The organism is Chitinophaga sp. S165, assembly GCF_003182155.1.
Lineage (GTDB): Bacteria > Bacteroidota > Bacteroidia > Chitinophagales > Chitinophagaceae > Chitinophaga.
Window position 1 is genome coordinate 1,345,017 of record NZ_QGTG01000002.1, and the last position, 57,671, is coordinate 1,402,687.

Sequence of the window (57,671 nt, forward strand, 5' to 3'; positions counted from 1 at the left end):
GATATCCTGTCCGGTGGATAAGAGTTCAGTCGCATTGCCACAACCAACGATGGCGGGAATCCCCATTTCTCTGGCTACAATGGCTGCGTGACAGGTCCTGCCGCCTTTATTGGTAACAATGGCTGCCGCCATTTTCATGATCGGTTCCCAATCGGGATCTGTCATATCAGTTACCAGTACATCGCCGGCTTTGAACTCTGTTCCTTCTGTAACGCGTTTATCGAGCGAGAATAATATGTTCACTTTGCCCGAAGCGATCTTGTCTCCCACTGCAATTCCTTTCAGCAGTGGATTGCCGGTACTTTCTATCGCATATGAAGTGATAGTATGATGCTCTTTCCGGGAATGGATAGTTTCAGGACGGGCCTGTACAATGAACAGTTCATTACTGAGCCCGTCAAGCGCCCACTCAATATCCATCGGACACCATTTATTTTTTAACTGTGAATAGTAATCTTCTATCCTGCATACCCATTCAGCCAGTTGAAGGATCTGTCCATCTTTCAGGCAGAACCGCTGCTGGTTGCCTCTTTCAACAGGTATTACTTTAGTACGCTGATCATTGCTTTCCCCATAGATCATCATCTTATCTTTAAGGCCTATACGCTTTTCAATGATCGGCGCATGCTTGCCGTCAAGCGCAGGTTTGAATATGATGAATTCATCCGGTGAAACAGCTCCCTGCACCACCATTTCTCCCAGACCGAAGGCGCCATTGATCACCACTACATCTTTAAAACCTGATTCTGTATCAAGCGAAAAGGCTACCCCTGCAGCGCCGAGATCAGATCGTACCATCTTCTGTACACAAACAGATAATCCGATAGTGAAATGATCATAACCGAAGTTTTCCCGATAACTGATAGCCCTGTCTGTAAAAAGGGATGCGAAACAGTTACGCACAGCGTCTATAAGAGCGGCTGGCCCTCTTACATTGAGATATGTTTCCTGCTGACCGGCAAATGAAGCATCTGGTAAGTCTTCGGCAGTAGCAGAAGATCGCACGGCCACGTCAGTGATATCCTGACCGTACTCTCTTGACAGGTCCATGTAGGCGCTGATGATCTTTGCACTCAGCTCATGCGGGAACTTTGTATTGCTGATGGCCTGCCTGATGCGCTGGCCCGCACGGCGTAATGTGACAAGTGAATTGAAATCGATTCCTTCGATCTGTTCACGGATGTAATCTTCCAGGCCGCTCTGACGTAAGAACTGATAATACGCAGTTGTAGTAATTGCAAAACCGGAGGGAATATTAATACCTGCTTTGGAAAGGTTGGCGATCATTTCTCCCAGCGAGGCACACTTCCCGCCAACGATAGGGATATCCTCCAGGCCTAATGCCTGAAGAGGAATTACAATTCTTGTTTCCATTAATGAGATGAATTTTGGTGTATGATAGTTGGCGCGTCAGGGTAAAGGTCATGATTATTGTATATAGAAATACAGTCGGTGGCTAAAGGCGAAAACAAAACTATAAAAGCCTGTAAATCACGATTTTTTTTCTAAAGGAGTAGCTTTATTCTACGTAATTTTAGTAAAATATTCCCCAATGCATTTCACGTTAGACGAAACCGACCTGCACATACTGGACCTGTTACAGGAAGACGCACGTCTCACCAATAAAGAAATAGCGGCCAGACTGGGAAAATCAGTGACCTCCATTTTCGAAAGAATAAAGCGCCTCGAGTGCGAAGGATATATAAAGGGATATGTAGCTATCCTGGACAGGAAGCGGATGGGCAAACATGTAACCGCCTTCGCCAATATTACACTGAAGGAACACGGCCATGATATCTTTCTGCTTTTTGAAGCAAAGGTGAATGCTTTCCCTGAAGTAATGGAATGTTATAAGATCAACGGGCCTTATGATTATCTGCTGAAAGTACTGGTGGCCGATCTGGAAGAATATGAAATGTTTATCACGAATAAGCTTTCCAGACTGGACGCTGTTAACAGGATCAATAGCCTCTTTGTAATAGCAGAACCCAAACACGAAACTGCCCTGTCACTGAGCACAGGGCAGATCATCAAAACAGCAAAGCCAGGTAAAAAAGATGAGGGGCTTACCTGAAAGCTTTAAGAACAGATTTCATATACCCCGAACTTCATATGTTAAACGCTCCGCAGATGTTCAAGGTTATATTGAGAAAAACTTAACATACTTAATTGCTAAAGTTAATATTAGGGTAACACTCTCTTAACACACGCTATTTATTTTTGGAACAATGCAGTCAACCTATAACTAAAACCTTATTTGTAGCTGCATCCTGATAAGCTTGTATGAATAATTGAGTACTACTTTTCTCTCATGCTCTCCTGTATCTATGCCTGGGAATGAGAAGAAAATAGACAAGCCCAACAGAAAAATTGCTCACATAGCTCAATGGCTTAATTCATAAGTCATTGAATACGATACGTGCGTCCCTGTGTTAACATTAATTTAATATTGTGTTAACACAGACGTAATGTAGCAGAGATACGTTTGCGTCAAAATTGAAAAGACGTGAATAAGCAATTCTATTCATTATTGTTATTAGTAGGTATCCTTGTACTGTCTGTAACCGGCTTAAGAGCGCAGATCACTACTTCCCAGATCTCCGGGAAGGTAGTCAGCAGTAAAGGTGAGGCGTTGCCAGGTGTAACAGTACTGGCCGTGAATACATCAACCGGTACGCGTTACGGTGCACAAACAAACGCGGATGGCCGTTACCTGATCAACAACGTAAATCCAGGTGGCCCTTATGTGATTACAGTTTCCTTCATTGGTTATAAAAAAGAAGAAAGGCCTGATGTCAACCTGTCCCTGGGGAGCAGCACTTTCAACTTCCAGCTGGCAGACGCCTCTACCGCCCTCAGTGAAGTGGTGGTGAAAGGTAATGCTACCGGCAAACCTGGTGGCTTCAAAATAGGTCAGAACCAGCTTAAGACCCTTCCTTCCATTAACCGTAGCTTCCAGGATTTTACCCGTGCTACTCCGCAGAGTAACAACAACTCTTTCCTGGGTACAAACTACCGTTATAATAACGTAACACTGGATGGTGCTATCAACAACGATGCGATCGGCTTCAGCCCTTCTCTCGGCGGACAAAGCAACAGTTCAGGCCAGCCTGGTAGCAGCACCCGCTCTAACCCGGTATCATTGGACGCGATCCAGGACATCCAGGTATACCTGGCTCCTTATGATGTGAAGATCGGTAACTTCCTGGGTGGTAGTATCAATGCGGTAACCCGTAGCGGTACTAACGAGTTCCATGGCTCCGTATACGGTTTTGGCCGTAATGCAAGCCTGATCGGTAAGAACAATGCCGGCGACGGTTCCAAACTGCCTTCCGATTTCCACGATTACCAGACTGGTATAAGATTAGGCTTCCCTATCATCAAGGATAAATTGTTCTTCTTTACTAACGAAGAAATAGCACGTCGCCGTGACCCGGTTATCCTGGGTGCAGGTTCTGCAGATATGCCGCTGATCACCAGAGATGAAGCTGAACAGATCCGTCAGCATATGCTGGACCTGGATGTGACCAAATCCGGTAAATACGATCCGGGAACTTACGATAATACTTCTATCTATTCTAAGTCTAACAAGTTCTTCAACCGCGTGGATTGGAACATCAACGATAAACATCAGTTATCTGTACGTAACAATACGATCACTTCAGAAGCAACAAACCTGGAGCGTGACCAGCAGAACTTCCGTTTCGGTGGTATCGACTTCAAACAGATCAACAATCAGTCTTCTACTGTTGCGGAACTGAAAAGCCGTTTCAATAATACTGTTTCCAACAGTTTGATCATCGGTTATTCCAACATTCACGACTATCGTGAACCAACTTCAGATCCTTCCCTGGCTCAGATCCAGATCCAGTCAAGAGGTGGTACCATCTTCCTGGGTACAGACCGTGAAGCTTCTATCTTTGATATGAAACAGAAGACCTTTGAATTCACCGATAACGTGAACATCTTCAAAGGCAAGCATAACATCACTATCGGTACGCACAACGAGTTGTACAACATCACGTATGGTTTCGTGAATTCATGGAATGGCCGTGTAGACTATGCAAGCATTGCCGACTTCCTGGCCGATGCACCTAGCCGTGTACGTGCTAACTTCAACTACACTAACAATTCCCGTGATTATATCATGGCGAATCCTCCTGCTGAATTTAAGATCGGTATGTATAGCCTGTATGCACAGGATGAGATCCAGCTGACTGACCGTTTCAAATTAACTCCTGGTATCCGTTTTGATTATACCAGCCTGCCAAACAAAACGGAGTTGAGCGACAAGACCACAGGTGCTCCGGTAGATCCTAACTTCGGTACCACTTATAGTTATACACTGCCAAAAGATATCAACAATAAATATCTGAACAACATCCAGATCTCCCCACGTCTGGGCTTTAACTACGACATCAAAGGCGATCAGAGCCTGGTGTTGCGTGGAGGAACTGGTCTGTTCACCGGCCGTATTCCGTTCGCATGGTTAGGTTATGCTTATTATAACAACGGTGCAAGCTATGGCGCTTATGACAAACGTTTCCCTGCAGGTACAAAACCAGCTCCCGGAACTAATCCTATCGCGGTATCCGACCAGGGAGCAGCTCAATTTGTAGCCGGACAGGGTGTTGATGTGCATGATAAAACCGGTGCTACACAGGTTGACCTGATCGACAACGATTTCAAAATGCCGCAGATGTGGAGAAGCAGCCTGGCGCTGGATTACTCTACAAATAACAGGTGGAGGTTCACAGTGGAAGGTATCTATACCAAGACTATCTACGATCTGAAATTCCAGCAGATCAACCTGGTGGATAATCCTACTTACAACATCTACGATACAAAGAAAGAACAGCCTATCTATAGCGGTACCAAGATCAACTCTAAGTTCACCAATGCTTACCTGCTGTCCAACACGCATAAAGGTTACCGTTATGCAGTAACAGGTCAGTTGAGCAAGGCATTTGATTTCGGTCTGAACTTCAGTGCAGCGTATACATATGGTCAGTCTAAAGACATTACCAATGGTATCCGTAACTCTATGGAGTCTAACTGGCAGCTGAACCAGGCGCTCAATCCTAACGATCCGCAGCTGGCTTATTCTAACTTCGACATCCGTCACCGTATCGTGACTACCGCTAACTATAAGCTGGATTGGGGACACAAAGGACGTCTGATCTCTAACTTCTCGCTCTTCTTCAATACATCGTCTGGTTTACCGTTCTCTTATGGTTTCGTGAATGCTACCATTCAGGGTACACCACAACAGGTTAGCTTAGTATATATTCCGAAAGATCAGGCTGAAGCGCGTCAGTTCTTCACTGCTGAAAATCAGGCAATGGCAGACGCATTCTTCTCTTACGTAGAAGGCGACAAATATCTGAGCAGCCGTAAAGGACAGTTCACAGAACGTAATGGCGGCCGTACTCCATGGAATACACAGGCTGACTTCCGTTTCACTCAGGACTTCAACTTTAGGGCAGGTAAGAGCATTCATACCCTGACCCTGACTTACGATATCATCAACCTGACCAATTTGTTGAACAAGGATTGGGGTATTCAGTACTTCTCTCCAAACACATTCAACTCTACTGCCAGCGTAGGTCTGAAAGCAGGAACCGCAGGTTCTCCAACTGCTTATCCGACATATACCTGGTCTAACCCTGGTACTCCTTACTCCAGAGATTTCTTTGGCAGCAGACACCAGATGCAGTTGGGCTTGAGATATAGCTTCTAATAACCGATTTAACAATATAGGTGAAAGCCCTCTGGTTCATTCCAGGGGGCTTTTTTATTGGTTACGGATGGGGCCTCTTATGGTCTGGAGATAAGAATACCTGATCCCCTGCCAGTTCTTTACTATAACTCATAAATAAACCATAGTCTTCCCATATATAACCCATATATAGGACATCTCATATAAACCGCTATGATAAAGGCTTTACAATGAGAATATAAAAATGCTATTTTATAAGGACTTGATAACAAAAATGATCTACGTTATAAACGATCATTATGGGTGAGTTTTAAACCAGGGGAAAACGGTTTCAGAGATACTTCACTCCCGATTCAAGTTGACAATCCTCTAATTGTTAATACGGTGATAATGTACCCGTAACACTGAAGTAACACCGGGCGGGTAACTTTATAATATAATTTGAACGTAAGCGTAGATTTTCATAAGCTGTTTTAATCGACGGTCCCGGGAATTATCCCGGGACTTTTTTTATGTCGTATGCTTATGAATAACTTATTTGTTGATGAGGATGAATTTGCGGCTGATCTGCTCTTTATTGACACCGATTAACCAGTCGTCTATCCGGATACTGGAATCGTTCAATTTTTCTACCTGGAGATACTGGGATGTGGAATCCTTTCCCGTAACGATAAGTTTTACCTTATCGCCGGAAGCTATGACTTTGTAAGTACCTGTGAGATGGTAGCTCTTGGCATCAAAAACGAACTGGCCATTGGCCCCGAAAACGTAATACGCGGAATCTGCGGAAGTGATGCCATGCCACACCGTGTCCGGCAGTGATAACTGCTGGGACAACTGCCAGGAGCCGGTAACATCTACCGCTGGCGTAGGCTCTACATCATTTTTCTCGCAGCTGCAGATGAACATGAGTAGCAGCAAGCTGGTTAATAGTGATCTCATGCATAGGAGTTTGTAATTAGAACGCAAAAAACTGAACTAAGTTACATTGGGTAAGAGATAAAAAAGGGCGGGTGGCCGATTATAACCCCAGTTTACCTGCGTACTTCTCCGGGTTCTTATCAAATACACGCTTGCAGGTAGGAGAGCAGAAATGAAGGGTATCATTCTGATAAACGCTCCACTCTTTATACATAGTATCATAAGGCATACCACATACAGGATCTGGCAATTTGCCGGCAATAGCAGGATCTTTCGCTGGTTCTTGTTCCGCAGGTTGGGTAGTGACAGCGTCACTGTCGCCCGCAGGCTTTGTACCGGAATTACCACAGGCAGTCATTAACGCTGCCAGCAAGAGTGTATAGGAAATATTCAGGAGATGTTTCATCGTCATATTGGTTGCGGTTAGAAGGAATCAGGCAATAGCCTCGTTGTCTTTATTAATACGCATTACTAATATGCGGAAGTATATCTTCAATGTAAAGGCCAGTACCAGGCCTCCCGCCATACTCAGGGTAATTACAGACCCTGTGGTAGTGGTTAACAGGAATGTAGCCAGTTTGGGTAAATATGGCAGGGCAAGCGCCAATAATATGATGATCAATATATTGCGGATCTCTGTGCGATACTGTTTCAAAATGCCGGTCATTGTAAATGGTTTAATCCGGTGAATAATACAACGAAATTAATACATAATGAATAGAAAGTATTGTACAAATTCCGGAGATTGATGACCGGTTTTTGGTAATTCCCCCAGGAGCCGTGGTGCTGCTTAAAATAATAAAGGGGGCCCGGTTTTACGCGAGTCCCCTTTGTTATTTTAAGTAAAAGGTTTACCAGATCACTACACGTTTGTCATCGGGCAAAGACATTTTGCTGCCGGGAGCACAACCCCATGCATTAGCAAAACTCTTCAGATGAGGCAGAGGTCCGTTAATACGGTCTCTTGCCGGAGAATGTGGATCTGTCTGGATCTGGTTACGCAGCGCAGCTTCTGTAGTATTAGCATGCCATACCTGCGCCCATCCCAGGAAGAAACGCTGTTTCCAGTTAAATCCGTCTATCAGGGCCGGCTCTTGCTTGCCTTGCAGTGATTTTTCCAATGCGCTGTAAGCCAGGGTAAGACCACCCAGGTCAGCAATGTTCTCACCGATGGTCAGGTTACCATTGATGAAGAAGCCTTTCTGTACCTCGATGCCGCTGAAATAATCGATATAACGTTTGGCCAGTGCCATGAAGTTCTTACGGTCAGCATCTGTCCACCAGTTTTGCAGATTACCTTCTGCATCATACTGAGAGCCCTGATCGTCGAAGCCATGGGTGAACTCGTGACCGATCACAGCGATGATACCGCCATAGTTGATAGCGTCATCAGCATCTGCGTTGAAGAATGGTGGCTGGAGGATACCAGCAGGGAATACCACTTCGTTGTTCAACGGATTGTAGTAGGCATTCACTGTTTGCGGTGTCATGCCCCATTCACTTCTATCTACCGGTTTACCGATCTTGTCGAGCGCCTCTTTATGGCCGTAGTGAGCAGCAGAAACGATGTTCTCAACAAGGGTACCTGGTTTGATGTCGATGGTAGAATAATCTTTCCATTTATCAGGATAACCGATCTTGTATGTGAAAGACGCCAGTTTCTTGTGCGCCATCTTTTTGGTTACATCGCTCATCCATGTAAGGCTGTCGATACGCTGACCATATACGGCACGCACGTTCTCGATCATTTCAGATACCTTCTGTTTTGAGCTTTCAGGGAAGTATTGTTTAGCGAATACTTTACCCAGCGGCATTCCCATCACACCGTCCGTAGCACGGATAGCACGTTCAATACGTGGGCGCTGTTGCTTGGTACCGCGCATTACAGTGGCAAAGAAATGGAAGTTCTCATCATCTATCGGTTTGGTCAGGAAGCCTGCGAAGTGCGATAATGTCTGCCAGCGCAGCCAGGTTTTAAGTGTTTCCGGAGAAGTACTCTTTAACAGGGCTGATACCTTTGTGATATAGGCCTTGTTCTGGAGGATCATTGTATCGGTTTTGATACCCTGTACGCTTGTGAATGCGTCCCAATCATAATCCGGAGCCAGTTTCTTTAATTCGCTGTAGTGTGCTTTATTGTAAGTAGCAACAGGGTCACGCAATTCTACATTGGAGAGTTGAAGCTTGGCTACTTTAGTTTCGAAATCCAGGATGGTCTTACCGGGAGTAGCATCTTTAAAACCTGCCTGTGTGAATTGTTTGTCTATATGGCTGACAAATTCATTGCGCACTTCCTGTGTGCTGGCGTCAGGCCTTTCGTAATAACTTTTCTCACCAAGACTTAAACCGTCCTGTACCTGGTATACCGCATTCATTTTACTGTTACGGCCATCTGCGTCGACGCCAAAGTTGATGAAGCCTGGAATACCGAGCATTTCCAGTTCGCCTGATACTTTTGCAAAATCTGCCAGGCTCTGAATGCTATTGATCTTATCAAGGTAAGGCTGCAACGGAGTAATACCCAGCTTTTCAATAGCTGCGGTATCGAGGAAAGAGCGGTAGAAGTCAGAGATCTGTTGTTCTTCGGTACCTTTCTTGAGGTCTTTTTGTTCTGCCAGGCCGAGAATGATGCCTTTCAGGCGTACTTCTTTGTTCTCCTTATCAAGTACGTTGAAAGCGCCCCAACGGCTTTCGGTAGACGGGATAGGATTGTTTTTCTTCCAGCCTCCATTCACGAACTGGTCGAAATCATCGCAAGGCTTTGCGCTTGAATCAATTGAACTTACTTCGAACGCGGGGACTTTGGTTGTGTCTGCTGTTGCCTGTGTTTGTTTTGTGGTGTTGGTGTTACAGGCAGCCATAAGGGATACAGCTGCCACCAGTGGTAGATGTAAAGCGTATGTGCTCTTCATATGTAAACAGGTTTAGTAGCTCAATATAACTAAAACATCCCATGCGGAAGCATCGCTTTTTTATAGACGGCAGCTGGTCAGGTACTATAGTGGGTGGTTTGCCGGTTGTTTAGTAGGTTTGTAGTCTGTAAAAACGGAATACATGAGTTTTAGATTTAAATTATTTAAAGGACTGACAGGCACTACTTTGTTCATTACCGGCTTCTTTCTGTTGATGAATTTCACGTCAATGCTAATGGGGGCATTTGGCCAGGGGCTTGTTTCCATCGTTATGTTTGGAGGAGTTTTCATCCATTCTATACTGTCGGCCTACCTGCAAAGAAGCTTACAGGAACCCGGTTTTACGCTGAAGGAAAACACACCCGGCGGTATCCGCATCATGGGCGGTTATTCAATATTGATAGGCTCTTTTCTGATTATCGGTGCTGTGGCTATTTCTGTGTATAAAGACCTCTATATGAAAGAAGTGAGCGCTCAGATGAGTGATGAGCAAATCAGGCAGCTGGATAGTATGAAGGGTTTAATGGATAAGGTTATTACCGGCATGCAGATCTTTCTTTTCCTGTATGGAGCTGCTATTATTACCAACGCATTGTTATCCCTGTCTTTCCTGAAACAATGGAAGAAGAGAGAGGAAGATAAAGATATTGACATTGATCTTGACCTGGATGCCTGATAATATGCATCCGAAACATTTAATACGATACTATGGAACCATTAGCAGAGCGAATCAGACCGGAGACATTGGACGAGCTGGTGGGACAGGAACACCTGACCGGCAAGGATAGCATTTTACGCACTGCCATTCAGCAGGGAAAGATCCCTTCAATGATCCTGTGGGGCCCTCCGGGCGTTGGTAAGACGACCATTGCCAACATTATTGCACATACATTAGAGGTGCCTTTTTATACGCTCAGCGCAATCTCGGCAGGAGTGAAGGAGGTACGTGAAGTGATCGAGGTAGCCCGTAAACAAGGGTATGCCGTATTATTCATTGATGAGATCCACCGGTTCAATAAATCACAACAGGACGCCCTGCTGGGAGCCGTAGAAAAAGGCATCATTACACTGATCGGCGCTACAACAGAAAACCCTTCCTTTGAAGTGAATTCGGCTTTGTTATCCCGTAGTCAGGTGTATGTACTTAAACCTCTTAGTGAGCCTCAGTTGTTACAACTGTTGCATCAGGCCATGGAACAGGATGAATGGCTGGGCAGTAAACAGATCGATCTGAAGGAAACTACAGCCTTGTTCAATATTTCGGGTGGGGATGCACGCAAGCTGCTTAACCTCTTCGAACTGGTTGTAAACACACTGCAGAATGAAACGCCTATTGTGATCACCGATCAGAAGGTAATGGACATTGCACAGCAACGTGTAGCCATCTATGATAAGACGGGCGAACAGCATTATGATATCATCTCGGCGTTCATCAAATCTATCCGCGGGAGCGATCCTAATGCCGCTGTTTATTATCTGGCGAGAATGATTGAAGGTGGAGAGGATGTGAAGTTTATTGCCCGCCGTCTGCTGATCTCTGCATCGGAAGATATCGGCAATGCCAATCCCAATGCATTGTTGCTGGCTACCAGTTGTTTTCAGGCGGTCACCATGATCGGTTATCCGGAAGCAAGGATCATTCTTTCCCAATGTACCACCTACCTGGCCTCTTCCGCGAAGAGTAATGCGGCATATATGGCTATCAATAACGCATTGTCTGTCGTGTCACACACAGGCGATCTGCCAGTGCCTATGCATATACGTAATGCGCCTACGAAGATGATGAAGGATATGGGATATCATAAGGGATATGAATACTCCCATGATTATGAGAACAGCTTCTCTCCACAGGAATATCTGCCTGAACAGATCAAAGGCATGAAGCTCTATGACCCTGGTAAGAATGCCCGCGAAGATGAAATGAGGAAACATCTGCGCAGCTTATGGAAGGAGAAGTACGGTTACTGATCTTCTCCCTTCTTCTCTAATATCTCAAACGATACATGGACCTGCGCTCCCTGCTCATCAACCAGTGTGATGGTATGTTTACCTGCAGCGGGATGCAGTGCTAACTGATGGAACTCCTGTGTGGTGCCAATAAAATTGTTATCCAGGTGCCAGAAGATCTTCTCGGCCGTATTCCGGTGAGTTGCAGTGAATACAGCCTCTCCGGGTGTTCCATCTATTTCTATAGGTACATAAATACGTGCATTCGCTCTTGGGTAGATAAGCTCCATAGGCGCCTTGTCGGCATTGAGCGTAGCCAGGCATTCCGGCTTGTATGGCGGAAGTGGCAGATAATTATGTTTGGTGCGATAATAGAATTCCATGGCTGGCGGCAATACAAACCACGGCAGGTGTTGCATTTGAGATGGCGGCTCACAGTCGGCCGTTACACGCCACTTACCCGTATGATCAAGATGTACCAGTTGATGATAAGGGCATAGACCTGAACGCAATCCGTTGACCGGCACGGCTATGGAATCTTTCTCCGGACAGAGATCACTGGCCCTGTAGCCACTCTGCCGGCACACTTCTATCTTCCGCAATTTATTGTAAGGTGTATTGAACCAACTGCCGGTATGCAACAAACGGAATACATCAAAAAGCACAGGAGCAGCTGTAGATACACCTACGAGCCCGGGTCTGCCTTCACCATCTGCGTTGCCCACCCATACGCCTACTACGTATTGCGGTGTAACACCAATAGCCCAGCCATCCCTGAATCCGAAGCTGGTGCCTGTTTTCCAGGCAATACGCTGCGATGACGCGAACTGTTGCCAGAGCAATTCTTCTCCGGGACGCATCACTTCTTCCATCGCCTGAAAAGTATACCAGATAGCGCCTGCATCCAGTATGCCATTGTTTGCCGGCGAATGTTTCGATACCAGTTTAGCTCCCTGTATATAGTTCGGCGGATGAATATCATCAGCATCATATTTACCATTGTATTGATCCATGTGCAACAGCGTACGGGCCATGCTGGCATAGATGCCTGACAGCTCCCACAAAGTGGATTCACCGCCTCCAAGTATGAGCGAAAGACCATAGTGATCAGCTGGTTTGTTCAGCGTGGTCATGCCCATTTGTTTCAGTAATGCATGCAGCCTTTCATACCGGTATTGTTGTAACATCCTGACTGCAGGAATATTGAGCGAACGCGCCAGTGCTTTACTGGCTGGTACTGCGCCATCATATCCCAGGTCAAAGTTCTGCGGGGTGTAACCTGCTATTTGCGTAGGAACATCTGCTACAAGCGTATGCGGTAGTATCATTCCATCATTCAGCATAGCTGCATATAAGAATGGTTTCAGTGTACTGCCGGGGCTGCGTGGCGCCTGTATAATGTCCACATGGCTTTCCGTTTCAGGATCTTCAGGGTGATATACATTGCCTACATAAGCCAGTGTATTGCCTGTTTCTACATCCAGCACAATAGCAGCGGCATTGTTAATACCGTTTGCTTTGTAGATACTATGATAACGTTCTATGATATTGCTGACATTTCTTTGCAGAGAGGCTTCCAGCGTCGTTTTGATACGTGTTACAGCTTTATCGTCCTTTTGCGCCTGATAGTCTTTTCTGAACCTGTCCAGCAAGTGTGGTGCATCCTGTGGCAATGCCTTCGGCTGATCGGGTAAGGGCTCGAGTTTAGCCAGCTGACAGGTAATGCTGTCAATGGTATTGTTGTGATGTAACCTGTCCAGCAACTGATTCCTTTTGCGTAGGAGTATCTGCCTGTTACGTCCGGGATGTACGAGTGCAGGGCTATTGGGCAATACTGCCAGCGCCGCTGTTTCTCCCCACGACAACTGTGTGGCGCTACGTCCATAATATCGCCATGAAGCGGCTTCCAGTCCGACTACGTTGCCGCCGAAGGGTGCGTTACCTGCGTATAATGATAAGATACTTTTCTTCGAATAAGAGAACTCAAGCCGGGTTGCCATTACAGCTTCAATCAGCTTTTGAAGGATTGTCCTGGGCTGGTTGCGTGACAACCTGATCACCTGCATGGTGAGTGTACTGCCTCCGCTGACTACTTTTTTACTGCTGATGTTTTGTTTGATAGCACGGCTCAAAGCCAGAATATCTACTCCCCAGTGATGATAGAAACGTTTGTCTTCGTATGCAACAATACACGCGGCAAATTTATCAGGCACCTGTTTATCGGCAGGAAAGCGCCACTGTCCGTCGGTGGCAATGGTTGCGCTTAAAAGGTCTCCGTTACTGTCCTCTATCACGAATGAGGTAGGCGTGGTGAAAAGACGGGAAGGAATGGAAAAGATGTAAAGGATAAGAAGGAGCGCTATGGCGATTAACCACCATTTTCGTTTTCGGAACCACATGCAGTAAAATTAGGAAATAGGATCAGGAATAGGGAATAAAATATGCATCTAAAAAAACAGCCGTTTAGCTTAGCTAAACGGCTGTCTGTGTTTAATTACGTCGTTATTTCGTCACTTCTACCCACTTACCTGGCAGGAACGCATGTATGGTGTTATCATACATCGCCTCGCAGGATACCGCCGGCAGATAATAACGGCCGAGATAAGCCGCATTCAGCAGGACGTTGTAAGTGCGCGTTTTGTTCTCTTCAATATTGAAATAAGTGTATACCCTGTCATCACGGATATCCTTATAGGTATATGGTGATGAACGGAAGGTGCTGTCATTGTCCATCAGACGGGTATTGATAATTTCCCATCCGCTAGGGAAGATCTGTGTCAATGCCATCTGTTCGTAGTAACCGCGTTTACCAGGATTACGGACAGTAACAGTAGCCAGGAAGTCCGATCCCTGACGCAGTGTGGCAGGATCAATAGCCTTTCCATCGCGGGTGCTGTATTTCACCTGGATATCCAGTATATCAGGATTGTTAGGCACATTAGGTTCCTGACCGGCATCAGGACGGCCCTGAAGAATGAGACGGGTGTACAATACATTCTGTCCCTTATTCTGGATGCTCACATTGCCTTCTGCACTGGTGAAGGTTACCGGCACCTGTGCTACATAAGAGCTGCCATTTACCGTATTGCTTGCGCCATTCATGGTATAGCTGAAGCTCATTTTGTTGCCACTGCTGTTCACACCACAATACTTAGCTACTGCTATCAGTGCATAAGCGGTGGTTTGTGTGCTGTACCAGCTTTCCTGTGCCAGGCTGAAGGCGATCTGTTTTAACAGCTCATTCGCACGGGCACGCTGTCCGAGGATGGTGAGCGTTTCCAGGATCATGGCTTTATCACGCAGGTCGGAACCGAAGGTACCACCCAACTGATTGTAAGGTTTCACATCCGTAGGTAATGTCTTCACCAAGCTGTTTGCCAGTTCCGGCTGACCAGACAATCTGTAGGCCGCAGCCAGTCTCCATTTAGCTTCGTTAGACAGATACTTGAATTCTTTCAGGCGGTTCATCGCTCCCAGTTCAGGTACTTTAGCGAGTGCCAGCAGGTAGAGGCGATAAGCCTGGGTCAGATCTGCACCATAGAAATTGGTAGTAGAAGGCGCCCATGAACCAGCTTTGTTACGCTGATACTTCTTCCACTGGTCAAGCATACTTGCAGGCAGTTCATAACCTTTCGCCTGCGCTTCCAGCAGGAAGTGACCGGCATAGTTAGTACCCCATTCGTCTGACTGCCCTTCTCCCGGCCAGTAGCTCATACCACCATCGGAAGTCTGGAAACCTTTCAGGCGATTGATACCAGCCTTGATATTACGATCGATGTTTGCGAGTTCACTTTGTTTCAGGTCCATCAGCTGGTTCAATGCCAGTTGAGGGAATACGCTGGAAGTAGTTTGCTCTACACATCCATGTGGATATTGAACCAGGTAGTTCAGGCGTTTCGCCAGGTTCAATGCAGGGATGGTAGATACTTCCAGTACACCGGTGTTGGTGCCTGCCATACCCGCAGGTTTATAAGTAGCGCTCCAGCTTTGACCAGCCTGCAGGGTTGCTTCCTGCACAGTGGTAATAACGGGATTAGGGTTGCGTATTTCAAGCTCTGTTTCTTCCTCTGCTTTCGCAGCACCACTGATGGCGGTCACTTTTACTTTCGCAACACCTACCTGTGGTTTTACACGCACGTCAAAATAAACGATCTGTTCACCAGGTTGCGGGAAGCTCACTGTTTTGGTACGCTCGCCTACTACTTCCAGCAGTGGACTGGTAGCCAGTGTTACTTTCGCAGAGCGGATATTGTTTTCCAGTCCGAATACGGTTACCGGCAATTGTATAGTTTCTGACGGACCAAGTACACGTGGTAATGTGGTCAGCAGCATGAGCGGTTTCTTTACAGCCACTACTTTTTCAGCAGAGCCATAAGCACCATCCTGGCCTGCTACTACCATCGCTTTCACGGAACCAACATATGGAGGCAGTTTGAAGTTATGGGTCTGCTTACCACCTTTCAGTGTGAACGGTCCCATATATATCACAACAGGTTTGAAGCGGTTTGCTTTTGCATTGCCTGCATTTTTGTTCAGTCCTTCGTCACCACCGATACTCAGGATGCGTTCCATATCGCCACCCCATGCGCCGATCACATAATCAAACAGGTCCCAGGTCTTTACACCGAGCGCTTCACGTGCATAGAAAACACTGTGCGGATCAGGCGTCTTGAAGCGTGTCAGGTCCAGCAAGCCTTCGTCCACCAAAGCAATGGTGTAGGTCATGTCTTTTCCTTTTGCTTCAGATACCGTGATGCTGGCGTTCTGTTCAGGTTCCAGTTTGTCAGGCATGGTGATCACTGGTTGTAATACTGTATTCGCATCATTGATGGAGATCGGTATCACACCATACATACGGATCGGCAGATCGTTGACGGTATTCGCATGTTTCTGCAGGAGGCTGACGTTCACGTAAATGTTTGGCGCCATTTCCTTCTCTACCTTGAACTTGTGAACGGTCTGTCCTTTCTGTGTTTCGATCCAGAAAGTCTTCAATACTTTACTACCGGATTCTATGCTGATCAATCCACGGCCGCCTTCACCACTAGGAATTGTGAGGGTGATTTCGTCACCTACGTTGTATTGTGTCTTATCTGAAGTAAATACCAGCATGGATGCTTCGGACGGATTTTCTTTCTGTACTCTTTCTGCCCATCCTGGCCAGTCTATGTATACGGTCCCTCCACTGGTATGGCCGCTTTTCAGGTCTTTCACACGTACCAGGTAACGTCCCCAGTCAGGATAAGCGATCTGTAGGTTCCAGCTACCCTTGCCACCACGCAGGGTCAAGGTTTCTTTCTTCAGCAGTTGGTTGTAACTGTCTTGTGTGAAGTTGCTGAATTCATCTTCACTGTTCTCATCCCACCACCAACGCCAGCGGATCTTATACAGTTCTACCTGCACTTCCTGGTTACCGCTTAACAGGTTACCGTTTTCATCTACGTTGACGATGTTGACAGTATGAGGTTTGTCTGTCAGCAGCATGCCCGTCATACGGTCGCCTTCCGGCATTTTGATACCGGTATAGGACGCAAACGGATTATAAGGCATGGAGAAATGGTCAATACTGAAATCGCCACCCGGCTCAAATACTTTTATTTCAAAGCTTGCTTTCAGCTGACCAGGAGCCAGCTTACCCAGCGGCAGGTCCACCTTTACAGGAGCAGTGCCATTCTCATTCAGGCTGCTTTCAAAGATGGTTTTACTTTCAGCTTCGAAGTGTGTGATAGGATCGTCGAAGTGATAATCCTTGAAGTTCTTGAAACTGGTAGTTTGCTGTGTTAAGGATACATCCACTTTTGCCTTCAGGTTCTGTGCTGTGGCACCGAACAGCCAGCGGGCATTCAGGGTACCTTCAGTAGGGGAAGTCTTAGATAAAGTGGTGTTCTTGCCGAAGTTGAGATCTATCTTAAGTCTGTTCGGTTTAACTGTTTCTATGCGGAGGTTCCTCGTGAATACTGCACCGCCTACTTTTACTTTGGCAGTCCAGCTACCCGTCAGATCATCCGGAGAAGTAGCTGTTGTAAAACGATAGAAACCATTCACTGACTGTAAGCCGTTCAGCTGACGGTATAACTGGCCTTTAGGATTGTAAAGCTCCAGTGTTACAGGGTGATTAGCTGGCAGTTTCTGTTGTTTATCTTCCAGGATGAAGGTCAGGAACAGGGTATCGCCAGGGCGCCATACACCACGTTCGCCATACAGGAACCCTTTGATACCGCTCTGCACTTCTTCACCTTTCACATCAAAACGGCCCAGCGGGAGGGAGTTACCATCATCCAGTTTCAGGTAACCTCTTTCATCGTCTTTTTTAGCAACAAGGAGGTAAGGCTTACGTTTCAGATCGAACGTAGCGAGACCTTCACCATCACTCTTGGTTTTAAAGATCACCTGGTTCTGATAGTCGAGCAGTTCCAGTTCCACACCGATCATTGGTTTGGTATCACGGATATCTGTTACGGCAATCAGCATGCTATTGTCATTACCTCTTTTAGCGGTAAGACCGATATTGGAGGAGAAGACGTTGCGGGAAGCCCATCTGTCTTTATTGTAGTAAGAATTGGAGCAAGGGTTGTCACGTTGTTCCCAGGAATAGCCGTATGGGTAGTAGCTGTCATACCGACGCCAGAAGTCGTCATCTTCATCGATCTTCTCGCCGCCATAGTAACCGCCATAATATTCCTCTTCGCTTTCTTCGCCTTCATTGTTTGTGCTGCCACTCTCTTCACCACCGGAAGCACATCCCAGGAGGGAGTATGACTTACGGAAGCCGATAGTGACGCGGTAGATGGCACCTGGCTCTGTACGCAGCAATTTCTCCATATCGAGGAAGAAGCGGTTGCGTTTGTGCAGGTTGAGTGATTTATCGGCATCCAGACGGATGGTCTTTTCTACTACCGGACGTCCAACGCGACGGAGGTCTGCAGTACCGTCGAGGCCATTCTGCTGCAGATATTGCGGAATATTGTTCTCATAGATCTTGATGATGGTCACGTCAACAGCACTGAGGTTCACTGCTTCGAACGGCATCACCAGTTTATTGCTTTCCGGCAGGATCACTCCTTTACCGGGGATGGTTACGGAAGGCTGGGTATTTTCGAAGACGATATTAGCGGAGAAACTTTTTTCCAGCTTATCGTCAACAATATTCAGGATACCTTCATTCACCGCCACCGTATAATTTCCTTCCAGTCTTTTAGGGGCGAACACTTTTACCTCACTGCCTTCGATAGAGAAGCGGAGATCGCTCACGCCGCTTATACCGATCAGACCATCCAGGGTTTGGGCTACGCTTACAGGATCAGAGAACTGTACGAGTACATATTGCTCTGTTTCGGCTACCGCACGTACGTCCAGCACTTTGAAATCGTTCATGGCCGGAACCTCTATGGTCTTCTTACCCGAGATGTCGTCCACGTTCAGAGGTTTACCATCCCAGGTCAGTTCCAGTTTGCGGGTACCGTTGCCTTTAGCAGCACGTACAATATTTGTGATTGTAAATGTGGATACTTTGTCTGCCGCATTATGCTGCCAGGTAATAGTGGCCTTTTTGCCCTCACAGGTCGCGTTAACTACCTTTTCGATCTGCTGCGGATCTTCTGTATCGGCAGTACTGATAGCGCCGGTGAAGATCATCTTATCGAGTACGTTGTTACCTGCGGCTTTCAGACCATACTCTTCTATGGCATAGGAAGGCTTGATAACAAGAAACTCAAAATTGAACTCCTTGAGGTCTTTTTCGACCTTCATGACCTTGCCCAGTTTGAAAGTCGCCTTGTAGCTTTTGCCTGGTACAAGGTTGGCATCGGGCCTGAACTCGACCGTAGTGGCATCTACCCAGTAGGCCTTTCCTTTGATATTAGGACTGAAGTCAAAGAGTTCCTCTTCCACAGGCTCATTCTGTGTATGAGTTACATTCACATTGCTGGTTAATTGTACCCGGATAGTACTTTGTCTCGAAATAACCCCGGCGGTATAGGCTTCAATGTATTTGGCCAGGGCAGGGTTCATGACTGTTTTCGTGTTTTTACAGGCTGTGATGCACGTAATGAGCAGGCACACAGCGAAGGCGGCGACGACCGCCAAACGTTTTTTGGGACCCATGAGGTTTAAATGCTGTTTAAGATATAAAGGTAAACTAAATGTATTATAATATTATTATATAGGTCTTCCCCTCTCCAGTTTCAATACTTTGGTAACTGCTGCCGGGATCTCTTCCTGGTAGTGTGTAACGAAGATAAGCGTCAGGTCCATTACACTACATAGGGTATCGATCACATGTTTGAAATGCTCTTTTTGTTGCAGGTCAAGTCCCTGGCAGGGTTCATCAAAAATGAGCAATGGGGGTTCTTTTACCAGGGCGCGGGCCAGGAGGGTCAGTCGCTGTACACTTTCGGGAACTCCTTTAAAAGACTGGTTTGCATAAGCTGCAATGTCCAGTATATCCATCCACGCAGCGGCGTGTTCCTGTTGTTCGGCAGTGCCCTGGCGGTTGCTGCCGATAATATCAAAAAAGCCTGATACGACCACCTGCAGGCAATTGCTGCCTGCCTGGAAGTATTGGTGTAATTCGGGTGATACAAAGCCGATCTTCTTCTTAATATCCCAGATGCTTTCTCCGCTGCCTCTCTTCCGGTCGAACAGGTATAGCTCCTGTGCGTAAGCCTGTGGATTATCGCCATTTATCAGGCTTAACAGGGTAGATTTTCCCGCGCCGTTATGACCGAGCAAGGCCCACTTTTCATTGGGCTTTACTAACCAGTTAACATCGTCAAGGATCAAATGTTCGCCATATTGCACTTTTATGTGTTCCATCCGGATGATGGTTTCGTAAGGCGATGGAGTGTTCTTTACAATCGCCCGGATCTTTTCTTCGTCCACCTGCCAGCTTTGTGCTGTATCGGCCTGCGGTATTTTCAGATATTCCTCCCGTGTGTACTTACCTGTTATGCGGCCTTCGTCGAGCGTCAGTACGTGGGTGATATTCTCCGGTACTTCTGTTGGAGATGTGACCAGCAATACTGTAGTACCGCCTGCGATGATCCTGTTCACCATGTCACTGAAGTGTTTCCTGGTCTGCACGTCCAATCCGCTGAAAGGATTGTCCAGCATCAGCAGTACCGGCTGCTTCAATAATGATTTTGCGATCATGACACGGCGGGTTTCCCCGTTGGAGAGCTTGATCAGCTCTTTGTCCATTAAGGCCGGGATCTTCAGCGGTTCCAGGATAGGCGTTTGTTCCGGAGTGCCACCCGATTCTCCGTAGAGGTATTCCCGTACGGTAGGGGCATCTGAAGAATCCATGCTGTTGAACCGTTGTTGGTAATAGAAGTCTGTCGTAGTATTAGAGCGGTTCCTGAAAGCATGATGATGTCCTACCAGCGCCAGCAGGTCCCGGTAGCTGAAATAGGGATCAGTGATGGTATGTTGCTTGCGGTAAGTGTCGCTGAAATGATACTGTATGCTGCCATTGATCACATTGAACTTGCCCGCAATGGTATTGAGCAGGGCGGATTTTCCTGAACCACTGGGACCTGTGATCGCCCATTGCTCTCCTTCATTGATATGCCAGTCCAGGCCGGTGAAAAGGGTTTTATCCAGGTAACGAACGGTGATGTGCTCCAATGATAGGAATGGAATGGCATGGGTACTCATAATCTTGCTGTTTCTCGAGAAATTCGCAGCTAATTTATTATTAATTGCCGGGGATTGCAACCCCGGGTTGATTCATGTTGTCGGTCCCACGCCCCGGGGTTTGCGCCGTTTCGGATCACACCACGGCCCCGGGATTGCAACCCCGGGTTGAACCCATCCCATATCGTACCGCCACGAACCACGTTATTCCCCACGCCGCCATCCCCCACACCGCCATTCCCCACACCACCCGGGGTTTGCAACCCCGGGCTACAAACAGGGGACCCCTAACGGGGTCCTATTGTGTTTTGTTGATTACATTTGTTGTAAGGAGATATTTCCCATTTGGGAGAATGGGCTGAATTATTAAACGAGGGTCTTATGATACACTGGATAACGAAAACATTTGAAGAGCTGACCACGAAAGAGCTCTATGCGATATTACGTCTGAGGAGCGAGGTATTTGTGGTGGAACAGAATTGTGTTTTTCAGGACATGGATAATGCCGATCAACTGGCTACGCATATCATGGGATTTGATGATGAGCAGGAGAACGAGCTGGTTGCTTATACCCGCATATTCGGTCCGGGAATTAAGTTTGACATGTGTTCTATCGGTCGGGTAGTGACCTCTCCCCGCGCCCGGAGGACCGGTACAGGCAGGAAACTGATGGAACATTCCATAGCAGTAGTAGAAGAACGTTTCGGGAAAGTTCCTATCAAGATAGGTGCACAGTTGTACCTGGAGAAGTTTTACACTTCTTTAGGCTTTAAACAAAGCAGTGCGATGTACCTGGAAGACGACATCCCGCATATAGAAATGATCAGGGAAGTTTAGTCTTTCTTCTTCTTAGGCTCCCTGGATTCGCGGATCTTTAGTTTATATAAAGGAAGGTAATAAGACACGGTGTATGTCAGATCGAATTGCGAACTTTTAGAACCACTGCCAAAACCTGGAATAACAATAGGATCAAACCCATCCAACGCATTGTTGCTGATCATGATCTTTTCACGTACGGCCCAACCCAGGAAGAAGTTAGGAAGTGCTTCTACTCTCATGCCAACTGTCAGCTCTATCCAGTGAGCGGTCATGTTTGTTTTAGGAATTGATCCGGGTGTTTCGGAATCCCAGTATTCATTGTGGATATTGAAAGCAGGCGCTTCGTAAGTATTACGGGCGAAACCATAGTGGATACCACCGTATACCATGTTCTTATCCTTTGGATCTTTCTTTTTAAGGAAGTCGTAATCCACGCCTACAGTAGCATAAACACCATTGCCTTTATAGGTGTAGTTAGTATCACTATGGGATGTACGATTATAACCCACTTCAAAAGCACCATAGAGCTTTTTATTAAGGCGTACGTCTGCCTGTACAGCTACGTCTGTTCTGTAAGGCTGGAAGAAATGGATGGCAAAACGACTGATATCAAGGCCCAGGCGGAGACCGCCGGGAACGTAATAAACAGAGTCCGGTATCTTAGCCACTACCGGCTTTAGCCGAGGTTGCTGCGTCTTCTTATGAGAAGTATCCTGCGCAGTTCTGGCCGGAGCCGCGGCTGCAGGACGACGTTGTATGGGTTTGCTAACGGAAGTATCGATAGCCGGTTTTCTGATACCGGTATCTCCCGCAGGTTTTACCTGTGCCTGGGCAGCTTGTGCAAGCAGGCCGGCCAGACTAATAGATAAACAATAAAGAAACGTGCGTAACATTCGAGCTGTTTACTTCCTTAAAATTAATTACCAGGTCGTCAATTGTATTGTGGGTAGTGAGCACCGTATCGAGGGTGAAGAAGGTAGCGAATCCGCACCCTGGCGACAGAAAATTCTGTGTCCTTTTATAACGGAAGGTCAGCGTGTCGGCGATCGCGGTGGAGTCAAGCTGCAGGTAAAACCTGCTGCTATCTGCCAGTGGGTCTAACGACATAAATACGCTGGACCGTGGCTGTCTTCTCACGATGGTGTCTCTACCCAAAGCATATAAGGTGACCTTTGGCCAGATGGTGTCTTTAACTAAAAAGCCGTTCAATGTGTCTTTCCTAAAGTTCATGCCCAGGTCACTGATCAGTGTCTGGTCGCAACTTTTGGTTTCATCTTCACAGGCCGCAAATACTGATAACAGTAGTATTGCAATTATCCCAGAAATGTATTTCATGCCTGCAAATTACGAGTTCCCTTTACAAGTTCCGCTTTCCGCAGGTGAAATTAATCACCCAGGGAAAGCGGCTTTATCTTCTGCCCGGGAGGGCAATAATGTTAATAATATGGTATCCAGCTGCTAGCTTTTCAGTTCCAGCTTAAGGAAACGGGCTGTATGACTGTCTTTGCAGTTGACCACTTCTTCCGGTGTACCGCTGCAGAGGATAGTACCTCCACCGGCGCCGCCTTCAGGTCCCAGGTCGACAATGTGATCGGCCATTTTTATGACGTCCAGGTTATGTTCAATTACCAGTACTGTATTGCCACGGTCAACCAGTTTGTTGAGAACGTTCAGCAACAGCTGGATGTCCTGGAAGTGAAGGCCTGTAGTTGGTTCGTCCAGGATGTAAATGGTCTTGCCAGTATCTTTCTTAGAAAGCTCCGTAGCTAGTTTTACACGCTGGGCTTCCCCACCGGAAAGCGTTACAGCTGATTGTCCCAGGGTGATATAGCCTAAACCAACATCCTGGAGGGTTTTTACCTTGCGGTAAATGTAGTTGATAGGCTGGAAGAATTCCACAGCTTCATCTACGGTCATATCCAGTACATCGGAGATAGATTTCCCTTTCCACCGGATCTCGAGTGTTTCCCTGTTGTAGCGGCGTCCGTTACATTTCTCACAGTGTACGTATACATCCGGGAGGAAGTTCATTTCTATCACGCGCATGCCGCCGCCTTCACAAACATCACAGCGACCGCTTTTCACGTTGAAGGAAAACCGGCCTGCATTGTAACCTCTGATCTTGGCTTCCGGTACCTGGGAGAACAGCTGGCGGATGTCTGTAAAGAATCCGCAGTAGGTAGCAGGGTTGCTCCTCGGGGTACGCCCGATCGGAGATTGGTCTATTTCAATTACCTTATCTATGTTCTCCAGGCCTTTGATGCTTTTGTAAGGCATTGGCTCCAGGTTGGAGTCGTAGGCATGTTTACTGAGGATAGGGTAGAGCGTTTCGTTGATCAGGGTGGACTTTCCGCTACCGGATACGCCTGTAACGCAAATGAATACTCCGAGAGGGAGTTTCAGGTTGACGTTTTTCAGATTATTACCTGTGGCGCCTTTCAGTTCCAGGAACTTGCCATTGCCTTTACGGCGTTCGGCAGGTACCGGTACTACACGTTTACCGTTCAGATAACCTGCAGTGGGGGTATCCAGTTTAAGGATCTGGTTTGGTGCGCCCTGGGCGATGATCTGTCCGCCGTGTACGCCTGCTCCCGGACCAATGTCCACGAGGTAATCGGCGTGCAGCATGATGTCTTTGTCATGCTCTACGACGATCACGGTGTTCCCCATTTCTTTCAGATTGCGGAGGGCATCGATCAACTGCATGTTATCGCGTTGATGCAGCCCTATACTTGGCTCATCCAGGATGTAGGTGATACCCATCAGCTGCGAGCCTATCTGTGTGGCCAGTCGTATACGCTGACTTTCACCCCCGCTTAGTGTACGGGTAGAACGGTACAGGGTGAGGTAGTTCAGTCCTACGTTAAGCAGGAAGCCTAGTCGCTCGCGGATCTCTTTGAGGATATCTTTGGCGATGGTGTTCTGCTTTTTGTCCAGGCGTTTTTCAAGATCCTTAAACCAGTCCTGTAGTTTATCGAGGTCCATTCCGCCCAGTTCTGCGATATTCTTCTCATCTACTTTGAAGAAGAGGCTTTCCTTTTTCAGGCGGGTGCCGTTACATTCGGGACAGGTGTGCAGCTTCATAAAGCTTTCCGCCCAGTTACGCACTGCATCGGAGGATGTATCGTTGAAATAACGGCGTACGGTATTGATCACCCCTTCGAATTCGTTAGCGTAGTCCGTTTCGGAGCCATCGCCGAATTCCATGTCCATTTCCAGTTTGCCATTCTCGTCGCCGAACAGCAGGAGGTTCAATGTCTTCTGCGGAAGGTCTGAGATAGGTGCTGTAAGGGAGAATTTATGTTTACGGGCCAGCTGCTGTACCTGTTTGAAGGTAAAGGTATCGCGGGCTTCGCCGAGGGGGGCGAGTCCACCGTCATTGATAGAAACGGAATAGTCGGGAATGACAGCGTTCATGTCTATCTGGTAGATGGTACCCAATCCTTTACAGCGGGGGCATGCTCCGTAGGGGGAGTTAAAAGAGAAGGTGTTGGGAGAAGGCTCTTCGTAGGAAAGGCCGGTATCCTCACACATCAGCTGTTTACTGTACTGGCTGATCTTTCCGCTGTCGTTGTCCATGATGAAGAGCAGGCCTTTACCCATATGGAGCGCTTTCTGTACGCTCTGGCTGATACGGGTACGGGCATCGTCGAGTACCTGGATACGGTCTACCACCAGTTCAATATCATGGATCTTGTAACGGTCTACCTGCATACGTTCTTTCAGATCGAGGATCTCGCCGTTGACACGTACTTTCAGGTAGCCCTGTTTACGGAGTTGTTCGAACAGCTCGCGGTAGTGTCCTTTACGGCCACGGATGAGGGGAGCTAGTATTACCAGTTTTTTCTTTGGATAATTTTTGAACACATGGTCCAGGATCTCTTCTTCGGAGAAGCGGGTCATGCGTTTGCCTGTATTGTAAGAGTAGGCGACGCCCACGCGAGCGTAGAGCAGACGGAGGAAGTCATATATCTCCGTGATGGTACCTACGGTAGAGCGGGGGTTTTTGTTTGTTGTTTTCTGTTCGATAGAGATAACCGGGGAAAGGCCGGTGATCTTATCTACGTCCGGGCGTTCCATGTCACCGATGAACTGGCGGGCGTAAGCGGAGAAGCTTTCCATGTATCTCCTTTGCCCTTCGGCATAGATGGTATCGAACGCAAGGGAGGATTTTCCGCTTCCGCTGATGCCTGTAATGACTACCAGTTTGTTCTTGGGTAACTGCAGGTCCAGGTTTTTCAGGTTATGTGCCCTGGCGCCAAACACTGCTATATGGTCATCTGCCGTGACCGGTGCCAGGTCAGGCTTTATTACATTCTCTTTCTTCTTTGCCATATCTGATTAAAAAGCCGTGGTCCTTTGGAAATTACCACGGACTATTTTAGACTACTAAACTACGCCATAATTACGATTTACTAAAAATTTTAGTGTAGCTATTAGTAACGTATTGATAGTCAATAACAGTTGTTTGCAAGGTGTGCTGTAGTCCTGCTGCTTCGGTCGGATGTATAATGTATAGGCCATCCAGGCCGGTATTTGGCCGCTATTTGTATAGTGATTACTATAGAAAAAGGCCTATAATACTATGGTAGAAGGCCTGTACATTATATAAAGCACCGGCAAAGAGAGACAGGTCAAGCGAATGAGAGGTGTTTGACTGCTAATGAGCGGTCGGCGTGGGGGAATTTTATCAGGGGGATAGTACCAGATCTTATCCGAAGGAGAAAAAACTACGCTTCGGGGGGAAAAGTACGCTTTATACATGCCTTATATACGACGCATACACGACGTATATACGACGCATCGGTGGACTTGAGTCAGTAAAGAGGTCGCTTTATGGCTGGTCGAACAAGCGTCGAACAAGCGTCGAATAAGCGTCGAAGAAGGAAATATGAAAAAAGCGAATTACAGAGGTAATTCGCTTTTTTCATTACTATAATATGATCGGGCAGATTATGCCTTGTATTTTTTGAATATAACGATCGCGTTGTGACCACCAAAACCGAAGGTATTGCTCATCGCAACATTTACCGGACGTTCCTGTGCCTTACCCAGGGTCAGGTTCAGGTTGGTCGGGATACCTTCACCCAGCGAGCTGGTGTTGATGGTTGGAGGCACCAGGTCGAACTGAGTCGCCTTGATACAAGCGATAGCTTCAATAGCGCCGGCAGCACCCAGGAGGTGACCGGTCATTGATTTGGTAGCGCTGATGTTCACTTTGGTGATATGATCGCCAAAAACACCGGTGATACCTTTCAGCTCACTTACGTCGCCCAGCGGGGTAGAAGTAGCGTGTGCATTGATATAGTCTACATCTTCCGGTTTCAGATCTGCGTCTTCCAGGGCTCTCTGCATACCCAGGCGGGCGCCGAGACCTTCAGGATGGGTAGCGGTGAGGTGATAAGCATCAGCGGTCATAGCGCCACCGACCATTTCAGCGTAGATGGTAGCGCCTCTTTTCACGGCATGCTCATATTCTTCCAGGATGATAGCGCCAGCGCCCTCTCCCATTACGAAACCATCACGGTCAGCATCGAACGGACGGGAAGCGGTAGCGTGATCTTCATTGCGGGTAGACAGTGCCTTGAGGGCATTGAAACCTGCGATACCAGCGCGGGTAACCGGCGCTTCGGAGCCACCGGCAACGATAGCGTTAGCCTTACCCAGGCGGATGTAGTTGAAAGCATCTACCAATGCACTGCTCGAAGAAGCGCAGGCGGATACTGTACAGTAGTTCACACCCATGAAACCATATTTCATGGAGATCTGACCTGCTGCGATATCGGAGATCAGTTTAGGAATGAAGAAAGGATTGAATTTAGGAATGAAACCTCCCTGAGCAAATTCAACGATCTGGTCTTCGAAGGTCTGCATACCGCCGTTACCGGACGCCCAGATCACACCGATTTGGGTCTTGTCGACGCCATCCAGGTGAAGACCGGCGTGTTCAACAGCCTCCTGTGCAGCCACCATGGCATATTGCGTGAACATGTCCATTTTACGGGCTTCCTTCTTTTCCATGAATTTTTCTATATCAAAACCTTTCAGTTCGCAGGCGAACTTGGTTTTAAACTCCGTAGTGTCGAAACGGGTAATAGGACCAGCACCACCGGTACCAGATTTCAAACTATTCCAGAATGTGTTTACATCGTTTCCGATAGGCGTTAAGGCCCCCAGCCCGGTAACCACAACCCTTTTTAACGTAACAGTGCGCATAATGCTTTGACTTTAAAATCGAAAGTTAGAGCGCAAATTTAGGCACTTATTCTTATGATTACGCATATTCATAAGATTTATGTGTCATATAAATAAAAAAGGGGTGTGTTTATCAGGCTATAGCGCTGGCAGCCGGTACAGTAGCCAGGTCTATTTTCCGGGTACGGGCCTTCAGGAAGGCAATAATTTCCTCGTCTGAACTGAATCTGTTGCCAATATTGACAAAATGCCGGGCCAGGAGGTCATATCGTTTTCCCATCAGGTAGAGCCATACATGGAGGAAGTGGATGCCGTCAAATACAATTGCATCATTGGCGATGTACTCGGCGAGCGTTTGCCGGAAGAAATGAGGATGTTCCGTCCAGTGCATGGATGGTTTCACATGATGGCTGATGTGGTAGCCGTCGTTCCAGCACTTATGGTTGTATTTAGTGTTGATACAAGTAATACTATTTTTATATGAGTTTTCCGGCTCGTTTGCATCGATAAACGCATGTTGTGCCCAATTGCCCACCATCATGATGATCCTGGAGATCACAAAGGGGATGATAAATACTACCAATGTGGCGGGAAAGCTAATAAATGACAAGCCTATACATACCAGGAAGAAGATGAGCTCTCCACGGGCAGCCCTGACCATTAACTTCTGCCGGTGCTTGCGGATAAAATATTGACAGAGGGTAACGATACCGGTGAAGACAAAGCTGGCCAGATATCTCCCGAAGCCTCTGAATGAATCCCGTCGGTACGCCATCGTACTGCTTTCATCTTCCGGCATGTTGTTTTCCGGATGGTGCATACCGATGTGATGGCTGTAGTAAGTTTCCGGAGTTTGACCGAACAGTGGTCCTATTACCCAGGGGAGATAATGATTGAGGAATCCGTATTTTTTATTGAAGAAGACCCGATGGCTGGTACAGTGCAGCATTAGCCCGAACGAGCCTTTATACCTGAAGTTATTCAGTACCTGGTAGATAATGGCGGCTGTCCACCATAACCAAACGGGGATGGGGAGGTATAAAATAATTGCCAGTGGCAATAATATTAGAGTCAGTTCCAATGTAAGGTAGACAAATGGGAGGTCGCGTTCATCACGGATCATGGACTTGCAGAAACGTTGAAAAGCGTTGTCCGGGCTAACGGGTTTAACGTAAACGGGATCAGTGATTACACCAGTGAATGTTTTCATTAACAGTTGTTTATGTACTTGATCGCATTGGTCCTATTAAGGTAAGTCAATAGTCCGACAAATCTTATTCCAAAAAACTTTTGGATAAGATAAAATAATTCCTATTTTTGCAACCCCTAACGGGGAAACTGATTCGGTGAGATGCCTGAGTGGCCGAAAGGAACGGTTTGCTAAACCGTCGTACGGGTTAAACTGTACCGAGGGTTCGAATCCCTCTCTCACCGCAGAAAGAAAAAGCCTTCAAGTCGAAAGATTTGAAGGCTTTTTTGGTTTGGAGGGGATTGACTTCAAAGGATGATAGAGGGTGAGTTTAGGGAGTAAGTATGTTCGCGAGTGGCTTGCAGAATTTATAAATGGGAGAGAGTTTCAGTAATCCGCATTGCAGATGAATTTCTAACCGGTGCCTGACCCCATAATAAGACCAGTAAGTAAATTTCCATATTATACCTTACCCGTTCTTTTCATAAATTCTCCATTAGGTACCATCGGGGGGCATTCCAGATTATAGAAAGTTAGTTGAGATAGGAAGCGATCTAAGATTTGCTTGCCTGCATATCAGGCGATTTGTTTTCTCGATTTTTTACGCAAACGTTCGTTTGAGATATATATAATCGGTTCTCCTAGTTCGGCTTCTAATTTAGCTAGTGTCATTAGAGTCAAGTTATGATTACCCTTTAACCATTTATTGATTTCAGATGGCTTTTTATTCATTCTTTCAGCCAAGTCCTTTTGTGTATATCCTTTTGCCTGCAAAATTTGGTTAATTCTTATAACAATATCTGTATACTGCCGCACGAATATTCTCACCTCTTCAGGTGTTTCGTCTTGAATTTGCGTTGCTATTTTACTTCTCATACTATAAATTTTTTATAAGATAATCTCTTCGTCGACATCATAAGCACGTATTGACCTTTCTCGGTTATCAACAATGATCTCTTCAGATCTTAATGCTGCTTCTATTCTTTTGGCAAACTGACAAGCCTCCCGCCATTTTAGATTCAGATCTTTGCTTGCCTGATTTGTTAATGCCGACTTTACTCCACCATTAAATAGAATTAATAAATCAGAACGATTGTTCACTCTTAATGCATACAATCTTAATGGGAAATTAGGAAATGATAACGTGATTTCGCCCAGGTTAGCTTTCCCCCGGTTAGGTAAACCGATCACTTCATTTTCGAATCGATTACACAACATTTCAATTGCCCCATGATCCTCACCTATGCTATCTAAAACAAAACTTAACAATTCCTGCACAGGCTTTTTAAATTCAGCTATTGCATAATACTTCTTAAAAAATTTATCAGTTTCACTAGTTTTTGAATCCTCTTTGCGTACTGTATAAAATGTACACTTACTAGCTTCGTTATTCCAAATCTCTAATACAAAGTTATTCACTTATAAGTTAATTTACAAGTTTTAGATAGATTGTGTTTATATGGTTAATTATCAAATAATTGTATGCTATTTGAGCTGCGGGTGAATTGCTGGATTGAGATTAACAAGTCATATTCACATCCTTCATCACGAACGACGATTTATACCAGCAATTTTTTGTTTAAGTTATAGTTGCGCAGAAGGCACTTTAGTAATAAGTGTATGCAATAAATATTTGAACTACTACATTCGTGGAGAATTCGAGGCTTTAGAGATACCTATGGCTCTTTCATATATGCGTCCAATTTATTTAACCACCCCAATAAATACAATAGATGATTTTTACACAAAGTGCGCCGGCCGATTATAATGATTAATTGAAATGCTAACTAACATCGCTGGTGTGCTTCCTAAATCCTGCAATCCCTCCTCAAATTGTAACCGTGTTTTCCCCAATATGTGACCGGTTCTTACGCATGGCTCCAGAAAATGTAACCGTCTCATTTTTATTCACTTGAATGCTGTTTGTCTTTTTTATGAATACCAACTGCTCAAGGATAGAAAATAATCTTCGTCTATGATTTACAAATGATTAGCGGTTATACTTCTCTTGAGAATGGTCATCGTGGTATGTCATCAACTATTGATCTATCAGGCCAAAGCGTTAATCACAGTCCTTTTGCACGGTAAAGCCTGATAATCATCTTACTAAGAAAATGAGATGAACTTCTCAATAGGTTACTTAGCGCAGCGGCATACTTATTGGCTGAGATGTCAGTGCATTCAAATCCGATATACCTCCATTTGTAAATATTAATTTAAACCTATGCTACAACAGCTTGCGAATTTGCCAGACAATGAGCTAATGGCCAGAGCGAGAAAATTGAAAGATGAGGAAGCTGCAGGAATTTTACTTGAAAGATATAGCCATTTGCTGGCAGCAGTTTCCTTACCGTCTCTCAATAATTACGATAACACACCGGACGATTTTTTCCCATCACTCTTGCAAAGACTTTTTAATAGTCTGCAAACACAGACTATTCCCAAGATCGGTGAATGGATGCAGTTCTTTGTAAAGTCGCAGGCCAACAGGACAGCGAGGAACAGATTTTATTTTCCGTCGTCCGCGTCGAGTGACATAACGCGGCTCGAATATAAAGTAGAGAAGGCAAACAGTAATCTCTTACAAAAACAACAACTGGTCTCGGCTATGAAAGCAGCTGTTGATCAGCTGAATGCTGATGACGAAGAGTTACTGGAGGAGTTTTATCTTGAACAGAAAACATTTGCGGAAATAGCTATTGAAAGAGGGTACACTATTGAAGAGACCAGAAAATCACTTAAACGATCAAAGCAACAACTGGCATCTCTTATATTGTCAAACCTGGAATATGCAAAATCCAGAAAGCAAGAGCCGGTTATGAGCATGGAATATGCAAAGTTGGAGGAAGACGAACAAGATCTGAAGTTAGAATGTGCAACATCTGGACAACAAGAACAAGATATAAATCTGGAATATGCAAAATTTGGACAACAAGGACAAGATATTAAAGATCTTCAGCAGGGTTCATTGTTTTAATAAAGATCAGCTGCCCCGTTATGTAGATGGACGTTTAACTCACGTTGAAAAGCACCTTTTAGAACAGCACCTTGTAAATTGTGAACTCTGTAGCGACGCAGTAGAGATCCTCCAAAAACCTAAGTTCAAGGCGCAATATCAGTCTATGGGAGTGAGAGTGCAGCAATATGTTCGTAATAGCAGCCATGTGGCGCCAGTTTATGAAGCAGAACGGTATCAAAAAAATGTACAGATCAAAGAAAGCTTTTTGACGTATTTCTGGGGTACAGTAGCTGCTGCTCTTGTAATAGGCTTCTTTTATCAGATCCAACGAGAGGAAAAAAAAGAGGAAATGAAAAACCCCTGGCCTGAAACTGAAAGCGTTGCTACCGCTGTTGCCAGACCTGAACCTAACGGATCATTTGGTGCTACTACTTCTGCTTCGATTGCTACTTTCGCCAGTGCTACGACTACTCTTCCTCTCAAAGAGGAAGGAACCGAAATGAGCGGGAAGAGTAAAGTAGAACCGGAGTCAAAGGTAATTGCTGATGAAACATCAGATCCGGATAAGTTCCTTTATAAAACGGCGATGACATTTTATCACCAGGGAAATCTTGATGAAGCAATGCCCAGGTTTACGCAGCTGACTACGGATACGGCCAGCAGTTATAGAGAATTAGCGCATTATCAGCTGGCAATGTGTTTCAAATTTAAAAAGCAGAAAGGGAAAGCAAGGCAAATGTTTAAGGAGTTGGTGAATATGAATGGTCGTATGAAAAGACGAGCGCAGTTGGCATTGAACAGGCTTTAAATATTGCAAACAATATTGCGATAGAAAAGCACCTCAAACATCTGGAAAAAGGGCGGGCCTGCATATGCCATTTCTTGATGATTGAGGTGCTGTAAAAGGAACTATCGAAAGTTATGAACGTTTAGGGGAATTGAGGAGTTACTAATCCGCAATACTAAAGTTTGTCTTCATTTGTAGCTGTCCGATTTTAAGAAGGAATGCTGCAAAACTGTCCATCGCTCCTTTGCCGGAAGTTGAAATAATCTCAAATAAGCCAGTGTCTGATGTAAATATATACTCGGAATAAGCACAGATAGAAAGCTTTCGGTTGTTGTTAAATCGCTTGTCCGGTCCCCCCTTTTTATTTACATATTGCCATGTATGGCCTACTACTTCAGCATCCCTGGGCAGGGAGTCTGATTCAATAAACCTGGCAGTATAATGCTCAATGTTAATGTTCTTGTAGAATACGGCAGCAAAGGTATTTCCACGTTTGATCAACAGGCGTTCGGGCAAAAAGAACAGGTCCATATTCTTGAGCGAGATACAGGGAATGGCTACATTGGTAATTAAATAAGGGATCGGCAATTTGTTCTTTGACACACCCCGTACACCAACTCTCTTTATCAACTTGCCAGCGCCTGCGTTTCGCTTAAGATCATTTGTGTGTTGGCTATTCAGATATTGCCAAACTCTTGAGGACTTCAAGAATGCTTCAAAGCAAGTGTTGAATTGCTGGTAAACTTGTTTGTACTTATCATCCATGTCATAATTGAGTTCCATCTCAAATCGTTTCCTATCCACCTTTTTCAACCAAAGAATAAGAGGTATGAAACAGGATATACTGATTACAAGCTGATATCCCAGGTAGGGATTATCTGAAATTGATATAAGGATAAACAGGACAGCACATAAAGGCAAAATACCCAACAGCCCGACATAGGACAATTTGCTGCTTTTATGATTCAATTCAGTAATGAATACTTTGGAATCGGTGTCTGTTAATTGATCAATATTGGCAGATGCAATATCGTTGACTAACCCAATAGATTGTGTTTGATGCGAAGGTGTAACGGTACCGGATAGTTTTTGCCTGTAGCTGATGCCATGGGCACTTAAATTAACATATGTCCCTTTCGGGCCGGTATTAACGCGAGCTCCCTTTACTCCAACTGAATAACTGATACCGCTTTTTGAAAAGTTTATTTTGAATGGGGTGATACCGATGGATTTTTTATATGACCAACTCATATTGAACGATTTTGATGGGACTAGGGATCGAATATTCTATTTTCGTCCGAATGTTATGATTAGTTCGCTTGAACTTTTTCTGAATCATACCAATCGACAGTCTTATGAAGTATCTCCTCAAATTTGAAGAGGTCATCAATAATTAAAATCTCTGTTCTTGTTTCTTTTTTTTGCTCATCAAAAGTGCCAATATATTTTCTTGAACTGTTAAAATATAATCTACATATTGTCTTTCGATTATTGTCATCCAGCAGGATGGCGAAATAGGATTGTGCATCCCGATATGTTATTCTGGCGGGTTTTATCTTTTGGCGAAGAATTGTTTTTACAATCATATAGCCTTCCTTTTCCTCTTCGGTAGTTTCAATAATTGAAGCCTTTTCTTCGATACTTGTTGTTAACTCCTTTTCCATATCAGATTCTTTGACATCATTTTCCTGTTTTAATGCAGATTTAAGCCTTTCGGTTATCAGGTCATTGATGTATTGTTGTATTGACTTCTTAGTAAGAGCATTGAACTGCTCAGTAACTTTAGAAGTTAACATCCCCCTATATATTTGTTTGGCAAAGAGCTTAACCAAGCCGTCGGAAGGGTTCTGAAACTCGACATTTATCAGTGTTTTGAGCTCATTCATGTATTTTAGCTCGCTCGCGGTGGTTTGAATGTTTTCAATGTCGAAATACGATTTATGGAATTTCTTTAATTCTTCGATCTGGGTATCTTTTATATCCGTAACATTAAATTCAAAGAATGGCTTTTCGTCCATCTTATTCTGCTCAATAAGATCTGTATAAAAGCGGTAAATTATTCCATTGGACAACAGACCGAATTTAGCCGTTGTGGTATGAAAATACCGGAACAGCTGGGAGTTGTGTGGATCCAGGTTCTCGCCCCAATGCTTACATTCTATTAGTATGGAAGGCTTACCTTCTTTCAGAATAGCATAATCGACCTTTTCTCCCTTCTTGATCCCGATATCTGCTATGAATTCCGGCATTACTTCAAATGGATCAAATACATCGTAACCCAGTACTTTAATAAAGGGCATAATAAAAGCATTCTTGGTTGCTTCTTCAGTATGGATCTGGTTTTTAAGCTTTTCGACTTTGTCGCCGAAGAGCTTGATCTCGTCTTTAAAATCCATGGGAGTTTTTTATGTATTAATGTTGTGAGAAATCTTTATCACTCAAATCCTTTTCCGAGAGCCTCGAGTCGGCGCATCTGTAAGTTCATGTGGTGCATTACTACCTTTTCGTAATCATTGGACTTGTCGCCCATTTTACTGAATAGTACCAGCATTTCTATAAAAAGGAAGAACAAGATCCACAGTAACCAGAAGGCCAATGCAACGTGAGATGCTAATAACATCCGCGTCATGATCGTTAATTCATCCAGAAATCCTGTATTCGCTTTCATTTCTTTTTCAAGAGCGGGCTTCATGTGGAGCAGTTCATTTTCTTTTTGGGCTCTTTGCTGCCGCATTACGTTAATAGTAGAGTCAAGCGGTGTCAGCAAGGCTATTTTGGGGTTGGGTACCAATACAGTTGTAGTAGTAGTTTCATTCGCCGTTTTAAAAATAGTCGTATCCCTGCCCGAAGACGTTGTTGTTTGTACGGGAACCCGTTTTATTGCTATTTGGCTTGTAGTTCCAATTGTTGTGGGGTGTTTACTGATATCTTCCACATAATACTCTTTCTCCAGTTCCTTTTTCTTAATCGTCGTATCCAATGCGGCAATTTGCCTTCTTAATTCTTCAGTTTTCGAGGGTAAGATCTTGTCTACTTTTTCCGAGACGTAGGATATCTTCTCGATCTTAATATCTTTTTCGAACAATATCTGATCGATGATCACGGCACCCAGAATTGACATCATGAAAGCCAGGCATGCCCTGAATATTAGTAACAGTCGGTTTGGATTTATAGATAAGATAATCTGCTTCTCAACCTGTACAATGATGATTGTAGAAAGAAGTCCTGCCAGCATGCAGCCTGGTAGGCCGAGCGACAGATAACGAAGCGCAAAGGTAAAGCCAATAAAGAACCACAGTATACAAACGATCAGCATTGCTGCGGTATATTTTTTCACAGACTTAAACGCAGCTTCGCTGCAGTTCCGCAAGATGTTGTAGTTATATCCGGTCAGGAAGCAACCGAAACGGACCCATAGATGTTTCATGACACTGGAGTTTAGAAGTTCTTGTTCAGAATGATGTGACTGGAAATTGCTGCAAGACCATTCCTGAATCCTCGGGAATAGCTGATTACGATACCATGCCCGACACCCTCGTTAAGCTTTGCTTGCTCTTCGATCTCTTTAACTTGTATAATATGGCTCTCTGCAATTTCCTTTTTTACGGTAAGCTCTTCCACAGTGTCTATCATTCCACTTCTGCTTCTACTGGTGATATGAAAATTGATTTGCCGGATGAAGTCTTCGTAAAAGGTTTTTACCTTCCGAATAGATCTTTCCAGATCATTTTTCAATGCAATCACATTTTGGTCCAGATGGGTGGTGTCGGGATTTATCAATGCATCATTATATCCTTTGGATTCATAATTCTTATCGAGAAAATCGTATAAAATATGTATTCCACCGGTAAGCGGCATCGCCACTTTTTCTTCAGGCTGTTCTTTTTCTGGTGCCTCTTTCTCAATAAAAGTATTTTCTGGAATATCGGTCATGTTGTTTTCAACTGTCAATGTGTGGGTATGCCTATTTGGTTGCTGCCGGGTGAAAATATCAAAGAAGCTCATACATATTTAGTTAAATAGTGATAGTCGGAACTTTGTATCTATTGTGTCCTTTGTTATGACAGGATTCACAAAGTGTGATGAGTAAATGATTGGGGTATTCCCAGGGGAACCGGAATTTCTGCTCACTTACCACGAAGTGGTATTGCCGGTGATGCACCTGTAGGTCTTTGTCGCTACGGCAATGTACACAGCGATACATATCACGTATCAGTATTTCCTTTCGTTTCGCCTTCCAGTTTGGGTGAAATAAAAGTGCTCCATAACTGCCATGATGGTTAACATTCAAGGAGGCATGATCTTTAGTTTTCGCTGGGCGGAATTTAGCAAGAACATCTTTCTGAACATATCTGCGATAAGATCGATCTCCCTTAAACAGGAGATATTTGTACGGTGCATTGTTTGGAGTCATCATGATACCAACGGTTGGAGTGTATTGAAATAAAGTTCCGATCGCAGCCAATTCACTGCTCCCACTTACAAAGGGTTTTGGTGGCCATAGCTTTCTCAATTGGGATGCTGACAATTGCATGCTTGCAACTGCTTAGTCCACGGCAATTCGGTTTATAATGATACCTTGCAGCGTATTTACTATCGCATATATAAACCGTTATCTGGGTGCAGTTAACATAGCTTGTAAGTAGCCAGACATATAACAGCTTCATGGCTCGATCAGTTAAGAAAACATGGGAGTTACAAAAGAGCGGCCATTACCGTTTAGCTTGTATGACAGGGGGTACAGCAATGAATACAACCGTTCGCTTTGGGGTGCCGATTTTTCGCTTCCCGAATGGCTTCCTGACAAGTTTCAAATTCTCCCAAATAAGTCCTGTTATATATTTCAGGAAATTTGTGACAGGTAGGGACGTGCACTTCATGATCGCCATTGGGCTGTGCGTTGTCGTTTACATAATACTTTTGTTTCATTTTGGTATTTTTGATTTATGAAACAAAGGTATCTTTCATTAAAATCCTTTTTTTATGGGAAACCGTAATTTACTGTTTTGTGTAGAAACTTTAAAGATGCTTATATAGCGCCTAAATCCTTGCAGTAAGCTACTAGCTGCTCGTTCTTGGTGAAGCCGAGCATGTCTTTCATCTGGTTAAGCCTTTTTTCTACGCTACTTAAGCCAGATGGCTTTATCCCTTTATATTGAAGGTGTGCAGGTATGTCTTTTTGTAGTATTCCCTGTGCGAGCAGCGTTATGATCGTAATGTCAAAATCAGAAAATGAGTAAGCATTCTTTTTTTCGATCAACTGTCTGATATGACGTGGGAAGTAACGCCGATGTTGCGCTATTTCATTAATGGCCTCTTTAAGTTCCCGTGCATCGTTCCGGGCTTTGCGTACGAAGCCGTCGATATCATAGTTGTGGCAAAGTTGGTCAATAGTAGCGGGCCTGTTTTCTGCAGAGAAGACCAGGACCTTTAAGTCGGGTTGTACTATCCTGGCAGCGGCAATCAGATCTATGCCTCCAGATAGGGTCTGTTTATTGCTATCCGGTTCGAAGAATAAATCTGTAATAAGGAGATCGAAGGAACTACCAGCGCTAACCGCTTGTGCTATCCTGTTCAAAGCGTCATCGCAATAATAGACATATGCTGTATTGATAATAGCCAGTTCTTCCAGCGTTTTCTGGACTGAAATATTGGTGCTTTCGTGATCTTCGGCAATAAGTACCTTTGTAATCATGAGGAATGAGCTATTGGGAAGGAAATGTGAATTTTAAATCCTTTAGCAGGATGTTCAAAGGTATATTCCCCACCGATTCTTTTAATACGGTTTTCCGTATTCTGCAATCCGTTCCCATACTTAACTTGCGGAGAAAGACCGATGCCATCATCGGTATAGAGAATTTGAACCTGATCGTTTTGATAGTTGAACTTTAGCATCACGGAATGAGCCTGGCTATGCTTTTTCATATTGATCATCAATTCCTGAAGAATATGTTCAACTTCCTCTTGGATCTTCGAATTAGTCTGACTCCATAGCGCAGGGCTATTGCCGAAGATCAGGACCTTGACATGTTCGGATCCAAAGGACGCTAACAGATCGTCAATTTTAACATGGAAAGGAACCGTAGCGACTGTAGGGGTTTCGTAAGAGATGTCGCGGGATCGCTCGTACAATGCCTCGATCTTATCTATCAATTCTTCCTTGTCTACAGTAGGTCTATGCTCAAGGTCTGTCATAATGCGGTACAGTCCATTTGCTACTACGTCATGCACTTTCTGGGAGGTTTTAAGTTGATGTGCCTGTATCGCCTGCCGGGATGCAAGTTCTATCTGTTGGCGGCGCCTGCGGTATCGACGGATTACAACAAGTCCGATGATAATGAAGAGTAGGATGATTAACGCCAATATGAACCTTTGTATAACCAACTGTGTTCTCTTTTGTGCGTTATCCTTTTGGAGTTGAAGGTTATCGGCCTTGTTTTTGGCAGCCTCGTACCGGATCAATGCGAATTGGTTCTTTGCTGCGTTCTTTGCTGTTTGGATACTATCTGTCAGGTATTGGTAATGGATAAAATATGGTTTCAGCAGGTTAGTAGGGCTAAGTGTAATAAGTTTTGAAAGTGCTTCCACTTCGTCGTCCGGGCTATTCATTTCCCTGGCCATTTCATATCTTTTCCTGGCATAGTAAAGCGCCGAATCTGGTATGGATGCTGAATAATAGTCCGATAGATGTGCGTAGCTGGCGTTGAGGCCTCTGATATCGTTTGAATCCTTGCGGATTTTCAATGCGTATTGCAGCTCTGGTCCGGCGGGATAACCGGAATCTTTCATCCATTTAGTTCTTGCATAGTTAGAAAGTACCCGGGCATATTCTTTTTTCTTGTCCTTACTTTGGACCAGCAAGGATTTATATAGATCGATAGCCTGATCATAGTCACCTTTCTTCTGGTAAGTAAGGGCTATACTATTTAAGGCAATTGCCTCATTGTCGGGGTCCTTTATATATTTTAATGCTTTACTATAGTAATCGATAGCTGCTTCATAGTTTTTGAGATTAAGGCAAATATTGCCCAGCTCATGGTAGTTTGAGCTAAAGCACTCCTGGTCTTGTTTTTTGTGTTCATCGAGATAAGTAAGGGATTTCAACAGGCTTTCCTGCCCCCCATAATGGTCTCCCTCATATGCCTGGATGATTCCCATATAAGTGTAGGCCATTGCAATTTCTAAACTGTCTGCAGGTCCTGTTGCGACAAGGTTAAAATAATAAAAGGCAGAGTCGTTATTTTTATTAAAAAATGATTCCCCTTTGACCAGTGTGGGTGCAGTAATCGGTTGCGAGGGCTCTCGGTTGGATATACAGGCTGAAAAAACACCGAGCAATATGAGCAGGATGATGTTTGAGGGACGCACAGAGGATTATTTCTCTTAAAAGTATCAAATTCCTCGATTGTAAGGAATTATAATTGACGGGTGTCCTAAAAAAGTGAGGCAAAAAGAGTTTTGCCTCACTAAGATTATATGTTACGGCTTTCTTGGAGGAATTGTTCCGGTCTCGCCACCGGTCTCCCCACCAGGATCTCCGAAAGTAGTAATCTGTTCGTTGTTGTTGTTATTACCATTATTAGAATGGTTTGGGCTCAAGAATGACAGGAAAAAAGCTAATATAATATTGAACATTGTTTTAGTTTTTGAAGATTTAGCAATGAGCTGCCGGTTGCCGGGCAGCCGGCAGCGGAGTTTTGAGTCAGTGAAGAAGCGCTTCTTGCTTTTTTTAGGGAAGTGTGGGCGTAGGTCACGGAAGCTGATTATCGCTTCCCAAGCCGGTTACCGGCTTCCGCTTCTTTTGCCCGGAGGTGAATCGGTTCTGTACAGCGTGCCTCTTAGCAAAGGAGGCATTACCCGATTGCAGAACAAAGATAAATTGATGTAAGTGGTTGATTTGTAGTTGGTTCCGTTAATTCCGGTATTTCCTGTTATTCCTTGTGTAATTCCGGGAATGTGGGGTCAATTCCGATTATTCAGTTCTATAATTTCATTTATGGCGACACTTTTTGCTGACTATCAGCGGCTGGTCATGCAGGCGTATGAACGAAATAAGGCAGACAATACGCTACCTCACGGCCTGATGCACCTTACACCCGCGAATCTTAAAGATGAATGTGTGAAAAAATGCACAAAAGAGGTAAATAGGAGAGATGAAAAGATCATTAGGGATTTCTGTGGGGATTTGAATGAGTCAAGAAGCTATTATGCAATCATTCAGCGATGTGAGACGGATAAATTCAGGCCATTGGTAAATTATCTGAAGGGGAAATCTGAGAAGACAGAGGTGAAGAATATTGAGCTCTTGGCCTGGTTGATTGGCTTTTCTGGCAGGCCCTGGGAAATGGGAAAGGAATATTCCGGAGACGTCGATATAGAAGAAGACGTAACGTTAAATAAGGACAACTCGGCAACAGAAGACCAAGTACTAATATCTGCCCCCCAGGTCAATGAGGTTGCAACTGGAAGTGATCAACCAGCCAGAAATCCGAGAATTCCTGAAATTCTAGTAAATCTAGCCCGTATTGATGGGGCAATGGAGAAGGAGAGCGCGGATGTTAAAACAATAGGAATTAGTGATGAAAAAGAGAAAAAGGGAAGAGCTGCGAAGAGACTCGTAGCTGCGGTTATATTATCGCTGGCGTTAGGAACGGGTAGCATGTGGTGGTGGAAAGAGAAAAATCGGGAGTTGGTTCCCCAGGGCTGCATGTATTGGCTTGAAGATCATTACGAACCCGTAAAATGTGATCAGAAAATACCTAATTCGATGATAATAGCATTAGATACAATGAAGTTGAAAAAATTCAGGAGGATAATGAGGCCTGATACCATCTCCTATGAGGCTATAGGAAAGGTTTGGTATTTGAAAATTGGGGGGGGAATAGAATATTATACCTCTGGCGGAACCCATCCAGTGGCTTTTAACCGGCAGTTGAGGCCCATTACGATTTATATTATTGATAAGTATATCCTATCACAAAAGAACAACTGAAGCTTTTGGAATTAAAGCAGTCAAGTCTTTCGACCTGAAGGCTTTTAGAAGGATTGAAACAAGAGAGTAGGAGGCTTTCCTGCAAAAATTATTGTTTGATTATTTTCTCTTTGAATACCTTAATGCCATTCTGTATAACAACGAAATACAATCCAGGTGTGAGTCCACTTTAATTTCAATTTCATTTCCCTGACGGAAGTCGCCACGTCGCCATAATAAAAAACAAATGCAGCCATCCGCCTGTACGGTCCCATTGCCGGATATACGTGACATCTACATTTGCATGGGGAAGAATATCGTAGCTGGTTCCCGCAGCGAACCTGTTTCGTGTCCAGGTGCCATTGTTTAATAAGCGAAAGGCCTCATTGTATCCATATAATTTAGCTTCCCTGTCCGCAAGATGGAATGACTTGACAAGCCTGAACCGGTTGCGATAATAATACAAAGGCTCAATATCAGTACCGGTCCTGATCCATAGCATATTTCTGTTGTCCAGCAGGAAGCTGCCGAATTGTATTTGTGGAGTTACTGCGTTCATAAGGAAGTGGCTATGCTGATGTGCTCCTTTATCAGTTTTACGGATGTAGTACATATACCCCGGATTTAATACGATGTTTTTATGTATTGTTATAAACCCCTGTATATAACCGAGACCTGCCCTGTAATAACTGTTGTAGCCTGGTTGGCCGAGCAACCTGAATTTAGAAGAGGGCTGCCATGATACACCTGGTAATAACCAGGCGGCAACATCACCTCTGTCCGACTGTGCCCGGAGCGTATATGCATTAGCTATCGAGAGGAACAAGAAGAGGATTGAAGGTAAGGCACCTTTCATATGGTCAGGGTTTGTGCCTTTGTTTGAATATTTATCTGATCGGGTACTGCATTATTGATACCGGATTTTCGCCTGTATTCTACAGCCGTCATCCGTGCATACTTTTTAAAATAACGGCTAAAATAACTTGCCTCCGCAAATCCCAGCCTATATGCGATCTCCTTTATGGACAGACATGAATGATCCAGCAGGAATTTTGACTCCAGTATCGTTTTGTCAATGATCCATTTGCTAAGTGGTTTACCGGTTTGCTTCCTGATCACATGGTTCAGATAATTGGGATGCAGCCCCAGTGCGACTGCATATTCTCGTGCTGTATATGGTCTGTTGATCTGACCATTATAGAGATCAAGATAATGTTGTTGCAGCATTTGTTTAAAACTTCTGAGAATATCTGTTTGCCGTCCCTGGCTGACGTCTGGCTTGTGGGAAAGTTTTTCTTTTATCTTCAAAAGGATCAGGAGTAACAGACATCCGATCTTCTTTTTACGTAATGGTGAATGTGAGCCTTGCATTGTTTTTACCTGCTGATAGACCTGTTCCAGATCGGCGAAATCTTCTTTGTTCAGGATGACCGGTAATGCTGCATCTGCCTGAAGAAAAGGGAACTCCTGCATGATGGATATATGCATGTTTTCTTTTATGAAAGTTTCGTTCGCCGTAAGCAGGTGCAGTTCCTTTACTTCTTTAAAGTTAAAGTGGATGATGTCTCCGGGATTGCCTAAACAAATGGAGCAGGGCCGCAAGGTGGTGGCATATTGATTCACCTGGTATCTACCCAACGCATTTTTCACGAAGAGAAAAGAATAAAACCCGGTGCGATGGATGGGGGAAACAATGGCGTCTTTACAATTAAGGTCGGCCAGGTCGTAAATGCAGCAATCATCTGCCAGGTGCGCAGGATGGATCTCGGTATTAAGTGAACTGTACAGTTGCCTTGCTGTCTTAAATAATGGTATGATTTGTTGCATGAAAAAGGGATTAATGGATTACTGAAAACAATGTCTTAGGTGCAGTAATAGCCATAGCAATATTGTACCAGTGTGTAAATCATTGGTATTTATTTGTTTGTGAAGAGCCCGGGATTGTGGATTGTTCATATTTCAACAATTGAAATGATAATTGTGAAATATCGCGATATCACCACTTTATCAAGCGAGGATGCTTTGAAAAGTGCAGCTCTAAGTGTGAAAAGTGTAGCAGCTGTGCTATTGTCTTTGAAGAACTTTAACAAAGAAAAAAATGCATCCGCTATGAACATCAATTCCCAGCAGGCCAGTGCGGCCATCGGGCTTGCGCGCAGTAAAGCCAACGAAATAAAGGTCCCTGTAAACATTGCTATTCTCGATACCGGCGGACATCTAAAAGCACTGGAACGGATGGATGGTGCTCCTATCGGCTCACTTGATATAGCGATAGGGAAAGCCAAAACTTCCATGTTGTTTGGTATTAACAGTGAACAGGTGGGTGAATACCTGAAGCCGGAAGCTGGCGCTTATGGTATCACAAATACAAATGGTGGACTGGTTGGGTTTGCAGGAGGATTGCCTATCAGAAGCGCAGGAGAAATAATTGGATTCATTGGTGTGTCCGGAGGAGCTGTTCCACAGGACTTTTTAATCGCTTCCCAAGCAGCGGCGCTATAAACATCATTCTATCATCCCAAAAATAAAAGACAATGACAGACAAAAAAAGAATTCTGATCACCGGCGCGGGCTCCGGTTTTGGTGAGGGCACCGCTATTGGATTGGCAAAACTTGGTCACAAAGTAATTGCCGGCGTACAGATCTCTCCGCAGGTAACAGCACTTCGCAGAAAAGTTGAAGAGCTGGGGCTACAAGACAATCTCCGGGTAGAAAGGCTCGATATCCTGGATGCATATGATGTTAAATTCGCGCTTACCTGGGACATTGACATTTTGTTGAATAATGCAGGTATCGGGGAAGCTGGTCCGACATTCGAGATCCCTATTGACCTGGTGAGGAAAAACTTTGAAACGAACGTATTTGCAGCGTTGGACCTGACACAACGCTTCGTACGTAAATTCATCGATGAAAAGAGACCTGGTAAGATCATATTCACTTCTTCTATGGGAGGACTGTTCACACCTCCCGGTTATGGAATATATGTAGCAACTAAACATGCACTGGAGGCTATTGCTGAAGCGCTCCACGACGAATTACGTGTTTACAATATTAAGGTGCAGACCATCAATCCTGGCGCTTATCTGACCGGTTATAATGAAACAATGGCGGATAATCCTTTCCGCTGGCTCGACGACAACCATAATGTTACCAGAAGGGCTGATATGAAAGCTATTTTTGACAGCATGCTGGGTACACCACAAGGTAGATTGGACCCGACAGAAATGATCGACGCCATGATACAAATAGTGCCTGCGGATACTGGCAAATTCAGGAACGTTGTGCCTCAGTTCGTAGAGGATATGCTCAAGGAAAATCAGACAAAGGCATGGGCGAATGAGATCTGATGATCCGTTCACTCTTAATGGCTGGTAAAGGACAATGAGTTAATCGAAGCTGCATCCAGGTGCGGCTTCGATTTTTTATTTATGATGATCTGGTGTTTCGACATGGCTGCCCCAATAGCTCCTTAATCGTGATCGTATTAAAGCCTGTTATAAATGAAGATAATTCTCAACAATTAAGGGGCTTATTTGTAATAGTTTAGCATATCCGCTCCACAACTCGTCATATAAAAGATAAACCTCAATCAATAACAAAAAAAAGAAGTAATCATGATCCCTCAACAGTCGTCGTTAGACGTTCAGGTTCCACCGGGATGGATCGGTGGATTCGCTCAATCAAATCCCGAATTTGCTTATCCAGATCCGAATCTTTCATCGTTACCTATGTTAGATAACATGGATAACATTGATCTGCTAAAGCGGCAGCAGGGAGTGGAATGGCCAGAATTCAGCTGGGAAACCGAAATGGGGAAACCCGATCCAAAGCGTTGTTTTGTGATGTTCTCACCTTACATTTCAAGGATAGGATATGACGATTTCGGAAGGGTATATTCTATCATCTGTCCACAGCAGGGTACCTATATCCCTGAGATTGGTACGCTGAATGTAGAGGTTACTGTTACAGGACAAAGAGGATGGGTGGACGAGCCAAACAGAGTGTATAATCTTGCTGCCGATATGACCGTTGAAGGTAAGATCTGGTTTAGCCCTACTGCGAACGAAAGCACCTTAGGTAAAATAATCTGGGCTTTCTTCAACAAGAACGGTTTGCCTTTTCCTTCGAGCAAGGCAAATGCTATCAGGGTTACCACGCATGAGTATCAAAACCCGGATCAACCTATCTTCCCGGTAAGAAGAGGAGAATCCACATTGTTTAAGAGCCCTGAATTTGCCAAACATCCGGAAGCATGGGGTATTGGGAATGTGGAAGTGCAGATCGGGCCTATCCAAAAGACTAATAATGGCATTGTCGATGACTTTAACAGGCTGGTAATGGAACTTTTCAACCTCAGTTCCGGCAATATGTTGCAGACAGGCAATCTGTTGTCATGGAACGTCTGGTTCAAAGAGCCCGGATTGGTGAATACTGAGGAATGGAGGACGCATGCGGAGAGATGGCGTGAATCTATCGATGTGGAACATAAAAGCCCCACTGGCCCCGGAACAATTCCGAGGTTCTTCGATGGCACGCCTTTTAATCCGGTTAAAGAGTTGATAGACGAGAAGATCAAAGAAATTATCGATTGGTTAATACACCATTTTATAAAGTAAATGACATCCGTTTATAGCGCTGCAAAGAGACTCCGAACCAGGGGCTCTTTTGCTTTTCCGGTAGTTAGCCATTTGCTCTCATCTGCGACGGGGCCGTATAGCTGTTATGTAGTATCTTTGCCGGGTTATTTAAACCGGATATTATGGCGAAGCAGGCATTATCACTTTCATCAGGCTTTGATTTTTTGAACAAACTTGGAAAGAACAATAACAGGGAATGGTTTAACGCACACAAGGATACCTACCTGGCGGAGTTAGCTGTTGTAGAGAATTTTGCAGAGGCGTTACTTCAGGCGCTTAATACACATGACGAAATAGAAACACTGTCCGGTAAAAAAAGCTTGTTCCGTATTTACAGAGATACCCGCTTCTCGAACGATAAAACCCCTTATAAGACGCATTGGAGCGGAAGCTTCAAACGCGCTACCAAACGTCGCAGGGGAGGATATTATTTCCATATTGAACCGGGGAATAGTTTTATTGCGGGTGGTTTCTGGGCTCCCAGTACAGAAGACCTCAAGCGGGTCAGGGAGGATATTGCATTTGACGCTGAACCGCTGAGAAAGATACTGAAAGCGAAGTCCTTTGTTGCGACATTCGGCGAACTGAAAGGTGAACAGCTAAAGACAGCTCCTAAAGGTTTTGAGGCTGATCATGAGGCGATCGACCTGTTACGTTACAAACAATTTTTACTCAGGAGGGATTTCCCGGATGAATTGGTGCTGAGCGGTGACTTCCTTAAAGAAGCGAATCAGACATTTAGGAACATGCGCCCGTTTTTCGATTATATGAGCGATGTGTTGACGACGGATATTAACGGAGAAGCATTGTAGTAAAAAAGGCAGACCTATGGGAAGTAGAATTCCCATAGGTCTGTGATTTTAACTTTGCTGTTGATATTTCAGCACACTGTTATTTTCTTTCCTGTTTTTAAGGATGTTAACGTATCGTAGCGCCAGTTTATTGTTATAGTTTTCATAAGCCTTCTGTGCCCACTCAATAGCCTTATCCAACTCACCGTTTATTTCACAGATGATAGCCATGTTATAACATGCCCTGCCGGCAATTTTGCTGCTGGAGGAAGTGGTTTCCTTCTTCCATAATTCTGCCGCCCCATTCCAGTTGCCCGTTTGTGCCTTACGTTTAGCAGTACTGAAATTATCCGTTCCTTTCACATAATAGTCGCGGGTCACCCTGATCCAATAAGGGATTAATCTGAATGCATAATCCTGGCCGGTTTTCCTGCTTACATCGAGTATGGCTTCTTTTCGGTTGATAATCGCACCTGCGGCAGCTACCGGATTGATACCCTTTCCGGTGAATGTAACGTCTTTGGTAATGGGGTATTCGTCCAATATTACCTTCTCTGCCGGATCATAGATCCTCCAGCCTGTTTTTACCGTTGTAAGCATATTGGCGTGGTGCTCAATGCCAGGGATATTACCCAGCGGCGTTTTCAATGATACCGGAACGGCAGCATAGCTGACTTTAGAATCGGTATCAAATAATTCAAGGGAAAACAATGCGTCTACACGTTTTTCCCGGCAGATCTTTTCGACCACATCCCAGGTTAATGGAGCGGGGAATTGGCCCGGAACGTTTGTTCGCAGGTCAATACTATTGAAAGCCGTAACATTATTGAACCGGTTGTTTTTGATCAGTTCATCAGCAAGACCAATAACGCCTGCCTGAGAGGCCTGTCTATCGAGGCTATCGCCTTCTACGGTCAGTACTTTGTCAATGATGTCCAGTGCCTTGTTTTTGTCAGCAACGCTGCTTCTGTTAACGATCCCCACGTTTTTGATGCCAGGAGATATCGTCACCGGCGCCGGTTGTTGAACACTGATGTAGACCAGATTTGTAGAACTACAGGAATAGAGTGCGACCGAAGTCACAATGATAGTGAACAGTTTTTTCATAGATAGGTAATTTCTCCCGAACGTTAATTGATTGATATTAAAATGTTGATTGCCCGTTTACGATTGTTGATATGGCATTTTTGCCAAGATAGTAATAAATATTAGAATATGTATGTGGTCTGTTGTCACGTTTTCCCCGGCTCAACTGTCTATATATAAAGTGATATAAAACATGATAACAGTAAAAGTAACTTACACGGTAAAATCGGGCTTTAAGGACCAGAACCTGGCGAACATCCGGACTTTTATGGAAGACTTCCGCCAACTGCCGGCCGACTTCCAATATAACGTCTACAACACAGGCAATACATTCATTCATCTGTCCCATTATAAAAATGAACAGGTGCAGGCTGCCACACTCAATACGCTTTCCTTTAGGACATTCCAGCAACGACGGGATGAAAGCGGGCTGGAAGTCCATCCTCAGATCGAGGTCCTGGAGCTGGCTGCCGGCACAATGGAGGTGCTATGATGATTTCGGGCTAAGTGTTACAACGGAGCGCAAACCTTTGTAACTTTAGCCCGATCTAATCTCCTCCATACCATGACGAAGCAAAAACAAACAGAAAAGCCGCTCGTTTTTAACAGTCTGATCGAGAATTATGAATACCTGGGATTACCGGTGGACCTTATTGACCCTAAAAATGACTTTACGATCCATAAGCTGAAGGACATTCACGGGGAGGAAATACCTTATAAATCCCCCGTATACAGGGCTAATTTTTACTCTTTTCTGTTTGTGAAAGATGGGGAGGGAAGATATACAACAGATGATCTGGAGTTCTGCACGCGCCCCCGGACGATCTATTTTACTAACCCTGGACACTATAAGTCTTTCGAATGGCTTTGTTTAAAGGAAGTGTACCTGGTAACGATGAGCGAGTCTTTTCTGAAGGAGAATGTCCACGCTAATATATTTGAGGAATTCCCATTCCTGCTGGCAGAAACAGTGCCTGCACGGGTACTGGAACCGGAAGTATTTGCCGAATTCGAGCCGCTGTACCTGCAGATATATAAAGAGTATTTTTCAAACTCTCCCTATAAGAATAAAATGATAGGGAACCTGTTCGTAGTATTATTACTAAAGATCAAAGAATACTTCTGGGAAGATTACAACCCGATCTACGAGGGAAACAGAAGCTCCCAGATCGTTAAGAACTTTAAAAGGACCCTTGAAAAACACTATCGTGAATTAAGCACTGGCAAAGCGAAACGCGTTTTCCGTTCCCAGGATTACGCCAATGAACAGAACCTGCATCCTAACTATCTTAATAACGTGATAAAGGCAAAAACCGGCAAATCTGTTAGTACCTGGATCATTGATAAAACGATTACCGAAGCAAAGTCTTTATTACAGAATTCTGCCACTCCCATCAAGCAGATCGCTGACCAGCTGGGGTTTGCGGAGTCTGCGCATTTCAGTAACTATTTTAAAAAATATACAGACACCACACCGGTTCTATACAGAAAACAGCTCGGAACAGGAGTATCTTAGATATTTACAACTAATAGTGTAATTCTTGCAATTTTAGGGCGTGTTTATGTTCCATCTTTGTTATGTCAACAACGACAAACAAAAACAACGAAACATGAACACGCTAACAAACAAAGTAATCTTAGTAACAGGCGCATCAAGAGGGATCGGCGCTGCAATTGCCCGTAAAATTTCATCAGAAGGAGCAAAGGTGATCATCAACTACGCGGGCGGCAAAGAGGCTGCAGATGGAGTTGTAGCTGAACTGAAAGCAAAAGGTGGAGACGCGATCGCCATCCAGGCGGATGTAAGCAAGAGCGATGATGTGAGAAACCTGTTTGATGCAGCTATTGCACATTATGGCAGGATCGACGTACTGATCAACAATGCCGGTATCATGATCCTGAAAACGATCAAAGATACTACTGATGAAGACTTTCAACGTCAGTTCGATATTAATGTAAGAGGTACGTTTAATACTCTCCGTGAGGCTTCTACGAAGCTGGCCGATAAAGGAACTATCATCAACTTTTCCACTACTGTGAACCGCGTGATGGTGCCTACTTATGCAACTTACGTGGCTACAAAATCAGCCGTAGAACAATTAACCCGTGTATTCTCCAAAGAAATGGGCGCCAGAGGTATCAATGTGAACTCTGTTTCTCCTGGCCCGACAAACACCGATCTGTTTATAAAAGGAAAACCACAGGAAGTGATAGATCGCCTGGCAGCGATGGCGTCTTTCGGCCGCCTCGGTGAACCAGAGGAAATTGCAGAAGTGGTTTCATTCCTGGCAAGCGACGCCGCTAAATGGGTGACCGGACAGAATATAGGCGTAAATGGTGGTATGGCCTAATCGACAATAACAATATCTAATAAGAACAGTGAACAATAAACATAACAAATAAATAAAGTGTCAATCATGAATAACTTAAAGAATAAAGTAGCAGTAATCACAGGATCAGCCAGAGGTTTAGGTAAAGCAATCGCAGAACGTTATGCAGCAATGGGCGCAGACATCGTAATTAACTATTCAAGGGATAAAGCATCCGCAGAAGAAGTTGTAAGCAACATCAAAGCAATGGGCGCTAATGTGATCGCAGTACAGGCAGACGTAAGTAAGGTAAAAGAGATCGAACGTCTGTTTGAAGAAGCAAAAGCAGCTTTCGGAAAGATTGATATCGTAGTGGCTAATGCAGGTATAGAAATGGTAGAAACCCCGGTGTTGGAATTTACAGAAGAACAGTTTGACCGTCTTTTTTCTATTAATACCAAAGGTGCTTACTTCACCATGCAGCAGGCTGCTAAACATGTAGAAGATAACGGACGTATCCTTTACATCGCTTCCAGCACAACTTCTTTCCCGGTGAAAGGTATGGCTGTATATGGTGGTAGCAAGACCACTCCACGTTATTTGGTAGACATCCTGTCAAAAGAGATCGGTTACAGAGGTGTTACTGTGAACTCCATTATTCCTTTCGCAGTAGATCATTCCGGTATCTTCGTGGATCCTGAAGCATATCCTGAACTGAGAAAACAATTGCTGGACAGCTGTCCAATGGGTAGGCTGGCTGAAGTAGAAGACGTAGCCAACATTGCAGAATTCTTTGCAAGCGATCTGTCTTCATTCGTTTCCGGTCAGCACCTCCTGGTTAACGGTGGAGCTACCAACTAAGACTTCGCCAGCCATTTAATTCAAAAAATAGCCGCTATGTTCGTCAAAATAATAAGTACAGCGTTAGTCGTGGTAATAGTGTTTATGGGTATAAAGCAGGGATGGGCCATGATCTCCGGTAAACCGGAAATGGCACAGATGCTGGGCCGCTTTCACTTCAACAGACAGGCTGTATTGATCAATGGAATTGTGACGTTGTTAAGTGCTATGCTGATCTTATTCCCCAGAACTTTTATAGCGGGAAACTTCCTCATGGCCGCGGCTATTTTACTGATCTTATGTTTGCAGTTATCTTTAAAAGATCTCAAAGGAGCTGCCATAGAACTGCCCTTCCTTCTGATGAACCTTGCTGCAATTTTTCTTCAGCACCCACTAGCTAAAACCAACTAAAATGAAGACTATCATTTATGCAATGGCAATAATGATATGCGCATTGACAGCTAAAGGACAAAGTAAATACGATAAAATGAACAATGATAAACTTACCAATGCAACGGTTAAAAAGGCGATCGACGCACTGCAAACAGCAGATAGTAAAGCGTGGTTCAGCTTATTTACTGCAGATGCAGCGTTGTATGATGATGGTAATAGGATGAATTTCAAAAGTTTCTTCGAGAAGGCACTGGGACATGAACGTTTCACCAGTATTGACAAAGTAGAGAACAATGGGCTGGACATCTATGGAAAATTCCACAGTGATCAGTGGGGAGATTTCAAGACCTATTTCAAATTCCATATAAATGCAGATGGGAAGATTAACAGGCTAGACATCGGACAGGCCAGTTATTAGATCTTCTAACGGCTACCCAAGCCTAACCTCCTCCATAAAACAAAATTCTGGAAAGCATCCTGTAAAGGGTGCTTTTCTTTTTAGCTTATGCAACGAGGACGTTGTTTGCCTTGTAAAGTTATCATGAAAGTGTGTTCGCCGGACTTATGTCAGGGAGGGTAATGGCGGTTGCCGGTACCCCGGTGAAATAACCGGCAGTAAAAAAAGCAGGCGCCAAAGGCACATTCATCCCGGGGATTTCTTTTTTTTGTGTAAATTAATGGGGCCAACTGAATTGTTACCCGCAGCAGCAGAGGGTTCGATGATAAGCTTAGAAACGATATGAGAAAAATACTATTTATCCTACTGATTCCATTCACCGCATTTGCGCAACACGTTGTTATTACAGGGAAAGTACCGGATTGCCCGGATAGTATGGACGTATTCGTCTACAAGCCGATCGGGACGTTTTTTAATTCAAGCTATAAACAAAGCGCCGGAAAGGTGGGCAACCATGAGTTTACACTGAAGGTGCCCATGACCACAGCGGGTTTCATCACTATCGAAAACAAGTACGTAAAATCGGTTCTATACGTAGAACCTGGCGATTCTGTTGATATTGGCATCAGCCGGGAAGGTAGCGCGGGCAAAAAGATCTATTCCGGGAGCAATGCCGCCGGACATGAAATGTTCAATAACGATACGCCACTTTCCAGTGACCGGTTAAGCAGTGCAATGGAATACGTTCTGGACACTGCAAAAACTGTCAATGGTGCCCTATGGGGCATGCGGTCCACCCTGTTCAGCCTGAAAGCACCTTTACTGGTTTACCTTCGAAAAGGCCAGATCTCCGTCGGTTTCTATGAAAATATGGTCACCACCCTGGAAAGCCGGCTTGTGTACTATCTGCTGAACGGCGCCGGTAAACGTCTGGACAGTCCCAATGAAAGGAAGAATAAAGCCCTGAACGACAAAGAACTGAAACAGCTTGTACAGGATGCCAGCGACCTGTTCGATCCCTTCGATGCCAAGTATGTTTCCAGCCCCGGCGTGGAACTACTGATCGCAAAAAAATGCTACCTCATCAAAAAAGGATATGTCAGAGGTGGGGCCAGCGCTGCCAGCATTGACTTCTGGCGTCACTTTGATGAACCATACAGGCTGTATGCCTATGCTCCGGTTAACTTGCATGAAATGGTGGCCGGCAATGAATTCCTGACACATATACCTGGCCGCCCGTCCGCGAGCGGTGAACAGGCTGACCTGTTTAATTATTTTAAGACCAACTTCCCTAAGAGCGTTTATATACCTGTAGTAGAGGAATTACTAGACCGGAAATAACGCAACTCCCTTTAAATTACTTACTGTTACCGGTATTTTATACCGGTATGGATTGATATTCAATATGCTTTCCTGAAAATTTACCAGATTATTAACATAAGGAGCGAAAGTTTCTGAATTAATAATTAGATTTGTCTAAAATAATAATTTAGACAAGACTAAATAATATTCTGAAATGATCCGTACTTGTACTTTAATATATTTAAAAATATCTTTTATAATGTTTGTTGTCTGTCTGGCGCTGGCGCCGGAAGCGACGGCACAATCATCCACAGGAACTATCAGCGGATATGTGCTGTCTGACGGGCAACCGGTATACCTTGCCAACGTATACCTGGCTGAAAATAAAGCTGGCTCCGCAACAGATTCTACCGGTTATTTCAGGTTGATCAATGTAAAAGCGGGAACTTATACATTGCGCTCCTCCGCTACAGGTTTCACCCCCTTCTCCCGGAAAGTGACCGTCACTGCTAGTGGGAAGGTATCCCTCCAGATCAGGCTACAGCCCGATGTGACCAAACTCAATGACGTAGTGGTTACCGGTACCCTTAAGCCTGTTAGCAGGGCAGAAAGCCCTGTGCCTGTGGAAGTGTACACCCCTAAATATTTTCAGAAAAATCCTTCCCCATCTCTGTTTGAATCTATCGGTATGGTGAATGGTGTAAGGCCACAGTTGAACTGTAATGTGTGTAATACCGGAGATATCCACATTAACGGGATGGAAGGGGCATATACTATGATCCTCATAGACGGTATGCCCATCGTAAGTGCTTTGTCTACCGTGTATGGTCTGAGCGGTATTCCTATGAGCATGGTGGAACGCATAGAAGTAGTGAAAGGTCCTGGTTCCTCTTTATATGGTTCGGAAGCAATGGGTGGACTCGTGAATGTGATCACAAAGAACCCGCTGAATGCTCCCATTATTAGTGCGGACGTATTTGGTACTACCTGGGGAGAGCTGAATGTAGATGCTGCCATGAAGTTGAAAGCAGGTAATGCATCGGGGTTGTTTGGATTAAGCTATTTCAATTATCAACAGCCCAAAGACAACAACGGAGATGGGTTCACTGATCTCACCATACAACACCGTATTTCTCTTTTTAATAAATGGGCCTTCCGTCGCAAGGAAAACCGGCAAGCCAGTATCGCCGCCAGGTATGTATACGAGGACCGCTGGGGTGGCGATATGCGTTGGAACAAGACCTGGCGCGGCAGCGACAGTATCTACGGGGAAAGCATTTATACCAAAAGGATAGAACTGATCGGTATGTACCAGCTTCCTGTAAAAGAAAAGATCATGCTGCAGTACTCTTATAACAGGCATGAACAGAACTCTTACTACGGAAGAAATCCTTTTATGGCTACGCAACATGTTGGATTCGCGCAGCTTTACTGGGATAAACAACTGGGAAAAAAGCATAACCTGCTAACAGGTGCTTCTTACCGTTATACCTGGTATGACGACAATACTCCTGGTACGCTTTCGGAAGATGGAAAGGTCAACATTCCTGCTAAGACGCCATTACCCGGCGTGTTTGTACAGGATGAATGGTCGTTTGCCGAGAAACATAAATTCTTACTGGGTTACCGCTATGATCATGACAAAAACCACGGTAGTATCCATTCTCCACGTATCGCTTACAAGTGGACGCCTGATGTGAATAACACCCTCAGGGCAAGCTTCGGTACCGGCTTCCGTGTAGTGAACCTGTTTACAGAAGATCATGCTGCACTGACCGGCTCCCGTCAGGTGGTGATAACTGAAGCATTAAAGCCTGAGAAGTCTTACAACGGTAACCTGAACTATGTGTTGAAGATACCGATGGATAATGCTTTCATTAACCTGGATGCGACAGGTTTCTATTCTTACTTCACGAATAAGATCAATGGCGATTTCGATCAGGACCCTAATAAGATCATCTATGATAATCTCCGGGGGCATGCGGTATCACAGGGCGTTTCACTGAATATGGACGCCACCTTTGCCTTCCCACTGAAAGTCCTGGGAGGGCTTACCTATATGGATGTTTACCAGGTTGATGAAAATGAAGCGGGCATTCCACAGAAAAGCCGGCAGGTGTTCGCTCCCGAGTGGGCTGGCACATTTACTATCAGCTATAGTCTGCCCGCCGGCTTTGGCATTGATCTGACAGGAAACTGGAATGGCCCTATGCGTTTGCCAATACAACCGAAAGATTTCAGACCTGAATATTCTCCGTGGTTCCTGTTGGCGAATGCACAGGTCACAAAGAAGTTTGCCAAAGGCTGGGAGGTATATGGAGGTGTGAAAAACCTACTGAACTATGTACCTAAGTATGCTTTAATAAGGCCCTTTGATCCCTTTGATAAATATGTGAACGATCCGGTGAATAATCCTAATGGATACACATTCGATACGGAATACAACTACGCACCTTTACAAGGCATCAGAGGATTTCTGGGAGTGAGATATAACCTGTATAAATAACATGATACGGAGGATTTTCATATACGTGATATATTCCATACTGGTAGCAACACCGGTCCTTGCTCAACAGGGACCGGTTTTCTCCTTTGTTCATTTGCAGGATAGTATGGCCGTACATCCGAAGCCTATTGTTATTAAGATCTATACCGACTGGTGCAGCTATTGTAAAATGCAGGATGTGCAGATCAGGCGTTCGCCTGCCTTACAGCAATTGCTTTCTGAAAAGTATTACTATGTTACCCTGAATGCTGAAAGCCGTCAGCCTATTGTGTTTAACGATACCACTTATTCCTTTATACCTTATGGCGCACAGGGACTACATGCACTTGCAGCAAAGCTGATGCAACATCAGGCGGCATATCCCGCATGGGTGGTGCTGGATACGTCTTATCAGCTAAAGGCCTTCTATCCCGGTATGTTGAAAGACAAATCGTTACTTGCATTGCTCCGCAATTATTAAAATACATCCCCGCTTTAGGTGAGTGCTTTGACCTTGTATGGTGATTTATTGTACATGAAATCTTGCTGACCTTTGTACCATATTCATCAACCCCCTAAAAGCATTTGACGTGAATAAAATAGCAATAGTTGGCGCGGGACAAGCAGGGCTTCAATTGGGCTTTGCATTATTAGCCGAAGGGTATCGGGTGACAATATTCACAGATAAGACCTCCGAAGAAGTTTTAAACGGACCTACTCTTCCTGTAGCAATTCAATATTTTCCCTCATTACAATATGAGCAGGACCTCCGGCTCAATTTCTGGTATTCTCATGATGCTGCTAAGCTGGATATGTGCATCTTCAATATGTTCAATGCCACCGGTACTCCGCTGTTCAATATCAGCGCCCGGCTGAATAAGGCGCCGCAGGTGGTGGACCTCCGGCTGAAATATGCAATCTGGATGAAAGAGTTTGAAAAAAGAGGCGGTCAGCTGATCATCCAGCCTGGTACAATTGAATTATTGGAGCAATGCACTTCCGTATACGATGCAGTATTTGTGACCACCGGGAAAGGAGCAATGGGTCAACTGTTTGAAAAGGATGTGGAAAGATCGGTGCTGAGCAGACCACAACGCCATCTCACCATGTTCTTTGTGAAGAATTGCCATGTGGTGCCCGGCCTGGACAAAGATGTACGCATCAACAACATGAACGCAATTGAAGATGCAGGTGAATGTATCTTCTATAATTTTCTGCATAAGGACCATGGCCGGGTAAATGTGTTGCTGGTGGAAGCAATTCCGGGAGGTGTGCTGGACCTGTCCTCCAATAAAGCATCTGTAAGGGAACAATTCGAATATATCAGAGACGTTCTCCGGGATCTCTGCGCTGATGTATACGATAAGATCAGGTATGCC

Annotated in this window: 47 protein-coding genes, 1 tRNA gene and 1 pseudogene (2 of these 49 cut by a window edge); 23 read left to right on the forward strand and 26 right to left on the reverse strand. The window is 44.7% G+C overall.

The genetic code is table 11. The features are described 5' to 3' along the window. Positions 1-1,374, reverse strand: partial view of a phosphoenolpyruvate synthase gene (gene ppsA, locus C7475_RS13765; RefSeq protein ID WP_110053908.1) — the 5' portion only. The gene continues 1,062 nt to the left of window position 1, outside the view; the window shows 1,374 of its 2,436 coding nt (coding positions 1-1,374); its start codon is at positions 1,372-1,374; its stop codon lies off the left edge, out of view. A gap of 178 nt (positions 1,375-1,552) precedes the next feature. Here ppsA and C7475_RS13770 point away from each other — a divergent pair, with 178 nt between their 5' ends. Both C7475_RS13770 and C7475_RS13775 read left to right on the forward strand, forming a co-directional pair. Next, the gene (locus C7475_RS13770; RefSeq protein WP_110053909.1) at positions 1,553-2,074 is read left to right on the forward strand and encodes an Lrp/AsnC family transcriptional regulator; all 522 of its coding nucleotides are present in this window, start codon (positions 1,553-1,555) and stop codon (positions 2,072-2,074) included. A 432-nt stretch (positions 2,075-2,506) separates the two neighbouring features. Then, positions 2,507-5,740 carry a carboxypeptidase regulatory-like domain-containing protein gene (locus C7475_RS13775; RefSeq protein ID WP_110053910.1) on the forward strand — a complete coding sequence of 1,078 codons (3,234 nt, stop codon included), beginning with the start codon at positions 2,507-2,509 and terminating at the stop codon, positions 5,738-5,740. Between the two features lie 513 nt (positions 5,741-6,253). Here the strand turns inward: C7475_RS13775 and C7475_RS13780 are convergent. From C7475_RS13780 to C7475_RS13795, 4 genes are all read right to left on the reverse strand, one after another. Then, entirely contained in the window at positions 6,254-6,661 is a 408-nt protein-coding gene (locus C7475_RS13780) for a hypothetical protein (RefSeq protein ID WP_146217543.1), read from the reverse strand. A 79-nt stretch (positions 6,662-6,740) separates the two neighbouring features. Further along, positions 6,741-7,052, reverse strand: a complete 312-nt coding sequence (locus C7475_RS13785; protein WP_199236221.1) for a YHS domain-containing protein — start codon at positions 7,050-7,052, stop codon at positions 6,741-6,743. Positions 7,053-7,073: 21 nt separating this feature from the next. Next, positions 7,074-7,307, reverse strand: coding sequence for a hypothetical protein (locus C7475_RS13790; RefSeq protein ID WP_110053912.1), 234 nt, complete (start codon positions 7,305-7,307; stop codon positions 7,074-7,076). 184 nt (positions 7,308-7,491) lie between these two features. Then, a complete protein-coding gene (locus tag C7475_RS13795; RefSeq protein ID WP_110053913.1) occupies positions 7,492-9,552 on the reverse strand; it encodes a M13 family metallopeptidase in 2,061 nt (686 codons plus the stop codon). 142 nt (positions 9,553-9,694) lie between these two features. Between C7475_RS13795 and C7475_RS13800 the strand changes: the two genes are divergently transcribed. Together C7475_RS13800 and C7475_RS13805 are read left to right on the forward strand one after the other, a co-directional pair. Further along, on the forward strand, positions 9,695-10,228 hold the full coding sequence (locus tag C7475_RS13800) for a hypothetical protein (protein WP_110053914.1): 534 nt from the start codon (positions 9,695-9,697) through the stop codon (positions 10,226-10,228). Positions 10,229-10,260: 32 nt separating this feature from the next. Beyond that, positions 10,261-11,520 (forward strand): replication-associated recombination protein A, encoded by a 1,260-nt coding sequence (locus C7475_RS13805; protein WP_110053915.1) that lies wholly within the window; start codon positions 10,261-10,263, stop codon positions 11,518-11,520. On the opposite strand, the gene pbpC is transcribed toward C7475_RS13805, so the two are convergent. The 3 genes from pbpC to C7475_RS13820 form a co-directional block, all read right to left on the reverse strand. Beyond that, positions 11,514-13,898, reverse strand: coding sequence for a penicillin-binding protein 1C (pbpC, locus tag C7475_RS13810; RefSeq protein ID WP_110053916.1), 2,385 nt, complete (start codon positions 13,896-13,898; stop codon positions 11,514-11,516). The two genes, C7475_RS13805 and pbpC, sit on opposite strands and share 7 nt — an antisense overlap. 103 nt (positions 13,899-14,001) lie before the next feature. Next, positions 14,002-19,602 carry an alpha-2-macroglobulin gene (locus C7475_RS13815; RefSeq protein ID WP_110053917.1) on the reverse strand — a complete coding sequence of 1,867 codons (5,601 nt, stop codon included), beginning with the start codon at positions 19,600-19,602 and terminating at the stop codon, positions 14,002-14,004. A 54-nt stretch (positions 19,603-19,656) separates the two neighbouring features. Beyond that, the gene (locus C7475_RS13820; RefSeq protein WP_110053918.1) at positions 19,657-21,153 is read right to left on the reverse strand and encodes an ATP-binding cassette domain-containing protein; all 1,497 of its coding nucleotides are present in this window, start codon (positions 21,151-21,153) and stop codon (positions 19,657-19,659) included. 360 nt (positions 21,154-21,513) lie between these two features. Here C7475_RS13820 and C7475_RS13825 point away from each other — a divergent pair, with 360 nt between their 5' ends. Continuing rightward, positions 21,514-21,969: a GNAT family N-acetyltransferase gene (locus C7475_RS13825; RefSeq protein ID WP_110053919.1), complete on the forward strand. Its 456-nt coding sequence runs from the start codon at positions 21,514-21,516 to the stop codon at positions 21,967-21,969. Here the strand turns inward: C7475_RS13825 and C7475_RS13830 are convergent. The 5 genes from C7475_RS13830 to C7475_RS13850 all read right to left on the reverse strand — a co-directional run bounded on the left by C7475_RS13830 (position 21,966) and on the right by C7475_RS13850 (position 29,356). Continuing rightward, entirely contained in the window at positions 21,966-22,844 is an 879-nt protein-coding gene (locus C7475_RS13830; RefSeq protein WP_110053920.1) for a DUF6048 family protein, read from the reverse strand. The two genes, C7475_RS13825 and C7475_RS13830, sit on opposite strands and share 4 nt — an antisense overlap. After that, complete coding sequence (locus C7475_RS13835; protein ID WP_110053921.1) at positions 22,810-23,286, reverse strand: DUF6452 family protein; 477 nt, start codon at positions 23,284-23,286, stop codon at positions 22,810-22,812. The genes C7475_RS13830 and C7475_RS13835 overlap by 35 nt, the downstream gene beginning before the upstream one ends. A gap of 123 nt (positions 23,287-23,409) precedes the next feature. Beyond that, complete coding sequence (gene uvrA, locus C7475_RS13840; protein WP_110053922.1) at positions 23,410-26,286, reverse strand: excinuclease ABC subunit UvrA; 2,877 nt, start codon at positions 26,284-26,286, stop codon at positions 23,410-23,412. Positions 26,287-26,904: 618 nt separating this feature from the next. Beyond that, positions 26,905-28,167, reverse strand: coding sequence for a beta-ketoacyl-ACP synthase II (gene fabF, locus C7475_RS13845; protein WP_110053923.1), 1,263 nt, complete (start codon positions 28,165-28,167; stop codon positions 26,905-26,907). Positions 28,168-28,279: 112 nt separating this feature from the next. Next, entirely contained in the window at positions 28,280-29,356 is a 1,077-nt protein-coding gene (locus tag C7475_RS13850; protein WP_110053924.1) for a fatty acid desaturase, read from the reverse strand. A 135-nt stretch (positions 29,357-29,491) separates the two neighbouring features. Here C7475_RS13850 and C7475_RS13855 point away from each other — a divergent pair. Continuing rightward, positions 29,492-29,580: transfer RNA gene (locus tag C7475_RS13855), tRNA-Ser, on the forward strand. Between the two features lie 331 nt (positions 29,581-29,911). On the opposite strand, the gene C7475_RS13860 is transcribed toward C7475_RS13855, so the two are convergent. After that, complete coding sequence (locus tag C7475_RS13860) at positions 29,912-30,211, reverse strand: helix-turn-helix transcriptional regulator (protein ID WP_110053925.1); 300 nt, start codon at positions 30,209-30,211, stop codon at positions 29,912-29,914. A 12-nt stretch (positions 30,212-30,223) separates the two neighbouring features. Next, entirely contained in the window at positions 30,224-30,754 is a 531-nt protein-coding gene (locus tag C7475_RS13865) for a hypothetical protein (protein WP_110053926.1), read from the reverse strand. Between the two features lie 805 nt (positions 30,755-31,559). On the opposite strand from C7475_RS13865, the gene C7475_RS13870 reads away from it, so the two are divergent. Both C7475_RS13870 and C7475_RS13875 read left to right on the forward strand, forming a co-directional pair. Next, positions 31,560-32,312, forward strand: coding sequence for a hypothetical protein (locus C7475_RS13870; RefSeq protein ID WP_110053927.1), 753 nt, complete (start codon positions 31,560-31,562; stop codon positions 32,310-32,312). Beyond that, a complete protein-coding gene (locus tag C7475_RS13875) occupies positions 32,251-33,102 on the forward strand; it encodes a zf-HC2 domain-containing protein (RefSeq protein WP_110053928.1) in 852 nt (283 codons plus the stop codon). Before C7475_RS13870 ends, C7475_RS13875 begins: the two co-directional genes overlap by 62 nt. 141 nt (positions 33,103-33,243) lie before the next feature. Here C7475_RS13875 and C7475_RS33290 read toward each other — a convergent pair whose 3' ends face one another. The 8 genes and pseudogenes from C7475_RS33290 to C7475_RS13920 all read right to left on the reverse strand — a co-directional run bounded on the left by C7475_RS33290 (position 33,244) and on the right by C7475_RS13920 (position 40,254). Beyond that, complete coding sequence (locus C7475_RS33290; protein WP_233259849.1) at positions 33,244-33,864, reverse strand: hypothetical protein; 621 nt, start codon at positions 33,862-33,864, stop codon at positions 33,244-33,246. A 321-nt stretch (positions 33,865-34,185) separates the two neighbouring features. Continuing rightward, a pseudogene (locus tag C7475_RS33525) lies at positions 34,186-34,332 on the reverse strand (DUF4236 domain-containing protein); the annotation flags it as partial. Positions 34,333-34,391: 59 nt separating this feature from the next. Then, positions 34,392-35,477 carry a type I restriction endonuclease gene (locus tag C7475_RS13885; protein WP_110053930.1) on the reverse strand — a complete coding sequence of 362 codons (1,086 nt, stop codon included), beginning with the start codon at positions 35,475-35,477 and terminating at the stop codon, positions 34,392-34,394. A gap of 38 nt (positions 35,478-35,515) precedes the next feature. Beyond that, the gene (locus C7475_RS13890; protein ID WP_110053931.1) at positions 35,516-36,508 is read right to left on the reverse strand and encodes a DUF4407 domain-containing protein; all 993 of its coding nucleotides are present in this window, start codon (positions 36,506-36,508) and stop codon (positions 35,516-35,518) included. 11 nt (positions 36,509-36,519) lie between these two features. Beyond that, the gene (locus tag C7475_RS13895; RefSeq protein ID WP_110053932.1) at positions 36,520-37,086 is read right to left on the reverse strand and encodes a hypothetical protein; all 567 of its coding nucleotides are present in this window, start codon (positions 37,084-37,086) and stop codon (positions 36,520-36,522) included. 10 nt (positions 37,087-37,096) lie between these two features. Further along, positions 37,097-37,498: an HNH endonuclease gene (locus C7475_RS13900; protein ID WP_110054076.1), complete on the reverse strand. Its 402-nt coding sequence runs from the start codon at positions 37,496-37,498 to the stop codon at positions 37,097-37,099. Between the two features lie 612 nt (positions 37,499-38,110). Beyond that, entirely contained in the window at positions 38,111-38,776 is a 666-nt protein-coding gene (locus C7475_RS13915; RefSeq protein ID WP_110053935.1) for a response regulator transcription factor, read from the reverse strand. Then, positions 38,773-40,254: a tetratricopeptide repeat protein gene (locus tag C7475_RS13920; RefSeq protein ID WP_110053936.1), complete on the reverse strand. Its 1,482-nt coding sequence runs from the start codon at positions 40,252-40,254 to the stop codon at positions 38,773-38,775. Before C7475_RS13920 ends, C7475_RS13915 begins: the two co-directional genes overlap by 4 nt. A gap of 823 nt (positions 40,255-41,077) precedes the next feature. Here C7475_RS13920 and C7475_RS13925 point away from each other — a divergent pair. After that, entirely contained in the window at positions 41,078-42,073 is a 996-nt protein-coding gene (locus C7475_RS13925; RefSeq protein WP_110053937.1) for a hypothetical protein, read from the forward strand. 181 nt (positions 42,074-42,254) lie between these two features. On the opposite strand, the gene C7475_RS13930 is transcribed toward C7475_RS13925, so the two are convergent. Together C7475_RS13930 and C7475_RS13935 are read right to left on the reverse strand one after the other, a co-directional pair. Then, complete coding sequence (locus C7475_RS13930; RefSeq protein WP_110053938.1) at positions 42,255-42,908, reverse strand: DUF2490 domain-containing protein; 654 nt, start codon at positions 42,906-42,908, stop codon at positions 42,255-42,257. Next, positions 42,905-43,879 (reverse strand): AraC family transcriptional regulator, encoded by a 975-nt coding sequence (locus C7475_RS13935; RefSeq protein ID WP_110053939.1) that lies wholly within the window; start codon positions 43,877-43,879, stop codon positions 42,905-42,907. Before C7475_RS13935 ends, C7475_RS13930 begins: the two co-directional genes overlap by 4 nt. A 144-nt stretch (positions 43,880-44,023) precedes the next feature. On the opposite strand from C7475_RS13935, the gene C7475_RS13940 reads away from it, so the two are divergent. The 4 genes from C7475_RS13940 (at position 44,024) to C7475_RS13955 (ending at position 47,501) form a co-directional block, all read left to right on the forward strand. Further along, on the forward strand, positions 44,024-44,554 hold the full coding sequence (locus C7475_RS13940) for a heme-binding protein (RefSeq protein ID WP_233259850.1): 531 nt from the start codon (positions 44,024-44,026) through the stop codon (positions 44,552-44,554). A 32-nt stretch (positions 44,555-44,586) separates the two neighbouring features. Beyond that, a complete protein-coding gene (locus tag C7475_RS13945; protein ID WP_110053940.1) occupies positions 44,587-45,399 on the forward strand; it encodes an SDR family oxidoreductase in 813 nt (270 codons plus the stop codon). A 267-nt stretch (positions 45,400-45,666) separates the two neighbouring features. Next, the gene (locus C7475_RS13950) at positions 45,667-46,668 is read left to right on the forward strand and encodes a hypothetical protein (protein WP_110053941.1); all 1,002 of its coding nucleotides are present in this window, start codon (positions 45,667-45,669) and stop codon (positions 46,666-46,668) included. Positions 46,669-46,811: 143 nt separating this feature from the next. Further along, positions 46,812-47,501, forward strand: a complete 690-nt coding sequence (locus C7475_RS13955; RefSeq protein ID WP_110053942.1) for a DUF2461 domain-containing protein — start codon at positions 46,812-46,814, stop codon at positions 47,499-47,501. Positions 47,502-47,549: 48 nt separating this feature from the next. Here the strand turns inward: C7475_RS13955 and C7475_RS13960 are convergent, their stop codons facing one another. Continuing rightward, entirely contained in the window at positions 47,550-48,587 is a 1,038-nt protein-coding gene (locus tag C7475_RS13960; protein WP_110053943.1) for a DUF6340 family protein, read from the reverse strand. Positions 48,588-48,759: 172 nt separating this feature from the next. Here C7475_RS13960 and C7475_RS13965 point away from each other — a divergent pair, with 172 nt between their 5' ends. The 10 genes from C7475_RS13965 to C7475_RS14010 all read left to right on the forward strand — a co-directional run. Beyond that, positions 48,760-49,059, forward strand: coding sequence for a hypothetical protein (locus C7475_RS13965; protein ID WP_110053944.1), 300 nt, complete (start codon positions 48,760-48,762; stop codon positions 49,057-49,059). 72 nt (positions 49,060-49,131) lie between these two features. Then, the gene (locus C7475_RS13970; protein ID WP_110053945.1) at positions 49,132-50,082 is read left to right on the forward strand and encodes an AraC family transcriptional regulator; all 951 of its coding nucleotides are present in this window, start codon (positions 49,132-49,134) and stop codon (positions 50,080-50,082) included. Positions 50,083-50,176: 94 nt separating this feature from the next. Beyond that, positions 50,177-50,917, forward strand: a complete 741-nt coding sequence (locus tag C7475_RS13975) for an SDR family oxidoreductase (protein ID WP_110053946.1) — start codon at positions 50,177-50,179, stop codon at positions 50,915-50,917. A gap of 66 nt (positions 50,918-50,983) precedes the next feature. Further along, a complete protein-coding gene (locus C7475_RS13980; RefSeq protein ID WP_110053947.1) occupies positions 50,984-51,736 on the forward strand; it encodes an SDR family oxidoreductase in 753 nt (250 codons plus the stop codon). Between the two features lie 36 nt (positions 51,737-51,772). After that, a complete protein-coding gene (locus tag C7475_RS13985) occupies positions 51,773-52,126 on the forward strand; it encodes a hypothetical protein (protein ID WP_110053948.1) in 354 nt (117 codons plus the stop codon). A gap of 1 nt (position 52,127) precedes the next feature. Beyond that, on the forward strand, positions 52,128-52,526 hold the full coding sequence (locus tag C7475_RS13990; RefSeq protein ID WP_199236222.1) for a hypothetical protein: 399 nt from the start codon (positions 52,128-52,130) through the stop codon (positions 52,524-52,526). A 321-nt stretch (positions 52,527-52,847) separates the two neighbouring features. Beyond that, positions 52,848-53,846 carry a hypothetical protein gene (locus C7475_RS13995; RefSeq protein ID WP_110053949.1) on the forward strand — a complete coding sequence of 333 codons (999 nt, stop codon included), beginning with the start codon at positions 52,848-52,850 and terminating at the stop codon, positions 53,844-53,846. A 220-nt stretch (positions 53,847-54,066) separates the two neighbouring features. Continuing rightward, positions 54,067-56,313: a TonB-dependent receptor gene (locus C7475_RS14000; RefSeq protein WP_255412651.1), complete on the forward strand. Its 2,247-nt coding sequence runs from the start codon at positions 54,067-54,069 to the stop codon at positions 56,311-56,313. 1 nt (position 56,314) lies between these two features. Then, positions 56,315-56,773: a thioredoxin family protein gene (locus C7475_RS14005; RefSeq protein WP_110053950.1), complete on the forward strand. Its 459-nt coding sequence runs from the start codon at positions 56,315-56,317 to the stop codon at positions 56,771-56,773. A 109-nt stretch (positions 56,774-56,882) separates the two neighbouring features. Then, a protein-coding gene (locus tag C7475_RS14010) for a styrene monooxygenase/indole monooxygenase family protein (protein WP_146217544.1) crosses the window boundary here: on the forward strand, positions 56,883-57,671 show its 5' portion. The gene runs 471 nt beyond the window's last position; the window shows 789 of its 1,260 coding nt (coding positions 1-789); its start codon is at positions 56,883-56,885; the stop codon falls past the right edge of the window.

Bases quoted from the DNA above. Each gene is read 5' to 3' on its own strand.
- C7475_RS13940 (WP_233259850.1), top strand. From the start codon at position 44,024: ATGATAATTGTGAAATATCGCGATATCACCACTTTATCAAGCGAGGAT.
- C7475_RS13820 (WP_110053918.1), bottom strand. From the start codon at position 21,153: ATGAGTACCCATGCCATTCCATTCCTATCATTGGAGCACATCACCGTT.
- C7475_RS13920 (WP_110053936.1), bottom strand. From the start codon at position 40,254: ATGGCCTACACTTATATGGGAATCATCCAGGCATATGAGGGAGACCAT.
- C7475_RS13955 (WP_110053942.1), top strand. From the start codon at position 46,812: ATGGCGAAGCAGGCATTATCACTTTCATCAGGCTTTGATTTTTTGAAC.
- C7475_RS13835 (WP_110053921.1), bottom strand. From the start codon at position 23,286: ATGAAATACATTTCTGGGATAATTGCAATACTACTGTTATCAGTATTT.
- C7475_RS13875 (WP_110053928.1), top strand. From the start codon at position 32,251: ATGCAAAATTTGGACAACAAGGACAAGATATTAAAGATCTTCAGCAGG.
- C7475_RS13795 (WP_110053913.1), bottom strand. From the start codon at position 9,552: ATGAAGAGCACATACGCTTTACATCTACCACTGGTGGCAGCTGTATCC.
- C7475_RS14000 (WP_255412651.1), top strand. From the start codon at position 54,067: ATGTTTGTTGTCTGTCTGGCGCTGGCGCCGGAAGCGACGGCACAATCA.
- C7475_RS13890 (WP_110053931.1), bottom strand. From the start codon at position 36,508: ATGAAACATCTATGGGTCCGTTTCGGTTGCTTCCTGACCGGATATAAC.
- C7475_RS13975 (WP_110053946.1), top strand. From the start codon at position 50,177: ATGAACACGCTAACAAACAAAGTAATCTTAGTAACAGGCGCATCAAGA.
- C7475_RS13900 (WP_110054076.1), bottom strand. From the start codon at position 37,498: ATGATGACTCCAAACAATGCACCGTACAAATATCTCCTGTTTAAGGGA.
- C7475_RS13850 (WP_110053924.1), bottom strand. From the start codon at position 29,356: ATGAAAACATTCACTGGTGTAATCACTGATCCCGTTTACGTTAAACCC.
- uvrA (WP_110053922.1), bottom strand. From the start codon at position 26,286: ATGGCAAAGAAGAAAGAGAATGTAATAAAGCCTGACCTGGCACCGGTC.
- C7475_RS33290 (WP_233259849.1), bottom strand. From the start codon at position 33,864: ATGGAACTCAATTATGACATGGATGATAAGTACAAACAAGTTTACCAG.
- C7475_RS13995 (WP_110053949.1), top strand. From the start codon at position 52,848: ATGAGAAAAATACTATTTATCCTACTGATTCCATTCACCGCATTTGCG.
- C7475_RS13985 (WP_110053948.1), top strand. From the start codon at position 51,773: ATGTTCGTCAAAATAATAAGTACAGCGTTAGTCGTGGTAATAGTGTTT.
- C7475_RS13970 (WP_110053945.1), top strand. From the start codon at position 49,132: ATGACGAAGCAAAAACAAACAGAAAAGCCGCTCGTTTTTAACAGTCTG.
- C7475_RS13860 (WP_110053925.1), bottom strand. From the start codon at position 30,211: ATGAGAAGTAAAATAGCAACGCAAATTCAAGACGAAACACCTGAAGAG.
- C7475_RS13800 (WP_110053914.1), top strand. From the start codon at position 9,695: ATGAGTTTTAGATTTAAATTATTTAAAGGACTGACAGGCACTACTTTG.
- C7475_RS13770 (WP_110053909.1), top strand. From the start codon at position 1,553: ATGCATTTCACGTTAGACGAAACCGACCTGCACATACTGGACCTGTTA.
- C7475_RS14005 (WP_110053950.1), top strand. From the start codon at position 56,315: ATGATACGGAGGATTTTCATATACGTGATATATTCCATACTGGTAGCA.
- C7475_RS13915 (WP_110053935.1), bottom strand. From the start codon at position 38,776: ATGATTACAAAGGTACTTATTGCCGAAGATCACGAAAGCACCAATATT.
- C7475_RS13790 (WP_110053912.1), bottom strand. From the start codon at position 7,307: ATGACCGGCATTTTGAAACAGTATCGCACAGAGATCCGCAATATATTG.
- C7475_RS13965 (WP_110053944.1), top strand. From the start codon at position 48,760: ATGATAACAGTAAAAGTAACTTACACGGTAAAATCGGGCTTTAAGGAC.
- C7475_RS13990 (WP_199236222.1), top strand. From the start codon at position 52,128: ATGAAGACTATCATTTATGCAATGGCAATAATGATATGCGCATTGACA.
- C7475_RS13895 (WP_110053932.1), bottom strand. From the start codon at position 37,086: ATGAGCTTCTTTGATATTTTCACCCGGCAGCAACCAAATAGGCATACC.
- C7475_RS13825 (WP_110053919.1), top strand. From the start codon at position 21,514: ATGATACACTGGATAACGAAAACATTTGAAGAGCTGACCACGAAAGAG.
- C7475_RS13870 (WP_110053927.1), top strand. From the start codon at position 31,560: ATGCTACAACAGCTTGCGAATTTGCCAGACAATGAGCTAATGGCCAGA.
- C7475_RS13780 (WP_146217543.1), bottom strand. From the start codon at position 6,661: ATGAGATCACTATTAACCAGCTTGCTGCTACTCATGTTCATCTGCAGC.
- C7475_RS13930 (WP_110053938.1), bottom strand. From the start codon at position 42,908: ATGAAAGGTGCCTTACCTTCAATCCTCTTCTTGTTCCTCTCGATAGCT.
- C7475_RS13830 (WP_110053920.1), bottom strand. From the start codon at position 22,844: ATGTTACGCACGTTTCTTTATTGTTTATCTATTAGTCTGGCCGGCCTG.
- C7475_RS13935 (WP_110053939.1), bottom strand. From the start codon at position 43,879: ATGCAACAAATCATACCATTATTTAAGACAGCAAGGCAACTGTACAGT.
- C7475_RS13980 (WP_110053947.1), top strand. From the start codon at position 50,984: ATGAATAACTTAAAGAATAAAGTAGCAGTAATCACAGGATCAGCCAGA.
- fabF (WP_110053923.1), bottom strand. From the start codon at position 28,167: ATGCGCACTGTTACGTTAAAAAGGGTTGTGGTTACCGGGCTGGGGGCC.
- C7475_RS13805 (WP_110053915.1), top strand. From the start codon at position 10,261: ATGGAACCATTAGCAGAGCGAATCAGACCGGAGACATTGGACGAGCTG.
- pbpC (WP_110053916.1), bottom strand. From the start codon at position 13,898: ATGTGGTTCCGAAAACGAAAATGGTGGTTAATCGCCATAGCGCTCCTT.
- C7475_RS13960 (WP_110053943.1), bottom strand. From the start codon at position 48,587: ATGAAAAAACTGTTCACTATCATTGTGACTTCGGTCGCACTCTATTCC.
- C7475_RS13925 (WP_110053937.1), top strand. From the start codon at position 41,078: ATGGCGACACTTTTTGCTGACTATCAGCGGCTGGTCATGCAGGCGTAT.
- C7475_RS13950 (WP_110053941.1), top strand. From the start codon at position 45,667: ATGATCCCTCAACAGTCGTCGTTAGACGTTCAGGTTCCACCGGGATGG.
- C7475_RS13885 (WP_110053930.1), bottom strand. From the start codon at position 35,477: ATGGATTTTAAAGACGAGATCAAGCTCTTCGGCGACAAAGTCGAAAAG.
- C7475_RS13945 (WP_110053940.1), top strand. From the start codon at position 44,587: ATGACAGACAAAAAAAGAATTCTGATCACCGGCGCGGGCTCCGGTTTT.
- C7475_RS13815 (WP_110053917.1), bottom strand. From the start codon at position 19,602: ATGGGTCCCAAAAAACGTTTGGCGGTCGTCGCCGCCTTCGCTGTGTGC.
- C7475_RS13785 (WP_199236221.1), bottom strand. From the start codon at position 7,052: ATGACGATGAAACATCTCCTGAATATTTCCTATACACTCTTGCTGGCA.